The following is a 50377-nucleotide window of genomic DNA, read 5'->3' as shown; positions in this document are numbered from 1 at the left end:
CGGCGGGCGGCACGGCCCGCCGCGGCGGCCCACCATGTCCATCCCGAGCTTGATGGCCTGGACGAATTCGGTGCGCGAGTCCCAGCGGAACGCGGCCACCAGCGGTTCGTACAGCGCCCTTGCCTCCTCGAGCTTGCCCGCCGTGGCGAGCTCGAACAGGCGTGCCGACTCGGCCGGGAACACGTTGGGGAACCCGGCGAACCAGCCGGTGGCGCCCATCAGCAGGCTCTCCAGGACGACGTCGTCGGCGCCGCCGATCACGGCCAGCCCCGGCGCCCGCTCGCGGATCTCCAGCACGCGGCGGACGTCGCCGGAGAACTCCTTGACGGCCACGACGTTGTCGATCTGCGCGATTTCGGCCAGCAGTTCGGGCGTGAGGTCGACCTTGGTGTCGAAGGGGTTGTTGTAGACCATCACCGGCAGCCCGACCGACGCCACCGCCTCGAAGTGGGCCAGCACCTCGCCGCGGTTGGCGCGGTAGAGCGTCGGGGGCAGGCACAGCACGCCGTGCGCGCCGTCCTCGGCCGCCGCCTCGGCCCAGTACCGCGCCTGGTGCGCGCCGGGGCCGTGCACGCCGACGACGACGATCCCGTCGGTTCCGACGGCTTCGATCGCGGTGCGGGCCACCCGGCGGCGTTCGTCGTCGGTGAGCGAGGAGTACTCGCCGAGGGAACCGTTCGGGCCGACCCCGCGGCAGCCGTTGCCGACGAGCCACCGGCAGTGTTCGGCGTAGGCGTCGTAGTCGACGGCCAGCCCGGCCGGCGCGGCGTCGTCGGCCCGGTAGGGCAGCGCGGCGGCGACGACCACGCCCCCGAGGTCACGGGTGCTCATGCTGGAGTCTCCTTCGGATCGGCGAGTTCGCCCAGGCGGATCGGCTGGGCGATCGGACGGTGGTGCCGCTCAGTGCTCCCACACAGCTCGGCGACGGCGGGGTCGCACATCCGGCCCTGGCACGGGCCGAGCCCGGCCCGGGTGCCGAGCTTGAGCGCGTGCGGGCCCGGCGCGACGGCGTCGGCCGCGGCTCTTTTCAGGTCGCCGTAAGGGGTTTCCTCGCAGCGGCAGACAATCGTGTCCGGACGCAGCCAGCCGGGCCAGGCCGCGCCGATCGGGTGCGCGGCGGCCAGGCGACGGGCGAAGGCGCGAGCGTGGTCCCGCTTCTTGATCAGTGCGCGGCCCGGCGTCCTTCCGGCGGCGGCCCACCCGGCGACCGCGCCTTCCGCCGCGGCGAGGGCCGCACCGCCGATGCCGGTGATCTCACCCGCGGCGAACACGCCGCCGGCGCTGGTGCGCTGGTCCTCGCCGACCTGGACGAACCCGCCGTCGAGGACGCAGCCGGCCGCGACGGCCAGTTCGGGTTGCGGCACGAAGCCGTGTCCGACGCAGAGGGCGTCGACCTCGTAGGTGCGTTCGGTGCCCGGGACGACCGACCAGTCCGCGCGGAGACGGACGGTGACGGCTTCGCGGACCCGGTCGTCGCCGCGGGCTTCGACAACGGCGCGGCCCAGGCGGTAGGGCACGCGGTGCCGGGCCAGCGTGCCGGCGTACCGGACCAGTTCGTTCGTCTTGCCGACGTGCGCCGCCGCCCGCCACGACCATCCTTTGAGGACAGTGCGCGCCGGGTTCGCCTCCAGCACGGCGAGCACTTCGGCGCCGACGGCCAGCAGGGACTCGGCGACCGGCAGGAGGAACGGCCCGGCCCCGGCGACGAGCACGCGCCGCCCGACGGCGACCCGCTCCCCCTTCGCCAGGGCCTGCGCGGCGCCCGCGGTGAAGACGCCGGGCAGCTGCCAGCCGGGGAACGGCAGGACGCGATCGTGCGCGCCGGTGGCCAGGACCAGCGCGTCGGGTTCGAGGGTGTGACGCTGCCGGTTCGTGCCGTCGGCCGGGCCGCGCAGCACGTGGACCCGCTTGCCCTCCAGGGCCCAGACGGTGCTTTCCAGCCACCACGTGCCCCGGCTCAGGAGTGCTTCGAAACGGTGCGAGGCTCCCCGGTGGTACTGCCCGCCGGGCGCGTCCGCCTGGTCCAGGACGGTGACCTCGGCGCCGGCGGCGAGCGCGTGCCCGGCCGCCGCGAGCCCCGCGGGCCCCGCCCCGACGATGACGACGTGCGTCACGCGCCCTCCTCCCGCGACTGGGTCCGGATCTCGTCGCCGTCGGCGGCGCGACGGCGGCAGGCGCGGACGTCGGCGACGCCGTTGACGGTGAGCAGGCAGTCGAAGCAGGCGCCGATCCCGCAGAAGACACCGCGCGGCGCGCCGGAGCGCGTGGTGCGCCAGGACAGCCGGCCGGCGGCGAGGAGCACGCCGGCGACGGTCTGTCCGGCGACCCCGGGCACGGTCTCGCCGTCGACGGTGAGTTCGATCGGCCGCTCGCTCACGCCAGCACCGCCGGACGGTCCACGGTGAACTCCTCCACCGCCATCGACGGTGGTGCTCCGGTCAGCAGCTCGCGCAGCAGCAGGGCCGTCCCGACGCTCAACCCGATCCCCGCGCCCTCGTGCCCGGTGGCGTGCCACAGGTTGCCGAGCCTGGGATCCTCACCGAGCACCGGCAGGTGGTCGTCCACATACGGCCGGAACCCGCCGTACGCGCGCATCACCGCGGCGTCGGCCAGGGCCGGGAACAGCCGGACCGCCTTCGCCGCGATGGCGCCCAGCACGTCCGGCCGGATCGTGTCGTCGAAGCCCACGCGGCGGCGGGACGAGCCGATCAGCACCGTGCCGCCCCACGTCGACTCCACCACCGCCGACGTCTGCAGGTCGCCGCTGCCCGTGCCGACGGCTCCGACGTAGTCCGCGTCGTAGACCTTGTGCCGCACCACGCCCGGCATCGGCGTGGTCACCAGGACCTCGCCGCGCCGGGGCCGGACGGCGATCGGCGCACCCAGCCGCGCCGACACGAGCCCCGACCACGGTCCCGCCGCGTTCACCACGATGTCCGCCTCGACCACTTCGCCGGACACGCGGACCCCGGTGATCCGGCTGCCCCGGACCTCCCCGCCCGTCACCTCGGCCTCGGTGCGCAGCCGGGCGCCGTGGGCGAGCGCCGAACCCAGCAGGGCCAGCGCGGCGCCGGCCGGCTGCACCTGGGCGTCCTCCGGATAGTGGACGGCGGCGGTCACCTCCCGGGTCAGCGCGGGTTCGGCCGCCGCGACGTCCGCGGCGGAGAGCCGCTCGGTGCGGACCCCGGCCGCGGTCTGTGCCTCGGCGAACGCCAGCAGCGCGCCGGCACCGGCTTCCGTCGTGGCGACGACGATGCCGCCCTTCGGGTCGAACTCCGTCGCGGCCGCCGCGCGCGGGTCGCTATCGGCGAGCTCGGCCAGCAGCCGCGGCCACAACCGGGCCGACAGCTGCGCGAGCGCGAGTTCGGCACCCGGTCCCTTGTCGGAAACCAAGACGTTGCCTTCACCGTGCGAAGTGGTGCCGCCCGCGGGCCGGCCGCGGTCGAGGACCACGACGTCGAAACCCGCCACGGCGAGTTCCCTGGCGCACGCCGCACCGACGATGCCGGCGCCGATCACCACCACCCGCGTTCGGTTCATCGACCCTCCAGCGTTCGGTATAGCGAACGATAGGTCTGGATCGAGCGGGGTGTCAATCCTGCAGGACGGGGTGCGGCCTGCCGTCGAGCCGCTCGTCCGCGCGGTACTGCAGCAGCAGCACCGACTGCACGGGCGCGGTCAGCGCGGTGTAGCTGTGCGGTTCCCGGGCGTCGAACGCGACGTAGTCGCCGGGCCCGAGGTCCACCGTCCGGCCGGCGACCTCGACCCGCAGCTCACCGGCCTGCACGACGGTGTGCTCGACGCCGACGTGGCCCTGCGAGCGCTGCGGCGCGTCCCCGCGGACGACCTGGTCGTACACCTCGAAGACGCTGTTCTCCGCCTCGATCCGGCGCAGCGGCCGCAGGTCGACGCCTTCGCCGCGGAGCACCTCGACCTCGGCCGCCCGCACGACGGTCAGCCCCCCGCGCGGCCGGTGGTCGAGCAGGTCGGAGATCGCCACCTCGAGCACCCGGGACAGGCTGAACACGGTCTCGATGGTCGGGTTGCCGGTGCCGCCTTCCAGCTGGGACAGCGTCGCCTTGCCGATCCCCGACCGTCGCGACAGCTCGGAGAGCGACAGGCCGCGCGCCGCGCGCGCCGCCCGGAGGTTGACCCCCAGCATGTCGCGGATCGACGGACCACCATCGTCGTTCGGTAAAGCGTCCATCAGCCGCGCCCTCCGTTCGGTTTGCCGATCGGGCCAGCGTCATGATGCCACGCCGTCGCTACCCTCGACCGGTGAAGCAGCCGATTCTCGCGATGGCCGATCTGGCCACCCCCATGGCCATCCGGGTGGCAGCGACGCTCGGCCTCGCCGAGCACGCGGGCAGCACGGGAGCCACCGCCGCCGAACTGGCGTCCGAGACCGGTGCTTCCGCACCGGCGTTGGGCCGCCTGCTCGATCACCTCGTCACGGCCGGGGTGTTCGCCCTCGACGCGGAATCCGGCCGCTACCGGCCCACGGACCTCGGCGCGCAGTTGCGCGAGGACGCCCCGGAGGGGATCAAGCCCCTGCTCGACATCCACTCCGCCGGCGGGCGTGCCGAACTCGCCTTCGCCGACCTGCTCGAGACCGTCACCACCGGCGCCCCGGCCTACGAACACCGGTACGGGCGCGGCTTCTGGGCGGACATCGACGCCGAACCGCGGCTGCGGCGCTCCTTCGACGCCCAGATGAACTGGCGGTTCCGGGCGCAGGCGCCGCAGATCGCCGAACGCTTCGGCTGGAGCCGCTTCCCCCGCATCGTCGACGTCGGCGGCGGCAACGGCGTGGTGCTCGCGGAAATCCTGCGCGCCCATCCCGCCGTGCGCGGCGAAGTGCTGGACCTGGCCCCGTCGGCCACCGCCGCGGCCGACCGGTTCGCCGCCGCCGGGCTCGCCGACCGCGCCGGCGCGGTGCCCGGCAGCTTCTTCGACCCCCAGCCGCCGGGCGCCGACGCGTACCTGCTGTCCGACATCCTCCACGACTGGGACGACGACCACGCCCGCCGCATCCTCACCGGCTGCCGCGAGGCGGCCGGTGAGGACGGCGCGGTGGTGGTCATCGAGCCCCTGCGCAACCAGGGCGCGGGCACGGCGATGGACCTGTTCATGCTGATGTGCTTCGGCGGCCGGGAGCGGACGGCCGAGGAGCTGACCGCCCTGGCGGCCCCCTGCGGCCTGGTCCTGCGCGCCACGACCGCAGTGGCCGAGGGCCGGACGGCTTTGGAGTTCGCCGTCGCACAGCGGCCCGGCTGACCCGGCAGCGGAACCCGCCGGCCGCCCGCAACCGCGGCCGGCCGAACCACACCGGGAGTCCCGGCCGCGCCAGCGGCTGCGAACCCGCCCACCACCGCACCCACCGGCGGCCACCACCCCAGCCGGACCACACCGGCAACGCCGAACGCCAACTGCGTGCCCGCCGGGGCCGGTGGACTCAGTGCGTCAGCGTGTTCGGGTCGCTGGTGCTGGGGCGCCCCGTCTCGACGTGCCCCGCCAGGCGGCGCAGGAAGCGCGGATCCCCGTCCGACACGATCGAGACGTCGTACCAGTGGCCGCTGCGCCGCGTGTCCACCACCTCGACCACCCGCGCGCCCGGGCGCAGCAGGCGGGTCGTCGAACGCCGGGCGTACGCGTCCGTCAGCGTGAGCCGTACCGCGGTCTTCCCGCTGTTGGTCAGGACCAGCGCGAGATTTCCGCTGCGCCCCTCCGGACGCGCGCTCACCTCGGGCCCGGCCACGGCGCCCCGGAACTGCCGGACGAACCCGTTGGGCCCGTGGGCGGTGTAGTCGTAGCCGCCGGACACCGGCAGTGTGGCGGCGAGCGAGCACCCGGCACCGGCGGTGTACGTGCGCGGCTCCCCGCCCGGCGAGGTGACGGAGAACGTCGCGCCCGCGCGGCCCTGGTTGGCGAACGTCAGGTTCAGCGCCGCTCCCACCTGGGCGTCGGCGGCCAGGTCGTACGGCAGCGCCCGCGCCGGCCGCAGCCCGGGTTCCTGCTTCGGCAGCACGGCGTGGGCCGGGACCGCGGGCACGTAGTCCGGGTGCCGCTCGCGGTCCGGCGGCTCGTAGCCCGCGGTGTCCGGCAGGGCGGGCACCCGCGCGTCGGTCCGGGCGAAGTCGAACGCCGACGTCAGGTCGCCGCACACCGAGCGGCGCCAGGCCGAGATGTTCGGCTCGTGCACGCCGAAGCGGCGCTCGACGAACCGGATGATCGAGGTGTGGTCGAAGGTCTCCGAGCACACGTAGCCGCCCTTGCTCCACGGCGACACCACCAGCATCGGCACGCGCTGGCCGAGCCCGTATGGCCCGGCCGGGTTCGACGCCGACCCGGGGAAGATTTCCCCCGTGGTGTCCACAGTGGACTGCCCGGCCGTCGCGTACGGCGGGACGACGTGGTCGAAGAAGCCGTCGTTCTCGTCGTAGGTGATGAACAGCGCGGTCTTGCTCCACACGTCCGGGTTCGCGGTGAGCGCGTCGAGGACCTGCGCGATGTACCAGGCGCCGTAGTTCACCGGCCAGTTCGGGTGCTCGCAGAACGCCTCCGGTGCGGTGATCCACGAAACCTGCGGCAGCGTCCCGGCCTTGACGTCCGCGCGCAGCCGGTCGAAGTAGCCCTCGCCGGCCTTGGCGTTCGTGCCGGTGCGGGCCTTCTCGTACAGGGCGTCGCCGGGCTTGGCGTTGCGGTAGGCGTCGAAGTACAGCAGCGAGTTGTCGCCGTAGTTGCCGCGGTAGGCGTCGTCGATCCAGCCCCAGCCGCCGGCGGCGTCGAGGCCGTCGCCGACGTCCTGGTAGATCTTCCACGACACGCCGGCCTGCTCCAGGCGCTCGGGGTAGGTCGTCCAGGAGTAGCCCTTTTCGTCGTTGCCGAGGACCGGTCCGCCGCCCTTGCCGTCGTTGCCCGTGTAGCCGGTCCACATGTAGTAGCGGTTCGGGTCGGTCGAGCCCATGAAGGAGCAGTGGTAGGCGTCGCAGATCGTGAACGAGTCGGCGAGGGCGTAGTGGAACGGGATGTCCTCGCGCGTCAGGTACGCCATGGTGGTCGAGCCCTTCGCGGGCACCCACTTGTCGTAGCGGCCCCCGTTCCACGCCGCGTGCGTGTCGTTCCAGCCGTGCGGGAGGTCCTGGATGAACTGCAGGCCCAGGTTGTCCGCTTCGGGCCGGAACGGCAGGATGTCCCGCTTGCCGTCCGACTGCGCCCAGACGGACTTGCCGCCCACCGGCGTCGCCGGCCGCGGGTCGCCGAAGCCACGGACACCGCGCAGCGTGCCGAAGTAGTGGTCGAACGACCGGTTTTCCTGCATCAGCACCACGATGTGCTCGACGTCCCGCAGCGTCCCGGTCCGGTGGTACGCGGGGATTTCCGCGGCACGGGCGATGCTGGTGGACAGCGCGGAAAGGGCGGCGGTACCGCCGGCCAGCTGCAGAAACCGTCGTCGGTTGACGTCCGTCATGGGGACTCCGGGGGGTCGTGGTGGCGAGCCGGGTCAGTATGGGCGGCCGATGGCGAACCTGTCCCGGGACCGAGGCTAACGCCGGGCGAAAGCCTGGTTAACGCCTGCGAGCGGACAGGCCCCGGACAAAGATGTTGACAGAGATACGGAAGTACGTACTAATGTCGTGCTTCACTATGAATGACGTACCCAATCTGGCCCGGGACGAGGACGACCGGCTCTACTCCCCCGAGGTCCGGAGCGCGCTGGCCGAGTTCACCCTCGGCGAGGACACCGCCGCGCTCGAGGCCGCCGCGGCCGTCCGCACGGCCGCGCGAAGCCTCGAGCAGCTGCGCTCACGCGGAACCGACAGCCGCGGCCTCAGCCCCGGCGCCCTCGACATCCTGATCCGGCTCGGCACCGGTGACGCGAACATCAAGGAACTCGCCGCCTCCGCCGGGGTGAGCTCCCGGAACGTGACCGGCCTGGTCGACACGCTGGAACGAGCCGGGCTCGCCGAGCGGGTCCCCGACCCGCGCGACCGGCGCTCGGTGCTGGTCCGCATCACCGCCGACGGCCGGACGTGGCTGGACGAGTTCCGGCGGCCGTCACAGCTGGCCATGGCCGCCCTCTTCCGGGGGTTCACCGCCGCCGAGACGACCCAGCTGCGGCACCTCTGCCTGCGGCTGGCGGAGAACCAGCACCACCTCGCCCGCTACCTGGAGGACCGATGACCGGACAGACCCGCGACACCGTGCAGGCCTACCACCGGGCCCGGTTCGCCGGCGACGTGACCGCCGCGGCCGCCCAGCTGGCCGGCACGTTCCGGTTCCGGAGCCCGCTGATCGCCTCCACCGACGCCCGCGGCCACCTCGACGGGCTGGCGGGATTCGTCGGGATCGTCACCGGCGTGGAGATGATCAGTGAGCTCTACGGCGACACGGAGGCCACGCTCGTCTACGACGTGCACACCGCGACCCCGGTCGGCGTCCAGCACACCGCGGAGCACTTCCGGCTGTGCGACGGGAAGATCGAGGCCATCACCCTGATCTTCGACGCGACGCGCTGGCACCCGCTGATGGCGGCCGTGCAGCGGTGACCCGCCCGGGTGCCCGGGTTGTGGAGACCACGGACCGATCTCGAACACCGGGCGGGCACCGCCGGGACCGGTGTACCCGGGGCACGGCGAGGCAAACGCCGGCCGCGGCACCGGACCGAAACCCCGGTGGGCCTGACGAACTGCGGGGCCGCCGATCACCGCCGTGCTCGTCGTCGATGCGGCGGAGCGACTGGTGGTCCCGGGAGGGCGGGGGTGAGGCCCGCCTCCGCTCAGCGGAGGTCCGAGGGGGGTCGACCTGCGAGCGGAGACGGGAGTTCAGGGTCGGTACGGGGGCCGCCTCGCGGCGGAAGGCACAACACGGCTCCAGCGCTACCGGTATTCCGTGAAGGCAAGGGGTGAGGCCCGGGGGCACCGCCGTACCGACACTCTGTACAACGTCTTGCCCCCACTGGTGTTCCGGACCGCGAGCGTGACGTGCGTCGCTCAGCGCGCCGCCGCGGGCTCGGCCGGCTGCCGCGTCCGGACCGCCCAGCGGGTCAACGCCGGCACTGGCGCGACGGCCGCGAGGAACACCGCCGCGATCACCAGCCACCCGGGGCCGCCGAGACCGCCGACGGCAAGGGTGAACACGCCGGGCCCCACCATCTGCACGGTGGCCGTGGCCGCTTCGGTCGCGCCCTGGTAAGCACCCTTGGCATCTTCGCGCATCAGGCGCACCGACAGGCCCCAGTTGGCGGCCACGTACGCCAGCTCCCCGACGACGTGCAGCACCGCGGCCAGCCCCACCACCGCGACGGCGGCCGCTCCCGCGCCGCCGGACGTCGTCGCGAGCAGCACGCAACTGGCCGCGAGCACCACCCCGGACACCACCGCCGTTCTCGCGGCCTGGCCCACCGTGCGCGCGAACCGCGCGAACGGCACCTGGAACACGGCGATCCCCACCGAGCTGAGCACGACCACGACACCGCCCAGCCCGAGCGGCAGGTGGGTCCGGCCGGACAGCCACAGCGGCAATCCGGCCGACAACATGGCCCAGCACAGCGAAAGCACGGCCGTGGCCGCGGTGAGGCACAGGTACGGCCGGTCCTTCAGCACCACCCGGGCCGCCTTTTCCGGAGTCCGGCCGGCCGGGGGCCGCGCGGGCACCAGCAGGGTCGCGCCGGCGAGGACCAGGAAGCTGACGGCGTTGCCGGCGATGGCCGAGGTGTAGGCCCACCGGGCGTCGGCGGTCAGCACCAAGGCGCCGAGCCCGGCACCGGCGGCGTACCCGACGTGCTGGGCCACCCGCTGCTGCGCCAGGACGCGCACCCGCTCGGCGGGCTCGGTGACCAGCGCCGTGACGAGCGCCGTCCGCACCGCGGTCCCGCCGGTGGCCAAGGCGGTGAAGGGCACGGTCACGGCCAGGAACGACCAGGTGCCGCCGACCGCGAGGTAGCCGGCCATCGCTGCGGCCCGCACCAGCGTGAGCACGACCAGCACCGGCCGCGCGCCCACCCGGTCCGCGAAGGCGCCCAGCGGCACCGCGGCGGCCATGCCCACGGCGCCGGCCACGGCCAGTCCCGCGCCCACCGTGACCGGCGGGAGCCCGGCGATCCGGGTGAGGTACAGCGCCCAGATCGTGAACCAGAGGCCGTCACCGAGCGCGGAAACCCCACGGCCCCACAGGAGGCTTCGCAGTCCGGTCATGCATCCACCCTTCACGAAGACGTGAAGGGTATTCCCGGTTCGGAGCGATCGCAATCATCATTCACATTATCCTGAAGCGTGCTAAGCTCGCGCGCGTCGGAAGGGTGACGATGGGCGGACTGGTCGATGCGGGCAACGCCGTGCAGGGCGCGATCGTCGAGCTGACCCGCGAGCTGGCCGACCCGGTGCGGCTCACGGCCCTGCAGGTGCTCGCCGCGGAAGGCCCGCACACGATGGTGCAGCTGGCCGACGCGCTCGGGGTGACCGCACCCCGGCTGGGCAACCACCTGGCCCGGCTGCGGGCCGCCGGACTGGTGACGGTCGAACACACCGGACGGCACGCCGTGTACCGCGTCGGCCGCGAGGACCTCCTGGGCGTGCTCACCGCGCTCGCGCGCTACGCGGGCAAGGACGGCATCACCCCGCCGGACCGCGCCGAGTCGGCCGCGGACATCGCGCACACGTGTTACGACCACGCGGCGGGACGCCTCGGCGTGGCGGTGTTCGCCCTGCTCGTCTCGCGTGGGGCACTGCGGCCTCCGGACGGTTCCGCCCCCGAGGTGGCCCTCGGCGACGACCTGTCCGCGTTCCGGGACTTGGGTGTCTCGCCGGCGGAGGTGGACCCCGGCAGGCGGCGGCCGGCCACCGCCTGCCTGGACCGGACGCACCGCGTCCCCCACCTCGGCGGCGTCCTCGGCCACGAGGTCCTGGCGGCGTTCCTGACCGACGGTCTGGTCCGCCGCGGCTCGGAAGACCGCGAACTGCGGATCACCCCGCGCGGACGCCGCCGGTTCGGTGCACTGCTGCCGGGGTTCTGACCGTCAGCGGCGGCCGGACCAGCCGAACAACTCCTGCCTCGTACCGCAGACCGCCCGGCTCTTCGGGGTCCGGCCGGGCGAAATCCAGTTCCACGTACGTGATTCCGCCGCGCCCGGGAAGCCTACCGGCGGCCGGAACGGGTCGCCGCCAGGTACTCCCGGTTCAGCGTCGCGATGCTCGCGAACGGGATCCCCTTCGGGCACGACGCCACGCACTCCCCCGTGTTCGTACAGCCGCCGAAGCCCTCCGCGTCCATCGCGTCCACCATGTCGAGCACCCGGCTCGCGCGTTCCGGGCCGCCCTGCGGGAGCAGGCTCAGGTGGGTCACCTTCGCCGCCGTGAACAGCGTGGCCGAGCCGTTCGGGCACGCCGCCACGCAGGCGCCGCAGCCGATGCACGTGGCGTTGTCGAAGGCCAGGTCCGCGTCCGGCTTGGGGACCGGGGTCGCGTGCGCGTCCGGCGCGCTGCCCGTCGGGGCGCTGACGTACCCGCCGGCCTGGACGATCCGGTCGAGCGCCGAGCGGTCGACGACCAGGTCCTTGATCGGGAAGCCCTTGGCGCGCCACGGTTCCACGTCGACGACGTCGCCGTCCGCGAAGGAGCGCAGGTGCAGCTGGCACGACGTCGTGCGCTCGGGACCGTGCGCCCGGCCGTTGATCACCACGCCGCACGAGCCGCAGATGCCTTCGCGGCAGTCGTGGTCGAACGCCACCGGCTCGTCGCCGGCTTCGATCAGCCGCTGGTTCAGCACGTCCAGCAGTTCGAGGAACGACATGTCCGGGCTGAGGTCGTCGATCGGGTAGGCGACCAGCCTGCCGCCAGACGCGGACGGTGAGTTTCACGTGTAGCTCCGCTGGGTGGGGTGGACGTGCTCGAAGACCAGTTCCTCACGGTGCAGCACCGGCTCGGCGCCGTACTCCCACGCCGCGACGTGGGCGAAGTTCTCGTCGTCCCGGCCCGGCGGGCGAGCCTGCCGCCGGGCATCGAGTCCCTGGTCGACGACGTCAGCTGAGGCCGAACCGCCCGGCGAAGCCCGCCATCTCGTCCCGCCGGCGGCCGGGTTCCGCCGAAGCCGGCGTCACGACGATGCGTGTCACCCCTTGCCGGGCCAGCTCCTCGACGTCCGCCGTGGACATGTCGAGCGTCCCCCAGCGCGTGTACTGCAGGTTTCCCGGGTCGCTCGCGGTGGCCCGGGCGAGCTCGAACTGGCGGCGGCGCTCGTCCGCCGTGAGCGCTCCGCCGGGGAAGTAGCCGTCGCCGCACCGGCCCGCCCGCCGGGCCGCGGCCGCGCTCGATCCGCCGACGTGGATCGGCAGCTCGCGGACTCCCAGCGGCTTCGGGAAGCTGCAGACCCCTTCGAAGGAAAAGAACTCGCCCGCGAAGGAGACTCCCTCTTCGCCGCCTGCCCACAGCAGCCGCAGGACGTCGATGGCTTCGTCCGTCCGGCGGCCGCGGGTGGCGAAGTCGACGCCGGCCGCCTGTGCCTCGCCGGGCAGCGCGCCGACCCCGACCGTGAGCAGCCGCATGCGGCCGCCGGACAGCACGTCGACCGTCGCCAGCCGCTTGGCCAGCACCACCGGGTGGTGGTAGGGCAGCAGCAGGACGCCGGTTCCCAGCAGGATGCGGCTCGTGACGGCGGCGACGAAGCTGAGGCACTCCAACGGATCCGCGTACGGCAGCGACGGCGGCAGCGCCATCGGCCCGATCTTCGCGCCCGGGTACAGCGCGACGTGCTCCGGCAGGTACAACGACTCGAACCCGCACTCCTCCGCGTCCCGGGCGAAACCCGCGATGGTTTCCGGGTCCGTGCCGAAAAAGGGTGTGCTGTAGCTGATCCCGAACTTCACCCCCCGAAACTAAACGTTGACGCCGACGTCAAAGCAACACCCGAGCCGAGCGGATCCCGGCCGTAACCGGCGTGATTGAAGCCGGAACTCGCGTGATCCAGCCCGGAACTCGCGTGATTGAAGCCGGAACTCGCGAGTTACGGCCCGGATCACGTGAGTTCCGGGCTGGATCACGGCACCGACGTGTGGCGCGGGCCGGGCTGTCCGGTGGTCCGGCCCCGAGCTACAGGCGCCAACAGGGTGGCCACCGCCACGAGCGCGTCACGAGCGGGTGCCGTCATCGATGTCCTCCGCGGGCCGGGTGTTCGAGCGGCCGATCATCGCAGATCACCCACCCGGGGGTACCTCGTTCAGGCGCTGGTGGCGAGTCCGCGTCCGACGTACGGTCCGCCCGGAGGCGACGACAGCCCGGACGACGGTCCGGTGGCGTCAGTTCACCTCCGTCGGCGAGCGCCACACCGACGTCCTGCCCGCGCTGGTGGCCGTGTCGGCTTTGATCGCGGTCCCGGTCACCGGCCGGCGGTGCAGTGGCTGGTTCTGGTGGTGCTGCTGTTCTTGTGCTGCTTCTTCGGGCCGGCGGCGATCGTCGCGGCGTTCGTGCGGCACAACTCGGCCTGGTGGGCGGCGCTCGCGGTCGTCGGGGTGCTGCGGCGGTCCCGGCCCTCCAGTCCGGTGCCTCGGTCACCGTGGGCGTCGGCGACCAGCTATGGCGAACGCAGTACCGGGCCTGGACATCACGAAAACGACGCATTGGACCCGGAAGTACGTGTTCACCGGCTGGCCGGTCGGCGTGATCACCCTCGGCTTCCGGGTGGTCGAAGTCATCCACCACATCCGGCCACGCGAAGTCCCTAGCGGACGAGCGCCGTCAAGGTCCGGCGAAGGTCGGTGGGGTGGCGGACCCAGATGTCCGCCGCCGTGCCGTCGGGGGACGTGAGCGTCAGGCAGCCCTGGTCTCCCGGGCCCCACAGGGAAATGACCTCCGTGGTCCACGACCGGTCGAATGTCAGGGCGCCGACGCCGCGGTCGCGGTCGCCTTTTCGCGGCTCCCACCGCAGTTCGCCGTTCCGGAGGGACAGCCGGCCGAACAGCTCGCCCACTTCGTCGGCGCGGCGGGCATGGCGGCCGGGCGCCTTGGCCCCGAGACGCAGCGCCACCTGCGCCGGCAGCTGGGCCGGCCACGACGGAGCCTGGCCCGCCACCCGCCGCCGGCGCTCCGCACGGGTGTCGCGCCACACGATCACCGAGGGCGCCGCGTACGCCAGCGCGAGCAGGCCGAGCAACGTGACCACCGCCGGGACCCAGCCGGTCTTGAGACCCAGCAACGCCGTCAACGCCGCCAGGTAACCGATGCCGAGCAGCGTCCGGGTGCGCCGCCGTCGTTCCCGGTCCCGGCCGTATCCTGTCATCCGCCCGTCCGATCGGTTCGCGTCAACAAACAATCGTCTGGCCGCCGTACGGAGAATACGTGCGCGGCGCGGGCGCGGCGGTGCCGCCACCACCCCCACCCTCTTCGGCGTGCACGTTCAGGTCCCACACCGTGCCCGCAATGCCCGAAGTGAGGGAATTGAGGTTGGCGAACATGCCCCACGAACCGGGCGCGAAGCCCCAATCCGCCCAGGTGCCGATCGCGCCGAGCCCGGTCGACAGGATTCCCAGGCCGCACCCGATGCTGACCGGGTGCTGCCAGCACGTGACGCCGGTGCTCACGGCGCCGAGCGCGGTGGCCGTGACGTCCGCGACCACGCCGACCGTCACCACGCCCCCGATCAGGACGTCGCCGACGCCGAACGTCGCCAGGCCGAGGCCGATCGCGCCGACGGCGAGCCCCGCGTACCCGGCGTAGGTGCCGATGTCGCTCCAGGTGTCCGCGGACCAGCTGAACGGGTTCCACCAGCTCAGCCCGGTGATGTCGGTCAGGTTGAGCGGGTTGTCCGAGGTGTAGGCGTACGGCGAGTGCGTCTGGTCGACCTTCGGGTCCACCGTCAGGAAAAGCGCCGTCACCGGGTCGTAGTAGCGGGCGCGCAGGTACACCAGGCCGGACTCGGCGTCGGTGAACTGCCCGGTGAACTGCAGCGGGGTGACCGCCGTTCCGCTGTGCGTCGCCACCCCGTACGGGGTGTAGGAATACGTGCCGGTCACCGCGCCGGAGGCGTCGAGCAGGGCCCGGGTCGATCCCACCTGGTCGTGCACGAACCAGACCGAGCCGGCCGCGCCGATCTGTTCGATCGGGGCGCCGCCGGGGCCGTACAGGTAGGCGTTCGTGCCGTCGGAAAGGAGGCCCGGAGTCTGCCCGGCGTCCCAGACGAAGGTCGTGGTGGTGCCGCCGACGGTCTTCGCGACCCGGAGGCCGTCCCCGTCGTACCGGTAGGTCGCGGACGACGCGCCGGTGATCGCCGTCAGCCGTTCCGCCTGGTCGTAGCCGAAGGTCGTCGAGCCCGCCGTCTTCCGGGCGCCTTGTTCGTCCGATGTGTACGCCGTCGCGCCGCCGGGGACCGTCCCGCACGTGGGGTTCGCGGCCGTACCGGACGGCAGGGTCCAGCACAGCCGCCCGGCCGGGTCGAACGCCTGGGTGGCGGCGCCGACCTTGGTCGGGTTGTCGGCCGCGTCGACGCCGTAGGTCGTCGTGCCTTCGGCGGTCAGCTGGTTCTTCGGGTTGTAGCCGTAGGTCTGCGAGACCGTCCCCGTCTGGCTGGAGGCGAGCTGTCCCACCAGGTCCCGCCCGAACGTCATCGCGTACACCGTCGTGGCACCGGTGGCGGCCGACGTTCCGGCGAGCCGAGCCGCGTCGTCGTAGCCGTTGGTGACGGTGGTTCCGTTCGGGTAGGCCGTGGTCTTGACCCCGCCGTCGTTGTCGTACCCGAAGGTGGTCTTGTTCGTGTTCCAGTCCGTCACGGTCTTGAGCCGCTCGGCGTCGTCGAAGGTCCGGATCACCGCCGTGGTCCGACCCGGGTAGGTGATCGACGTCTGGTTGCCGTCGTCGTCGTAGCCGTACCCGGCCGCCGCGCCCGAACCCTGCGTCTGGGCGACGATCTCCCCGAAGCTGTTGTACGTCCAGGTCGAGGTCCCGGTGCCGTCGGTCATGCCGATCTTCCGGCCCGAGGGGTCGTAGCCGAACGTGACGCCCGGGGTCACACCGTCCGAATAGGACACCGTCTTCGTCCGGCCGGTCGCGTCGTACCCGAAGGTGGTGACCCGGCCGGCGGGGTCGGTCGTGGTGAGCTCGCGGCCCGCCGGGTCGAGGTGCGACACCGTGGTGCGGTGGTCCGGGTCGGTGCGCGAGGTGCGGCGGCCCTGCCCGTCGTAGCCGTAGGTGGTTCGGGCGGTCAGCCCGTCCAGGGTGTCGGCGACGGTGCCGTCGGGGTTGTAATCGGTCACCTGGGTGCTGTTGTCGGCGTTGGTGGTCTTGACCGGCTGGTCGGCCGGGTCGTAGGTCCACGCCGTCGTGTGGTTGTTCGCGTCGGTGACCGACTTCTTGTTCGAGTCGGCGTCGTAGCCGGTGGTACTCCGGTGCCCGAGCGGGTCCGTGGTCGAGGTGACGTTGCCGTGGGCGTCGTGGCCGTAGGTCGTGCAGCCCTTGGCCGGGGGCACGCAGCCGGGGCCGACCCCCACGGCCGTGCCGTTGCCGTCGACCTGCGAGGTCAGGAGTCCGGTCGCGGTGTCGTAGCCGTACTGGGTCTTGTCCCCCGCGCCGTCGGTCTCGGAGACCTTGTCGCCGAAGCCGTCGAACACCGTCGTGGTGGTCTTCCCGTTCGGGTCGGTCACCCGGGTCCGGTCCCCGGGGTGGGCGGCGTCGTCGTAGAAGTAGTTCGCCGTGCGGGTCGGCGCCGGACCGAAGTTCCCGGTGACGGACTCGACGACGTTGTTCGCCTTCGTCTTCGTGGTGGCCGTGACGTCGTGGACCCCGGCGGCGCCCGACGGGACGTGGCCGGCCTGATCGTACTGGTTCACCGTCGCGACGCCGCCGGGATCGATCGTCTCGAGGAGGTTCCCGGCGTCGTCGTAGGAGTAGTCGGTCGTGAAGCCGAGCGCGTCGGACTGCGACGTCCGGTTCCCGTGGTCGTCGTAGGTGTAGGTGGTCAGGTCGCCGTCGGCGTCGGTTTGGGTGCTGACCCCGAGGGTCACCGGGTCGTAGGTGTACGACGTCGTCCCGGCGTCGGCGGTGCCGTAGCCCTTGGTCTCCGAGACCAGTAGCGCGTTCTGGTACGTGTCGAGCGTCTGGTGCCCGGCCGGGTCGGTCACCAGGGTCTGGCCGGCGGCGAGGCCGCCGTCCGGGCCGTAGGTGAACGTCGTGGTGTGGCCGTTCGGGTCGGTCTGCGTCTTCACCCGCTCGGCGCTGTCGTACGTCATCGCCGTGACCGTCGTCGCCGGCCCCGCGAAGTTGGCCGGTGACCGCATCGAGGTCATGAGGTGGTTGCCGTCGTAGGTGTACCGGGCGTGGTCGTCGTCCAGTGTGGACGGTGTGCGGGTGGTGCCCGCACCGTAGACGTCGGTGAGGTTGCCGGCGGTGTCGTAGCCGTAGGTGACCTTGCGGCCGGCCGAGTCGGTCAGCGCCGTGATGTGGTTCCCGGTCCAGGTGAGGGTGTAAGCGCGCTGGGCGGGATCGGTGACGGTGGCCAGGTGGCCGGACCCGTCGTAGCCGAGGGTGAGCTGGTACGGCGGGGAAGCCTTGCTCCCGGCCGGGTCCGTGACGGCGGTCAGCCGGCCGCTCGCGACGTCGAAGGTGAAGACCTGGCTGCCACGGCGCGTGTAGACGTAGGTGCTGCCGGACTTGACCAGGGTCGCGTCGTACCGCGGCGCCGACACCGTGTAGCCGCCGCCGGCGGCGACGAAGGTGACCGCGGAGCCGTCCTCCTGTTTCACCGTGACGTTGCCGGTGGTGCCGTCGGTCGCGGCCGTGAGGTGGTAGGAGTCGGTCCAGCCGAAGCCGAACGGCCCGTCGGCGGCGAGCGCTTTGTTGGGCCCGCTGGGATCGGCGACGCTTTCGGCGTAGCTGCGCTTGAACTCCAGCGGCAGCCGGCCGGGCGTGCTCAGGTCGGTGAAGTCCTCGCCGAACGCGCCGGTCGCCGTGTCGACCGGGTCACCCGCGGTCCGCCGGCCGCAGCCGCACTGCACCCACGACGGGTTGGACCCCTTCGGCTCGTCCTGCACCCCGGGCGGGCCGCCGATCGGCTGGCCCGGCGTGCCACCCTGGGGCACGAACGCGACCGCGTCGAACGCGACGTCGAAGTCCGAGTAGCCGAAGCCGCCTTGGTCCTGCGAGCTGCCGTTGTTGTTCAGGGTGACGTTGCCGCCGTTCTGCATGGCGAACGTGCCGATGGTGACCCACTGCTCGGAGTTCCATGCCTGGTTGACCCGGATCTTCCACGGCGCGGCCCCGCCACCGGGGTTGACGTTGTAGACGACGTTCGTCGCCTCGGCGCCGAGGCCGGGCAGGTGCAGCTTGACCTTGTAGTACTGCAGCGAGGGCAGGTTCGGGGTCCACACGCCGGTGTTGATCAGCGCCGGGTTCGAGCCGTCTTCGGTGTGGGTGAACAGCACCCGGCCACCGAGGCCGGTGCCGAGCTGGTGGGTGTCGATCGCGCCGATCGGGTCGCCGGCGGAGTTCGTGCCGTAGGTGTAGCTGAACGTGCCGTTGTCCGACCAGTTCGCGGCGCCGCAGCCCTGCAGGTTCAAGCGGTTCGGCTCGTCGTCGACGATGATCGAGCCGCTCGGCACCTTGGCTGTGTCCTGGCTGCAGGTCGGCGGGTTCTGCGTCGGATTCGCGGGCTCGCTTCCCCCCGACACGGCGTAGGGACTGGTCGCGCACGTCGTGGCGCAGCTGGGGATCCACGTCACCGGGTTGTGCCACCAGCACTGGAAGTCGTCGAGCATGCAGTGGCTGGCGCCCGGGTTGGACGTGTTGGTGGCGTTCGGGTCGCACTGGTTCGCGGCGAGCGAGCACATCGCGGTGAAGGGCGCAGGCTGCACCCAGCGCTGGCCGCCGTTGTACGTCGGCTTCGCGTACGCCGGGCTGCCGTAGCGGATCAGCGGGCTGGCGGTCCAGCCGAGCACGCGCTCCTGGTACGGCCAGCTCGCCGGGTGCGCCGCGTCGGCGTAGGTGTCCTGCAGGTAGGGGTCGCGGTTGGGCGGGTAGTCCAGGTTGGCCGGGTTGTTGGTCCAGCCCAGCCCCCACGTGCCGTGCGGACCGGTGCACGACGGCCCCGGGGTGCAGCCGGTGGTGTTGCCGTTGGCCGCGTTCGGCTGGACACCCGAGTTGTACGCCCAAGCCGCGAAGTACCAGTTCTCCAGGTAGCGCGGGTCGGCGTTGTTCGCGGTGATGCCCGCGGAATACAGCTGGTTCCAGGTGGTCTCGAGGATCTGCAGGCCGGCGGCGATGTTCTCCTGGTAGTCGACCGCGACTTTCCACTGGCCGTGCTCGGACAGCGAGTGGTCACCGATGTGCATCCCGTCGGTGACCTGGCTGATGCCGTACCCGCAGTCGGAAGCGGCGTAGTTGATCGAGACGATGTCGCCGCCCGCGCCGTAGTAGCTGGCGATCAGCGGGTCGCCCGCCGTGCCGGCCGGGGCGTGCCAGGAGGCCTGCGACCAGTTGGACTCCTGGGCCATGATGCCCTCGAAGATCGACCGCGGCACCGTGTTCGTCCCACCCGACGGGTGCGACAGCGGGATCAGCGGGAAGTCGCTGTTGGGCGCGTAGGCGACCAGGCCCAGGTTGCCGAACCCGGCCGGGCGCGTGTAGGCGCTGCCGGTCAGCAGGCCCTGCTCGGCCAGCTGCACCGCCCAGTTGACCTGCGCCGGGTTCGGCTGCATCACCTGCCGGTTGGCGTTCAGCGGCGGCACGGCGCACTTCGGCGACTGCGCCTGCGTAGTGTCCGGGGCCGCCTTCGCCGCCGGAACCGCGTCGCCCCGGGGGCTCAGCCGGTTCTGGTGCGGCGCCTGGGCGGGCCGGGGCGCGGCGGAGTAGGTGGGCACCTGGGTGGCGGCGGCCCGGGTGGCGGCCGGGACCGCCGGGGCAAGGAGCTTACCGGTGTTCGTCGCCAGCAGTGCCGGCGTGGGCTTGTGCCCGTCGGCGTCCGGACCGAGCAGCGCGTCACCATCCAAAGAGGATGATTCGGCGCCGTGCGCGAGGGCGCCGTCGCCCACGCTGCGCACACCGGCGGCGGCCGGTGCGCCGGGCGCCACCGGAGCGGCGCCGGAAAGCACGGCGCGCCCGGCGCGGCCCTGGAACAGCTGCACCCGGCCCAGGTCGCCGGAACCGAGCGTGGTGACCACCCCGGCGTGCTCGTGCGCGGCGGTCGCGGTGCGGGTGCCGGGCTTGGCGTGCAGGAAGCTGACCCCGCCGTCGGCGGCCGGGCGCACGTCGTAGACATCACCGGGCAAGGTGGCCACCACAGCGGGGTTTCCCTTGGCGGTCAGGGAAACGAGCCGGTTTCCCACCACGCCGACGACGCCGGGGGCGGCCGGGACGGCGGAGGTGATCTGCCCCGGCGCGGTCACGTCCGCGTCGATCTTGCCGGTGGCCAGGTTCGCGGTGAGCAGCCGCGTCCGCCCGTCGAGGGCGACGGTGAACACCGCGGTGTCCCCGGTGCCGCAGCCGGGCGAGTAGTACTTGAGGCCGACGCCGCCGGCCAGGGCGCGCACGACACCGGAAGCGAGGTCGACGGAGTAGGCGAACGCGCCGTGGTCCCGCGCGGCCTGGGTGTTCACCGCCGAAGCGGGCAGGATCGCGACCGCGGCGTACTTCCCGTCGCCGGAGACGCACTGGTAGCCGGTCCACGAACCGTCGTCGAACCCGGCCGGGTGGATCAGCGCGGCCTCCTGCCAGGCGAACCCGGCGGCCTCCCGGCCCAGTTCGACGTGGTAGCCCTGTGCATCGCCGTAGCCGTCGACCGCGAGGTCGGCGGACTTCGCCGCATCCGGCCCGAAATCCGCCGGTTTCGGCGCGGCGGCCGGCTGAGCGGCCACGGCGGGTTTCGTCGCCGCGGCGACGACCGAAGCGGACGCACCGATCAGCGCGAAAACGGTGAGCAAAACCGTCAGACCCCGGAAACCGGACATTCTTCGAGCGCCCACGACCTCACCGGACACGGCAGATCCTCCCCCAGGAACGAGCGGCCACCGGATTCCCGGACGCCACGGGAAAATCTAACCGCCCGATCCTCGGCACCCATCACCCATTGGAGTGATCTTCGACGGGCCGATGTCGCGAATGAGCTATTCACGACGTTACCACCCCCGTAACCCGCGGATCCATCCTGTCCGATTCGCCCCCGAAATCGTCGAAAAGCGCACTCGCGCACAAGATGTGCTCTTCCACCAAGCCGGCTGCTCGTGACCATCTGGCCGGTCATCGGCAAAACTGACTGCCATCCGGCGAACCAGACAGATTTCTTCTGTGGTTCGAGAATCTTACCCGCTTCGCGAGAAGCACCATTCCACACTGCTGGATCATTGCGCGGGATACCCGGCGAATGCCGTCGGTGTTTCGGCGACCACGCCGGGCTTTCCGAGGAATTGAGGCACAGTCCGCCGGGTCGTTCGCGTCGCGGAGCCCGTCAGCCCGTGCCGCACCGGCCGCTGACCTGGCATGATCCGTACGTGCGGGTACTGCTGGTGGAGGACGACCGGCCGATCGCCGACTCGCTGCGGCGCGGTCTGGTGCGGTACGGCTACGAGGTGACGTGGGTGCGGACGGGCGCGGAGGCGCTGGCGGCCGGGCCCGCGGACATGGTGCTGCTCGATCTCGGACTGCCCGATGTGGACGGTCTCGACGTCTGCCGCGAGCTGCGGGCGCGGGGCGACGTGCCGATCATCGTGATCAGCGCGCGGGCCGACGAGGTCGACCGGGTGGTCGGGCTGGAGATCGGCGCCGACGACTACGTGTCGAAGCCCTTCGGCGTCCGCGAGGTGATCGCGCGGATGCGGGCGGTGGCGCGCCGGGTGCGGCCGCCTGCCGACGCCGATGCGCAGCCCCCCGATTCGCTCGCCGGCGGGCGACTGGTCATCGACCGCCGGGCGCGGCGGGTGCACGTCGACGGCGCCGAACTCGCGCTCTCTCCGAAGGAGTACGACCTGCTGGCCTTCCTCGCGGACGCGCCGGGTGCGGCGCTCACCCGCGAGCAGATCATGGAGGCCGTCTGGGACCCCCACTGGTTCGGCCCGACGAAGACCCTGGACGTCCACATCGGAGCGTTGCGCCGGAAGCTCGGCGACGCGGCCGTCGTCGAAACGGTGCGCGGGGTGGGGTTCCGGCTGGTGGCGGCCGGGTGAGCGGCCCGACGTCGTTGAACCGCCGTCTCGTCGTCAGCTACGTGCTGCTGGTGGCGATCGCGATCGCCGCGTTCACCGTGCCGGTCGCGTTCGTGCTCACCCGCCAGCTGCGCGGGGACGTCGAGACGTCGGTGCGGCGGGAAGCCGACACCGCCGCGCTGCTGCTCTCGGCCGGGGACCTCCCCTCCCGGCAGGCACTGGCGCGGCTGGCCGAGGCGTACGACAAGGAGACGCCGGGACGCCTCGACGCCGTGCTCGCGGACGGCACCGCTCCGGGTCCGCTGCCGGTGCCGCCGTCCGCGGACGACGCCGCCTTCCGCGACGCACTGGCGGGGCAGGGCTTCGCCCGGTGGACGCACTCGGTCGCGCTCGGCGCCGACGGTCTCGTGCTGGCCGTCCCCGCCCGGGACGCGGCCGGCCGGGTCACCGGGGCGATCCGGGTCAGCTACCCGTCGGCGCCACTGGCCGCCCGACAGCTGCAGATCTGGGGCTTCCGGGCGGTGCTCGCGGTGGCGGTGCTCCTCGTCGCCGCGTTACTGGGCGCGTTCCTCGCGCGGCGCCTGACCCGGCCGTTCCGGGAACTCAACCAGCTGGCCGGTCGGCTGCGCGACGGTGAGCTGACCGCGCGCGCCGAGGAGTCCGGGCCGGTCGAAACCCGCACGCTCGCGCGGACGCTCAACAACGCCGCCGAAACCATCGACACGCTGGTGCGGGCGCAGCGGGCGTTCATCGCCGACGCGTCACACCAGCTGCGCACGCCGCTCACGGCGTTGCGGCTGTCGCTGGACAACATCGCCGACGGCGTGCACGACCCGGACGTGCACGAGGACGTCGACCAGGCCACGGCCGAAGTGGTCCGGATGAGCAGGCTGGTGAACGGCCTGCTGACCCTGGCGAAGGCCGAAGCGGCGATCGGGGCGCCCGAACCGGTGCGGGTCGCCGAGGTGGTCGCCGGGCGGCTCGGCGTCTGGCGCGCGGTGGCCGCCGACCGCGGCGTCGAGCTGCGCCAGGACGACGCCGACGCGGACCTGCTCGCCATGGTCAGCCCCGGGCACCTCGAGCAGGTGCTGGACAACGTGCTGTCGAACGCCCTGGAGGTGTCGCCCGACGGCGGCGCGGTCACCGTGTCGAGCGGCCGCCGGGAGGGCCACGCGATGGTGGAGATCACCGACGAAGGCCCCGGGATGTCCGAGGCCGAGCGGGGCCGGGCGTTCGACCGGTTCTGGCGTGGGCAGGGCCGGACCGGCCCGTCGGGGTCCGGTCTCGGCCTGGCCATCGTGAAGCAGCTGGTCACCGACGACGGCGGCACGGTGGTCCTCGCCGACGGCGACGGCGAGGGCCTGTGCGTCCGGATCGGGTTACCCCTCGGGCATCGCTGACGAGTGGTGGTTGACGATCAGCCACCGGCCCTCGTGCAGCTCGTAGACGTAGGTGTAGCGCGCCCGTACCCGCTGGCTCTTGCCGTCCTTGGTCAGGACGAACTCGTAGACGCCGGTGTTGACCGCGGTGTCGGCGTCGAGGACGTCGACGATCTCGTCCTCGATCACCCCCTGCGGCTTGCTCTGCAGGAACTTGGTGAAGTAGTCGACGATCTCCGCCCGGGTGCGGCGGACCTCGTTGGACACCGTGGGCAGCAGCACCGCGTCCGGCGCGTAGAGGTCGGCCACCTTCTGCGGGTCGCCGGTCGCCAGCGCCGCGTTCCACTGCGGGAACAGGTCCGCGATCTGCTGCTGGGCGGGCCGCGCCGGAGCCGCCGCGGCGCCGGCCGGCGGGGCACCGGCCGGCGGCGCGGCGGGCGTGGTGGCGGTACTGGTGCCGCAGCCGGCCACCGCCGCGGCCGCCACCGTCGTCACCACGATCGCACCCATCGGAATCTTGCGCATTTTTGCCTCCTGGCCGGGAATCCCTGGTAAATCCACTGTGGAACGGCGACCGGAAGGGGAATTACAGCGCGCGGACAGGAACGGGGAAAAGTTCGGCCAAGGGGGCCGCATCCGCTCGGTCTGCGCACCACCCGGAAGAGTGCTATTTGATCGTTATGAGTGAATCACCGAACTACCCGCAGTCGCCGGCTCCCACCTCGATGGACCAGGCCACCGCCCCGCCGCGGCCGCGCACGATCGAAGGCGCTTTCTGGGCCTTCATCGTCGCACCCGTGATCGGGTTGATCGGCGGTCTGCTGATCTTGGGCAACCGGGACAAGATCGCCGCCACCCTGCGCGACGCCGACCGGCAACGCGGCGGCACGCTCACCGACGCGCAGATCGACCAGACGGCGAACGTCACGATGATCACCGCGGTGGTGATCGCGGTGCTCATCGCCGCGCTGTACCTGCTGTTCGCCTTCAAGCTGCGCGCCGGCCGGAACTGGGCGCGCATCGTGCTGACGGTGCTCGCCGGCCTGCAGCTGTTCTCGGTGCTGACCGGGGAGAGCACGATCGGCAGCTACCTCGCGGTGCTCGCCGCGGTGGTCGGCGTCGTGTTGTCGTTCACGGGTCCGTCGAACGCCTACATCGCGGCGGTCAAGGGCCGGCACTGACCAGCTCCGCGGTCCGGCCCGGGCCGGACCGCCGCGCGGTGGCGCTCGAGCCCCCGGTCCGGCCGGCGCGGCGCCCGGCCGCCGAACACCCGGCGCCGGGTCACCACCCGGTTCCCCCGGCCTGCCCACGAAAGCCGAGGGCCGCACTGTCCTCTCCGGACAGTCAGCTGTTCCACATCCGGGCGGTCAGCCGGAGGAACTCCCGGCCGTCACCGACCCGCAGCGCCGCGCCGCGATCGGGGTAGACGTCCAGCACCCGGTCCGTCCCGGTCATCCGCAGCGCCCGGCTCACCACCGCGTTGCCGCCGGTGACGACCCTGAGCCGGGCGTTCCGGGCGGCGGCCTGGCCCGTCACCGCATTGAGCACGCGCAGCCCCGCCGCGCCGAGGAAGTGCAGTTCCGCGAGGTCCAGCACGATCACCCGCGGTGGCGGGCGCACGGCCAGTGCGGCGGCCACCGCCTCGCCGACGTCGACGATCGTCCCGGCGTCGAGCTCACCGGCCAAGGCCAGCAGCACCGGCTCGCCGCGGGAGCACGAGACCCGCAACCGCCCCTTCGGGGGCACGGAGGACGCCACGCGGAAACACCCCATCTTCGGAGGACCGTCAGGAACGGGCAGCACCACGGCTCCTGCGCGACCCGCCTTCGGCCAGGCTAGTGACGGTCCGCGGCTGATCACAAGCGGTGACCGCACGAGTCGACCCGATCGTGTTTCGCGGGCGACGGACGGGGGAAGTCACGCTGGGCGGTTCAGCTCTCAAGGAGGTTGTCATGGCGGCAACACCCGATTCGGCGTCGACCGGGGTGCGGACGCTCATCCCTGCGCGCATCGACCGGTTGCCCTGGTCCCCCTTCCACACCCGGATGGTGGTCGCCCTGGGGGTGGCCTGGATCCTCGACGGCCTGGAGATCACGGTGGCCAGCGCGGTCGCCGACACCCTCACCAAGCCCGAGACCTTGAACATGTCGTCGGCGGCCGTCGGGCTGCTGGCGACGATCTACCTGGCCGGCGAGGTGGTCGGGGCGCTGTTCTTCGGCAGTCTGTCCGACAAGCTGGGACGCCGGAACCTCTTCATGCTCACCCTGGCCGTCTACCTCGTCGGCAGCGGCCTGACCGCGCTGACCCTCGGCAACGGCGTCGGCTGGGTCGTCTTCCTCTACGCCACCCGGTTCGTGGCCGGCATGGGCATCGGCGGCGAGTACGCCGCGATCAACTCCGCGATCGACGAGCTGATCCCGGCCCGCTACCGGGGCCGGGTGGACATCGCGGTCAACGGCACCTACTGGGCCGGCGCCGTGCTGGGGACGGTCGGCACGTACATCCTGCTCAACCGGATGGACCTCTCGCTGGGCTGGCGGCTGGGCTTCCTCATCGGGCCGGTGCTCGGGCTGGTGATCCTGCTCGTGCGGCGGCACCTGCCGGAGAGCCCGCGGTGGCAGATCATGCACGGCAAGGCCGAGGCCGCCGAGGAGTCGATCACCCAGATCGAGCAGGAGGTGGAGGCCACCGGCCGCAGCCTGCCGCCGGTCGACGAGAAGAAGGCGATCGAGGTGACGCCGGCCGAGCGGATCGGCTACGTGGCCCTGGCCAGGGTGCTGTTCCGCGACTACCCGTCGAGGGCCGTCCTCGGCGCGTCGCTGATGATCAGCCAGTCGTTCCTGTACAACGCGATCTTCTTCACCTACACACTGGTGCTGGGCAAGTTCTACGGGGTGTCCTCGGCGGCGACGCCGATCTACCTCATCGCGTTCGCGGTGGGCAACCTGGTCGGCCCGTTCACCATCGGGCACCTGTTCGACACCCTCGGCCGGCGCAAGATGATCTCCGGGACGTACATCGTGTCCGGGGTCCTGCTCGCGATCACGGCGGTGCTGTTCTACGCGGGCGCGCTCAACGCGATCACGCAGACGATCGCGTGGTGCGTGATCTTCTTCTTCGCCTCCGCCGGTGCCAGCGCGGGCTACCTGACGGTGAGCGAGATCTTCCCGCTGGAGGTGCGAGCGAAGGCGATCGCGGTGTTCTTCGCGATCGCACAGTGCTTCGGCGCACTGGGCCCGGTGATCTACGGCGCCCTCATCGGCACCGGCGAGCACCCGGTCCGGCTGTTCATCGGCTACCTGCTCGGCGCCGCGGTGATGATCGCGGGCGGCCTGGTCGCCCGGTTCCTGGCGGTGGACGCCGAGGGCAAGTCCCTGGAGGAGATCGCCCAGCCGCTGGCCGCGGCGGGACGGCGGGGCCGGACCCGCGCGGAAGGGGCGTCCTCGCCCTTCTCGACCTGACGGGAAGACGGGAAAGCCGTCGCGCCGGGAACGAGCTTGCGGGTTCGTTCCCGGCGCGACAACACTTCCCCACCGGTTTAGGCTCGATGGGGTCCGGGTAGCCGCACTCCGACGCGAGCGGGAGGTGACATGGGACCGCGGAAGTGGCTCGAATCCTGGCCTGTCTACCGCCAGCTGACCGGCACCGACCCGCTCGGCCGGGGCAAGGCGGCGGAGTCCCCGCGGTCCGAGGCCCTGGCCCCGCGCACCGCGAGCGCCGACCGGGTGGCCAAGTCCGTCTGCCCCTACTGCGCCGTCGGGTGCGGGCAGCAGGTCTTCGTCAAGGACGAACGGGTCGTGCAGATCGAGGGCGACCCGCACAGCCCGATCTCCCGCGGCCGGCTCTGCCCCAAGGGATCCGCGAGCAAGCAGCTGGTCACCGGCCCGCAGCGCGAACAGAAGGTCCGCTATCGCGCGCCCTACGCCACCGAGTGGACCGAACTGGACCTCGGCACGGCGATGGACATGGTCGCCGACCGGGTGCTCGACGCCCGCCGCAAGGGCTGGCAGGACACCGACGACCACGGTGCCCCGCTGCGCCGCACCACGGGCATCGCGAGCCTCGGCGGCGCCACCCTGGACAACGAAGAGAACTACCTGATCAAGAAGCTCTTCACCGCGCTGGGCGCGATCCAGATCGAGAACCAGGCCCGTATTTGACACTCCGCCACGGTTCCCGGTCTGGGGACTTCCTTCGGTCGCGGTGGCGCGACGGACTACCAGCAGGACCTGCAGAACTCCGACTGCGTCGTCATCATGGGCTCGAACATGGCCGAGGCGCACCCGGTGGGGTTCCAGTGGGTGATGGAGGCGAAGGCGCGGGGAGCCGAGGTGTTCCACATCGACCCGCGCTTCACCCGCACCAGTGCGCTGGCCGACGCCCACGTCCCGCTGCGCGCGGGCACGGACATCGCGTTCCTGGGCGGGGTGATCAACCACATCCTGAGCAACAATCTGGACTTCCGGGAGTACGTGGTCGCCTACACCAACGCCTCCTTCCTGGTGAGCGAGGACTACCGGGACACCGAGGAGCTCGACGGCCTCTTCAGCGGTTACGACGAGGCCAAGGCGGCCTACGACCCGTCGACGTGGCACTACGAGAACACCCGGCCGCGCGACACCGCGCACGGCAAGGAGACCTCGGCGTCCGACCAGCACGGCTCGGGCGGCCCGGTGCTCGAAGGCGGCAGCGAGGAGATCGCCGCCGACCCGACGCTGCAGCACCCCCGGTGCGTGTTCCAGATCCTCAAGCGCCACTTCGCCCGCTACACCCCGGAGCTGGTCGAGGCCACCTGCGGGACACCGAAGGAGCTCTTCCAGCGCGTCTGTGACGCGTGGACGCACAACTCGGGCCGCGAACGCACCGCCGCGCTGGTCTACAGCGTCGGCTGGACGCAGCACAGCGTCGGCGCGCAGTACATCCGGGCCGGGTCGATCATCCAGCTGCTGCTCGGCAACATCGGGCGGCCCGGCGGCGGGGTGTTCGCGCTGCGCGGGCACGCCAGCATCCAGGGCTCGACCGACATCCCGACGCTGTTCAACCTGCTGCCCGGCTACCTGCCGATGCCGACCCCTGAGCACACCACCCTCGCCGAGTACCTCGACAGCATCCGCGGCGACAAGCAGAAGGGCTTCTGGCGCAACGCCGACGCCTACACCGTGTCGCTGCTGAAGGAGTACTGGGGCGACAAAGCCACCCCCGACAACGACTTCTGCTTCGGCTACCTGCCGCGGATCAACGGCGACCACGGTACCTACCGCACGGTCATGGACATGGTCGACGGCAAGGTGTCCGGCTACTTCCTGCTCGGGCAGAACCCGGCCGTCGGCTCCGCGCACGGCAGGCTGCAGCGGCTCGGCATGGCCAACCTCGACTGGCTGGTGGTCCGGGACCTCACGATGATCGAGAGCGCCACCTTCTGGAAGGACGCGCCGGAGATCGAGACCGGCGAAATCGTGCCGGAGCAGTGCCGCACCGAGGTGTTCTTCTTCCCCGCCGCTTCGCACGTCGAGAAGGAAGGGACGTTCACCCAGACCCAGCGCATGCTGCAGTGGCGCGAGAAGGCCGTCGAACCGGCCGGGGACCAGCGCTCGGACCTGTGGTTCTTCCACCACCTCGGGCGCCTGGTCCGGGAGCGGCTGGCCGGCTCCGCCGACGAGCGCGACCGGCCGGTGCTCGACCTCGCCTGGGACCACGCGGTGCACGGCGACGAGCCGTCCGCCGACGACGTGCTGCGGCGGATCAGCGGCCAGGACCTCACCACCGGCAAGGAGGTCTCCGGCTACCTCGACCTCAAAGCGGACGGCAGCACCTCCTGCGGCTGCTGGATCTACAGCGGCGTCTACGCCGACGGCGTCAACCAGGCCGCCCGCCGCAAGTCGCGGTTCGACCAGGACCTCTACGCCCACGAGTGGGGCTGGGTGTGGCCGCTGAACCGGCGGGTGCTCTACAACCGCGCGTCCGCCGACCCGCAGGGCCGGCCGTGGAGCGAGCGCAAGGCCCTGATCTGGTGGGACGCCGAGAAGGGCGAATGGACCGGCCACGACGTCCCCGACTTCGAGAAGACCAAGCCGCCGGACCACGTGCCGGCCGCCGGCGCCGTCGGCCCGGCCGCCCTGCGCGGCGACGACCCGTTCATCATGCAGTCGGACGGCAAGGCGTGGCTGTTCGCGCCGACCGGGCTGGCCGACGGCCCGCTCCCGACGCACTACGAGCCGCACGAATCGCCGTTCCGGAACCCGTTCTACACCCAGCAGGGGAACCCGGCGCGGAAGGTCTACGGCCGCCGGGACAACCCGGCGCACCCGTCGCCGCCCCAAGCCGGCGTCGAGGTGTTCCCGTTCGTGTTCACCGCCGCCCGGCTGACCGAGCACCACACCGCGGGCGGGATGAGCCGGACGCTGCCGTACCTGTCGGAGCTGCAGCCGGACCTGTTCGTCGAGGTGTCCCCCGAACTCGCGAAGCTCCGCGGGCTCGCGCACCTGGGCTGGGCGCACGTCGTCACCGCCCGCGCGGCCGTCGAGGCGCGCGTCTTCGTGACCGACCGGATGGCCCCGCTGCGCGTGCAGGACCGGGTCGTGCACCAGGTGTGGATGCCCTACCACTGGGGCCAGGGCGGCCTGGTCCCCCGCGACGTCGTCAACGACCTGTTCGGCGTCGTGCTGGACCCGAACGTCTTCATCCAGGAAAGCAAGGTCGCCACCTGCGACGTCCGGCCCGGGCGGCGGCCGCGCGGCGCCGCGCTGCTCGCGTTGCTCGAGGAGTACCGCACCCGCGCGGGCATCACGCCGGAAACGGGTACGCAGGTGGCGACCGTGCACGACACCCGGCACGTCGAACCCGGCCACGCCACGGAGGACAGCTCATGACGATCGAGAACCGGCTGTCCGGGCCGCTGCCGGACGTCGCCGCCGAGGCCGGGCACACCGGGCACCCGCCGCGCGTCGGGTTCTTCACCGACACGTCGGTGTGCATCGGCTGCAAGGCCTGCGAAGTCGCCTGCAAGGAGTGGAACAACGTCCCCGAGGACGGGCTCGACCTGCTCGGGATGTCGTTCGACAACACCGGCGCGCTCGGCGCGAACTCGTGGCGGCACGTGGCCTTCATCGAGCAGGAGCGTCCGCTCGGCGACCAGTCGCCCGGGCTCGCGGGGCTGCCGACGGGGGCGTCCGCGATCGACGTGACCACCGCCTTCGTCGCCGAGGAACTGCGGGAGGCACCGCGCGGCGGCGGCGGACTGGGCACTTCGCCGTTGCCGCGGGCACCGGAAGACCTCGGAATGCCGTCGTTCGACCTGCCCGGCGCGAAGACCGGCGCGGACGGCCGGACGGACTTCCGCTGGCTGATGGCGTCGGACGTGTGCAAGCACTGCACCCACGCCGGCTGCCTCGACGTCTGCCCGACCGGCGCGCTGTTCCGCACCGAGTTCGGCACGGTCGTGGTGCAGCAGGACATCTGCAACGGCTGCGGCTACTGCGTTTCCGGCTGCCCGTACGGCGTCATCGACCGCCGTCCCGGCGACGGGCGGGCGCAGAAGTGCACGCTCTGCTACGACCGGCTGCACGACGGCCTCGAACCGGCGTGCGCCAAGGCCTGCCCGACCGACTCGATCCAGTTCGGCGAACTCGACGAGCTGCGCGAGCGGGCGGCCCGCCGCGTCGAGGACCTGCACGAGCGCGGCGTGCCCGAGGCGCGGCTCTACGGCCACGACCCCTCCGACGGCGTCGGCGGCAACGGCGCGTTCTTCCTGCTGCTGGACGAACCCGAGGTCTACGGGCTGCCGCCGGATCCGGTGGTGCCGACCCGCGACCTGCCCGCGATGTGGAAGTACGCCGGGATGGCCGCGTCGGCGCTGCTCGCCGCCGCGGTCGCCGCGTTCGGAGGACGCCGCCGATGAGCGAAGACCCCCTGCTCCGCGAACCGCGCAGCGACGCACAGGCCGCCGACCGCCGGGCGCGGACGTTCGGCCGCCGCAAGCGGGGCGGCTCCCGCGAAGAGCTGATGGTGCCGCGGGCCGAGTTCCGGTCGTACTACGGCCGTCCGGTGCTCAAGCCGCCGGTGTGGGAGTGGAAGGTGCCGGCGTACCTGTTCACCGGCGGCCTGGCGGCGGGCACCTCGCTGCTCGCCGCCGGGGCCGACCTGACCGGCCGACCCGGCCTGCGGCGGGTGGGCCGCACCGGCTCGCTGGCGGCGCTGCTCGCCAGCGTCTACCTGCTGGTCGCCGACCTCGGGCGGCCGGCCCGCTTCCACCACATGCTGCGCGTCGCGAAACCGACGTCGCCGATGAGCGTGGGCACGTGGATCCTGAGTGCGTTCGGCCCGGGGGTGGCCATCGCCGCGGCCGCCGAGGTGCTGCCCGCCGGGCTGCGCCGCTCGCTGCCCGGCCGTCTCCTGCGCGCGGCCGCGCGGCCTGCAGGGCTGTCGTCGGCGATCGTCGCCCCGGCCGTCGCGTCCTACACGGCCGTGCTGCTGTCCCAGACCGCGGTCCCGGCCTGGCACGAGGCCCACGCCCAGCTGCCGTTCGTCTTCACCGGCTCGGCGGCCGCGAGTTCGGGCGGCTTCGCGATGGCGCTGGTACCGGTCGAGCAGGCCGGCCCGGCCCGCGCACTGGCCGCCTTCGGCGCGGCGACCGAGCTGGTGGCGGGCAAGGTGCTGGAAAAGCGGCTCGGGCTCACGGCGGAGGCCTACACGACCGGCAAAGCCCACCGGCTGCGCAGGTGGTCGGAGCGGCTGACGGCCGCCGGCCTGCTCGGCACACTGCTCGGGCACCGCAGCCGCGCGCTCTCGGTGGCGGCCGGGACGGCGTTGTTCGCCGGAAGCGCGTTGCAGCGTTTCGGGGTGTTCGAGGCGGGCGTGGAGTCCACAAAGGACCCCAAGTACGTCGTGGTGCCGCAGCGCCGGCGGCTCGAGAAGCGGTGACCGGCGGGAGCCCGGTCTCGGGGAGGTAGCCGAGCGGCGGCGGTGCCGAGGAGTCGCTTCGCCCGCGCCGGGACACCACGGCAGCAGCCGAGCGGGGCGGCCCGCAGAGTCGCTTCGCCGCGACGGGACACCACGACAGCAGCCGAGCGGCGGCGGCCCGGCTACCGGGCTCGCCCGCGCTGGGGAGCGCGCGGCACCTCGGCGACCCATCGCCGGGTGGCGCGGACCCACCCACCCGCAGCGGAACGACTCCGCACCGAGCCGACTGCCCAGCGCAGGGGCGGCGCGCCTGCCGGGCGCGCCCGGCAGCGGCGGCTGCGCCCACCGCGCGACAGCGCGGCGGCAGCAGCAGCGGCGCACGGCAACGCCAAGCCACGACCGTCAGCGGCGCCCGCTTCCCCGCAACCGGGGCAGCACCGCGAGCCACTCCAACGCCGCCTCGACACTCCGGTGGATCGGCAGCACCTGCTCCAGCCCCAGCACCCGGACCGGCCGCGTGACCGCGCGCCCCGGGGCGGCGATGGCGAACGGCACTCCGGTGACGTGGGCCTCCGAGGCCGCCACCAAAAGTTCCGTGATTCCGCCCGCCCCGCAGAACACGACTCCGGTCAGGTCCAGGACCAGCGCTCGCGGGGCCAGGTCGAGCTCGTCACCCAGCCGCATCCGGAGCCGGGCGAGGGCGGGCAGGTCGATCTCTCCGCGGACCGCGACGACCGTCGCCTCCGCTGTGGCGGTCACCCGCAGGGTCATCGCGGACGGGACGTCGACGCGGGAGCGTGGAGCGGCGATCTGGTCGAGCACACAGGCCTCCTCGAAGCGAGGTACGGCCGGGAAGGCGGGCCCGCCTCCCGGCCCACCTACGGGATGGGCACGCAGGGGAACGAGTGGGCGGCTGCCGGTTGAACCGCGATGCCCCACACCGTACGCCCCCACGAGCCGCGGTTCCCGGCCACCACCGAATTCGTCGAATTCGGGCGCCGGCACGACGATTTTCCGGAATGCGCACCGGAGGTCGAACACGTCGATCCGGATAACGGTTCCCGCGCTAGCCGGTGCCGGAGCCACACCGGTCGTCGATCTTCTGCTAAAAAGTGCTTCGTTTTCGCGGTTCATCGACCGACGCAGGGGTACGGGTGGCTTTCGAGGAACAGCTCGTCAACGGGCGGTACCGGCTACTGGGGCACCTCGGCCGCGGTGCGATGAGCCTCGTGTGGCGGGCCAGGGACGAGCGGCTGGACCGCGTGGTCGCCGTCAAGCAGTTCCTGCACGAGCCGGCGAGCGACCCCGGCGCGGGCGCCGACGTCTGCGAACGGGCGATCCGCGAGGCGCGGCTGGCCTCGCGGCTGCGGCACCCGCACGCCGTCGCGGTGTACGACGTCTTCGAAGACGCCGGCTCGATGTACCTGGTCATGGAGTACGTGCCCGCCCGGTCGCTGACCGAGCTCATCATCGAGCGGGGACCGCTGCCGCGGTGCGACGTGCTGCGGCTCGGGCGGCAGGTCGGCGCGGCGCTGGCCGCCGCGCACGGCGACTGGATCCTGCACCGGGACGTCACGCCCAACAACGTGCTCGTCACCGAGGACGGCACCGCCCGGATCACCGACTTCGGGGTGTCGCGCGCGCTCGGCGAACACCCCGCCGCCGACGATGGCGTCGTCGTCGGCACGCTGCCCTACCTGGCTCCGGAAGTCGCCCGGGGCGGCGAGGCGGGCCTGCCGTCCGACGTCTACTCGCTCGGCGCCACGCTCTACACCGCCCTGGAGGGCACCCCGCCGTTCGGCACCAGCGACGATCCGATCACCCTGCTCCGGCGGATCACCGAGAACCAGCTCACCCCGCCCGTCCACGGCGGCCCCCTGACCCGCGTGCTGCTGCGGATGCTCGAACGCGATCCGGCCGCGCGCCCGTCGATGCAGGAGACCGTGGAGCTCCTGGCCGCGGTGGGCAAGCCGGTGCCGGTGGCCGTGCCCCGCCGCCGGTCCCGGCTGCGCCGCGCCGCCGCGACCGGGGCGGCCGCGTGCGTGACGTCGGTGGCCGTGGTGGCCGGCCTCGCCCTCGCCGACCGGCCGGGGGAGACCCCCGCGGCCCCCGCCGAGCACCCGCCGACGACCGTCACCGCGGACCGCACCGTCCGCAGCACCACGACGGCCCCCGCACCGGTACCGGTGCGCGCCTCCGAAGGGCCGGCGCGACGCCCCGCCTCCGCCTCCGTCTCCGCCGCTGCCGCACCCGGCGGCTGCACCGCGCGCTACGAGGTCACGAACGCCTGGCCGGGCGGCGCCCAGGCGCAGGTGACCGTGCACAACGACCGGGCAGCGCAGCTCACCGGCTGGACGGTGACTTGGGTGCTCCCCGGCGGGACCGGCATCCGGGACCTCTGGAACGGCACCCTCACCCGGGACGGCTCGGCGGTGACCGTCACCGACGCGGGCTGGAACGCCTCGGTCGAACCGGGCGGCTCGGCTACGTTCGGGTTGAACGAGGTCATCTCGGCCGCCAGCCCCGCCGTGCCGGTCCTCGGCTGCCGGCCGAACTGATCACCCGGCACCGTTATCCTTCCGTCACAACCGGATCGGCATTTCTTCCGTAGTGGCCGGTTCGATTTCCGGCATCCGGAACGAAAACGTCGAACGCATTTTCGTACCCCCACCCAGGTGAGTGAATTACGCCGAGAGGCCGAACTGCCCGCCGGAACCGGCCGTGTTCCCCCATGACGGAAACGACAGAGGGGAGCGTGCCCGTGCACGAAGGGGCAGTGATCGCCGGCCGGTACCGGGTACTCGGCCGGGCCGGTCACGGCGCGATGGGGACCGTGTGGCGGGCGAAGGACGAACGGCTCGACCGCCTGGTCGCGATCAAGCAGCTCTTCCCCGACTCCCCCGCCGACCCCGAGGCCGCGGAGCGGACGCGCGCCCGGACGATCAGGGAGGCCAGGGTCACCGCCCGGCTCCGCCACCCGCACGCGGTCGTGGTGTACGACGTCGTCGAGCAGGGGGCCGCGGCCTACATCACGATGGAGTACCTGCCGTCCCGCACGCTCACCGAGCTCCTGGAGGAGAACGGGCCGCTGGTGCCGGAGTACGTGGCGGAGCTGGGCACCCAGCTCGCCTCGGCGCTGGCCGCGGCGCACGCGGAAGGCGTGGTGCACCGCGACATCAGCCCCAACAACGTCCTCGTCACCACGGACGGCTCGGCGAAGATCACCGACTTCGGGGTGGCCCACGCCCGCGGGGAGGGCACCGCCACCGGCCGCGGGCTGGTCGTCGGCACGCCGGCCTACCTCGCCCCGGAGGTCGCGGACGGGGCCGAACCCGGCTTCCCTTCCGACGTCTACTCGCTCGGCGCGACCCTCTACACCGCACTCGAAGGCCGGCCACCCTTCGGCACCGACGAGAACCAGCTCGCCCTGCTCAAACGCGTCGGCAACGGCCACATCACCCCGCCGGCCACCCGCGGCCCGGTCACCGACGCCGTCGTCCGGCTCCTCCACCGGGATCCGGCCGCCCGCCCCGCGATGGCCGGGGCCGCCCGGCTGCTGACCCGCTCCACCGCACCGGGCTTCACCCCGGCGGTGGCCCCGGCGAGCAGCGAGCCCGTGCCCACCCGCCGGCGCCGCTCCCGGCTGGTCTTCGCCGGGACGGCGCTGGTGCTGGCGGCGGCCGCCATCGTGGCGGCGACGTCGATCCCGTCGGGCCGGCAGCCCGCGAGCGCGGCCGCCCAGCTCGCTTCGGCGCCGTCCACGACCGCGTCCACCACCCCGCTCACGTCCCGGCTCACCGGTCCGGCCGGCTGCGCCGCGCGCTACCAGGTCGTGAATGCGTGGAACGACGGCTTCCAGGGGCTGGTGACCGTCCGCAACAGCGGGCGCGTGGTGGTCACGGGGTGGACGGTCAGCTGGACGACCGCGGCCGGGACCACCATCGACGACCTGTGGAACGGCAAATTGGTCCGAACCGGTGCCACCTCGGCGATCACGAACGTCGAGTGGAATGCGGTGCTGAAGCCCGGCGAATCGACCACCTTCGGCTTCGTCGCCCTGGCCCGCGGCGGCAACCGCGGGATGCCGGTGACCGACTGCCGTCCCGGGGAATGAATCAGGGCCCGGCGGTTTTCGACCACCCGACGAAGGTGGCTTGACCAGCAACGTTGACCGGCATTAAGGTCAACGTCCAGCCTTCTTGTTAGCGCTAACTTCCGGCCGGACAACGGACCGGACAATGGGTCTCGAGAAAGTCTTCACAAAAATGACGAATTTCCGCGACGTGGCGGACGAGCCATCCGGAGGCGGCCGCGGCGCGGTGACGATCACCGACGTGGCGAACGCCGCCGGCGTTTCGGCAAGCACCGTGTCCTACGTGATCACGGGGAAGCGGACGATCTCCCCCGCGACCCGGCGCCGGGTCGAAGAGACCATCCGCACCCTCGGCTACCGGCGCCGCGCCGGCTTTCCCGCGTCCCGCGCCGGCGTCCTGGCGGTGGCGGTGCCCCCGCACGGCGACCGGCACCTTGGCACGGAGATGGAGTTCTTCTCCGCGGCCGCGGGTGCGGCCCGCGAACTCGGTTTCGACCTGCTGCTGATCACCGACGAGGAAGGCACCGCGGGCCTCCACCGGGTGACGGCGGCCGCGCTGGCCGACGCGGTGATCGTGCTGGACGCCGCCGAAGACGACCCCCGCGTGCCCGTCCTGCTGGCCTCCGGCCGCCCCGCGGTGCTGGTCGGCGCACCGGCGCACCACCGCGGGCTGGCGTCGGTGACGCTCGACTTCGCCCCGGCCGGCCAGGCTTGCCTCACCCACCTCGCCGACCTCGGCCACCGCACGGTCGCGCACCTCGAGCCGTCGGCCACGCTGCCCGGGCACCGGCTCCGGTACCTCAAGGGCTTCGGGGACAGCTTCCGGGCGGTCGCCCCCGGCCGCGGGGTGAAAGCGGTCTCCCGCTCGTGCCCGCCCACGGCCGAAGACGTCCGCCGCTGCCTGGGCGAACTCCTCACCGGCGGCGGTCCGACCGCACTGGTCGTCCACGACGAAGCGGCCCTGCCGCTGGTCATGACCACCCTCCGGGACCGCGGGCTGCAGGTCCCCGGCGACGTCTCCGTCGTCGCGGTGTGCTCGGACACCGTGGCGGGGCAGCAGCGGATCCGGCCCACCGCGGTCGTGGTCCCGGCCCGCGAGCTGGGGGTACTGGCCGTCCGGCGGGCAGTGCGCCAGCTCGAGGGCGGATCGGCCGCCGAGCCCGACGCCGTGCTCCCCCGGCTCGTCGACGGCGAAAGCACCGCGGCCGTCTCCGCCGTACCGGAAGAGCCGTCGATGTCCCAGGCCTGAAAATTCCGGGACAATCGCTCGCCCGACCGAACCCGTCGCCCTTCGCGGCCGTATTTCCTTTCGAGGGTCGTCGACGTCGACAGGGGAATACGGGTGGCAGCGAAAAAGGCAGCACTGGCCGGGCGATACCGGCTACTGGAACCCGCCGTCCACCATCCCGGCGGCACGGTGTGGCGGGCCAGGGACGAATTGCTCGGCCGTTTCGTCACCGTCGAACGTCTCCCGCCGGAGTGCCCGTTCGACGCCGCCCATTCCGATCGCGTCCGGGCGAAGGCGATCCGTGACGCGCGGGTGGCCATCCGGCTGCACCACCCGCACGTCGTCGTGGTGCACGACGTCTTCGAGCAGGACCTCGTCCCGTACGTGGTGACGGAGGACCTGGCGACCCGCACGCTGGCCGAGCTGGTCGAGCGGCACGGGAGCTTCCCGCCGGACCGCGTCGCGGCGCTCGGCGCCCAGCTGGCTTCGGCGCTGGCCGCCGCGCACGCCGAAGGTGTCCTCCACCGCGGGCTCGGCCCGGGCAAGGTGCTGCTCACCGCGGACGGGACGGCCAAGATCGCCGGCTTCGGGCGGAGCGCTGGCGCTTTCCCCGCCCCGGAGGTGGCCACGGGCACGAGCCCGGCATTCTCCTCGGACGTCTATTCCTTGGGCGCCACCCTGTACTTCGCGCTCGAAGGGCGGCCTCCCGGCACCGCCGTCCCACCGCGGGCCGGTGGGCCGGTCCTCGACGCGCTGCTGACCTTCCTGCGCCCCGAGCCGGTGGCCCGGCCGTCGATGGCCGAAGCCGAACGGACGCTCACCGGCCTCGCCGTGGCCCGTCCTCTCGCGGCGATCCCGGCCCGCGGCACCCGGTCCCGGGCTCGCATCCTGGTGACGGGCACGGTCCTCGTCCTCGCCCTCGGCACGGCGGTGACGACCCACGCCGCCCTCCGCCGGCTCACGAACCCCTGAGCGCCGGCGTTCGCGGGGCTACTTCTCCGGCGCGTAGTAGCTGCCGTAGGGGGACCCGTACGGCGGGTGGAAGACGGTCGGCGGCGGGGCCGCCGTTTCGGTGATCGTCCGCGTCCCGGCGAAGGTGATCGGGCCCGGCGTGAGCCCGTCGGGGCGCGGCCGGCCCTTTTCCCGTGCCCCGGCCGCCCGGACCCGCCGGTCGACGCGGTCGGCCGCGGGCGGCGGGGAATTCTCCGCGTGCACCCGCTGAATCAATTCCTGAACCGAAACCTGCCGCCTGGCCGTTCCCGTCGTCGGGCGCGCCAACCGAACCACCTCCGATTCCCCACCCGCGAACTGTCGCAGGTCCCGTTCGGCGGAGACCAGGAGGTGATCCACCCATTGTAAATCTCAAGATCGCGATCCGGTCGTTACCACTTCGACACAACCGGATCCGCATTCCGCCCGTAGCCCGGAAACAACGCGGTCGAATTCGACGATTTCGCCGTCACGGCGATTTCGGCGCGCTCCCGCAGGACTCGCGCACCACGAGCGTCGGCCACAGCTGCAGGCGGTGCACGGGCCGCTCGGCCGTGTCTGCGAGCCGGGCCAGCGCGAGTTCGGCGGCCACCGCGCCGAGCCGGTGCTTCTGCGGGCACACCGCGGTCAGTGGCGGGTCGGACGCCGCCGCCACCTCGTCGTCGTAGGAGACCACCGCCAGCTCGCCGGGCACCGCGAGGCCGCCGTCGCGGGCCCGCTGGATCAGCCCGATGGCTTCGCGGTCGGAGTGCACGAGCAGCGCGCCGACCCCGGCCCGGCGGCAGCGGTCCAGCAGGGCGTCGTACTCCCCCGCCCACCCCGGGGAGCCGTACACCGGGACGTCGACGTCCAGCGCCGTGCCGGCGTCCAGGCCCAGGGATTCGATCGTCGCGCGCCAGCCGGCGCGCAGGGCCCGGCTCGTCGGGCTGGACCGGGCCGTGACGAGCCCGACCGCGCGGTGGCCGAGGGAAACGAGGTGGCGGACGGCCAGGCCCGCGCCGAGGGCGTGGGCCGTGGTGGCCGCGTCCAGGGCCAGGGTGGGCAGCTCCGGCGGCGGCAGGCGTTCGACGAGCACCACCGGGACGCTCAGCGAGCCCAGCCAGCGCAGCAGGTCCAGGGCGCCCCGGCCGCTGGTGGCCGGGGCGACCAGCAGCGTCTGCACCCCGCGTTCGAGCAGCGTGGTGACCTGGCGGCGGTCCTCCCCCGCGTCGTAGCCGGACGCGCGCAGGACCAGCCGGCCGCCCGCCGCCGCCACCGTGGACTGGGCGCCCTGGATCACCGGCGGCCAGTAGTACTCCACCGACGGCGCGACCATGCCGACCAGCGCGCCCGGCACCACCGGGCCGAACACCGAGGTGGGCCGCCCCGGCTCCGGCTGGCCGCCGCGGGGCCGGGTCAGCGTGACCCCGCCGTGCACCCGGGTCAGCAGGCCGCGGTCGGCCAGCTCGGTGACGTCCCGCCGCACGGTGACCGCGGTGACGCCGAGCCGGTCGACGAGCTCGGCGAGCCGGACCGCGCCGTGCTCGCGCACCAGCGACAGGATGATCTGGTGGCGTTCGGACGCGAGCATCACCGGACCTGCTCCAGCCGGACCCGGGCCGGACCTTCACCCACCAGCAGGGTGAGCCGGCTGAGGTGCTCGCCCCAGGAGGCCCGCAGCAGGGGGTCGTCCAGCGGCCGCCGTTCGAGTTCCGCGGTGGTGTGCCGGGCATTCCAGCTCAGCCGCAGGACGCGCCTCCCGGCGAGCGACACGACCGCTTCGCCGTTCCCCAGCTCGACGTCGCCCGCGAGGACGTGCCGCAGCCGGACCGGCCGGACGGAGTCGTCGTCTTCGACCAGGATGTGGGCCTGCGGACCGCGGACCAGCCGCACGGACCGGCTCCAGCGCGGAAGCTCCGGGTAGGCGCCGGCGAGGTCCGCGGACAGCGCGGCCGCCGACGCGGTGAGCTCCACGTGGACGTCTCGCGCCCCGAAGGCTTCCCCCGCTTCCTGCGAGAAGCCCGGTTCGGGAACGTTGTGCCACTCGCTGCGCAGCGGCCAGGCCCGGTACCGGTCCGGCCCGAAGCTCTCCGCGGTGTAGGTCGGCTGGCCGATGTCGACCACCACCGGCACCCCGTCGACCGCCACCCAGTAGGACCCGACGTCGAGGTGGTTGTGCCGCTCGCCGTTGTGCCCGGCCTTGACCGCCACGGTCAGCCCCCACGGCGTGCCCGCCGTCTCCCGGGCCACGAGCACCTGCACCCGCGGCAGCCACTGCTCGCGAGCCAGCCAGCTTCCGTCCGATTCCCTCGCCAGCGCCGTCCGCCAGCCCGGATCGGCCAGCCCGGCCAAGGCGCGGCCGAGACCGGCCTGCGGCCACACGAGCCGCCCGCCCGCGCGCGCCCGGCTCACCGCGTGCGCCCGGACGTCGTCGTCCCCGAGCCGCTCGCCCCACCGGTGCAGGACGTGCCACGGCTGCGCCGGCGACAGGCGGGCCGGACCGTCCCCGGCGTTGACGTACGCGTCGCCGCCCAGGTGCATCCGGTGCGGGAAGCGGATCAGCGGGGCCAGCACGGGAAGATCGCGCGCGTCGAGGCCGGTGGCGTCGGCCAGCAGGTCGAGGCACTCCAGCAGGCGGCAGGCGCCGTGCCACCAGTAGGCGACGCCCTCGTCGATGCCGCCGTCGTCGGGCAGCACGGCGACGTAGTGGTCGAGGCCGTCCACCACCAGCCGCACCAGCCGCAGGCGCCGCTCGTCGTCGGCCACGAGCAGCAGCGCGGCGGTGAGAACGGCGCTGTGGATCCACGGGTTCCAGTTGTGGGCGTCGCCGTCCAGACCGAGCCAGTGCCAGTCGCGGGTGCGCTCGAACGGCGTCAGGACGCGGAGTTCGACCTCGCGCCGCAGGCGACGGCGCAGTCCCGGGGCCCGGCCGTCGAGGTGGGGGCCCAGGACGTGGTCGGCCCACGCGATCAGGGACGCGGCTTCGGCCGCGCCGAGGTCGAGGAACGGGTCGTCGGGGTCGGCCACCACCTCGCCCCGCCCGGCCGCGTGCCGGTCGTGGGGGGCCCAGCACCAGGTGGTCGCCTCGGCCAACGCGACCAGGCCGTCGATCGCGCCGTCCAGGTACGGCAGCTCGTCCGGCGCCAGCACCGCGGCCAGCACCAGCACCGTCACGCGTTCGCGGAGCTCGCGAGCGGCATCTTCGTAGTCGGTCCGGACGCCGTCGCGGAAGGTCCGGGCCCAGGCCGTGGCCGTCAGGACGGGGGACGGCCGCGCGAGCAGGGCCGTGGCGTCGGCGAGCAGGGCGGTTCCGTCGGCCGCGTCCCAGACCGAGCGGTCGCGCACGTCCGGGAAGGCAGCCCGGACCGCCGGATGGCCGTCGAAGAGCGCGCTCAGCCGCTGCCGCAACACTGCGGCCCCTTTCGTTTCTGATCGTTTGTGATCCGTTGTGATGCAAATTGTTGACTCGAACTATGGCACACACCGACAGTGGCAGCCATCACTTCGACGGAGGAGCAATGACGCTTCGGGAATCGGCGGCCCTGAACCGCCGGACGTTCCTCTCGGCCACGGCCGCGCTCGCGGCCGGCGGACTGCTCGGCGGCTGCGCGGCGTCGGCGACCACGGCGTCCGGCGCCACCCGCGTGCGCATCTGGTCGTGGCTCACCGGCATGGACAAGTACGTCGCCGCCTTCAACGCCGCCCACCCGGACATCTCGGTGGAGCTCAACGTGATCGCGTCGGGCCTCAAGGGCGGCTACGCCCAGCAGACCAACGCGCTGCGCGCCCACAACGCCCCGGACATCCTGCACGCCGAGTACCAGGGCCTGCCGCAGCTGCTCACCACGGGCGGGCTGCGGGACCTCACCGACGACCTGGCGGACCTGGAGCGCGGGTACTCCCCCGCGGCCTGGCAGGGCGTCCGGCCCGGCGGGCGCACCTGGGCGGTGCCGATGGACCTGGCCCCGATGGTGCTCTACTACCGCCACGACCTGTTCGAGCGGCACGGGATCGCGGTGCCGCGCACCTGGGCCGAGTTCCGCTCCGCCGCGCAAGCCGTGCGGACGGCGGACCCGGCCGCGCACGTCACGACCTTCCCCCTCAACGACGGTTCGTTCTTCGCCGGGATGTGCTGGCAGGCCGGCGATCCGTGGTGGCGGGTCGACGGCGGCTCGTGGCGGGTGAACATCGACGGCGAAGGCACCCTGCGCACCGCCGACTACTGGCAGGGCATGATCCGGGACGGTCTCGTCGCCACGGCCCCGACCGGTGACCAGGACTGGATCGGGGCGATGCACCAGGGCCGGCTGTGGGGCCTGCTCGGCGCTTCCTGGAGCGTCGGCACGCTGGGGAAGTCCATCCCGCAGGACAAGGGCCGGTGGGCGGTCGCCACGATGCCGACCTGGGACGGCGCCCCGGCCAACGGCGTGCAGGGCGGCAGCGCGTTCGCCGTCTCCGCCGAAAGTAAGGTGCCCGACGCCGCGGTGAAGTTCCTGCGCTGGCTGAGCACCGATCCCGCCGTCGCGAAGATCGGCACGACGTTCACCACGCCCTTCCCCGGTTACCTGCCGAGCCGGGACGTCGCCCGGAAGGCCTACAAGGGCGGGTACTTCGTCGGTGCCCCGGTGTACGACGTGCTCGACGAAGCCGCCCGGCGCGTCCCGGACTGGACGTGGGGCCCGAACGCCCTGCGGGCCTTCTCGACCGTCCAGGACCACCTGGGCGGGGTGAAGACCGGCGGCACGACGCTGGCCACGGCGGTCCGGCAGACCCAGGCCGACGCCGTCGCCGAGCTGCGCGAGCGGGGACTGACCGTGCTGGAAGGGAAAGCCTGATGACCGTCCTCACCCCCGAGCGCGCCGCGAACGTGCCGGCACCCACCGGCCGGCCCGCCGCCCCGGTGCGCGAACGGCGTGGCCGCGGCCGCGCCGGCCTCGTGCTGGCGGCCCCGTTCGCGATCCTGCTGACCACCACCGTGCTCGTGCCGATCGGGTACGCGCTCTACCTGAGCCTGTTCACCGACCGGTTGTCCGGCCTGGGGTTCTCCGGGCCGCGGCAGGCGTTCGTCGCGCTCGGCAACTACACCGACGTCCTCACCGACAGCGCGTTCCACGCCAGTCTCGGCAACGTGGCGCTGTTCGTCGTGGTCCACATCCCGATCATGCTCGGCCTGGCGCTCCTGCTGGCCCTGCTGATCGACTCCGCCGTCGTGCGGCTCAAGCGGGTGTGGTCGCTGGCGGTGTTCCTGCCCTACGCGGTGCCGACCGTGATCACCGGGCTCATCTGGGCCTACCTGTACAGCCCGAACTCCGGGCTGACGGCGCTCCTGCCGTTCGACCCGCTGGGCAAGACCGGCATCCTGCCCTCGATCGTGAACATCGCGACCTGGCAGTGGGTCGGTTACAACATGATCATCTTCTACACCGCGCTGCAGGCGGTCCCCCGCGACGTCCTCGAAGCCGCGCGCGCCGACGGCGCCGGGGGCATCCGGACGGCGTGGTCGGTGAAGGTCCCGATGATCCGGCCGACGATGTTCGTCGCGCTGGTGTTCACCGTCATCGGTTCCCTGCAGCTGTTCACCGAACCCCTGGTGCTGCGCGGGTTCACCGGTTCGGTGACGAGCACCTGGTCCCCGAGTCTTTACGTGTACGAAGCCGCGTTCATCGCCGGCGACTACGGCCGCGCCGCCGCCGCGTCCGTGCTGCTGGCCCTCGTTTCCGCCCTGCTCTCGGCGCTGGTCATGCGCCTGTCCGCCCGGAGGTCCCGGTGACCCTGTCCCCTGCCGCTGCGACACCCGGGGCTTCGCCTCGGGCCGGGGGCTCCCCCACCCGGAACCCCCGGAAAGCAGGTTCGCCGTGGACGTCACGCACGGTCGTGCACGTCCTGCTCGTGCTGGCCGCGCTCTACGCGGTCCTGCCGCTGGTCTGGCTGGTCACCTCGGCCACCAAGTCCGTCGGTGACTTCTCGACGACGGGGGCGTTCGAGTTCGGGCAGTTCAACCTGGGTGCCAACATCAAGGCCCTGTTCACGCAGGAGAACGGCGTCTTCCTCGCCTGGATCCGCAACTCGCTGCTCTACGCCGGCCTCGGCGCGGTGCTCGGGTCGCTGATCTGCGCGGCCTGCGGGTACGCGATCGCGAAGCTCGACTTCCCGGGCCGCCGCGCGCTGTTCGCGGTGACGCTGACCGGCGTCCTCGTGCCGACCACCGCGCTCGCGCTGCCGCTGTACCTGCTGGCCTCGCAGCTCCAGGTGGTCGGCACGTTCTGGGCCGTGTTCATCCCCTTGCTCACCAACCCCTTCGGCGTCTACCTCGCCCGCGTCTACGCCGAAGCCGCGGTGCCCGGCGAGGTGCTCGAGGCCGCCCGGACCGACGGCGCCGGCGAACTGCGGACGTTCTTCACCATCGCGCTGCCGATGATGCGGCCCGGCCTGGTGACCATCTTCCTGTTCCAGTTCGTGGGGATCTGGAACAACTTCTTCCTGCCCCTGGTGATGCTCACCGACCCGAAACTGTTCCCGATGAGCCTCGGCCTGTACCAGTGGAGCACGCGCGTGACCCAGTTCCCGCAGTACAACCCGCTCGTCATCACCGGCTCCCTGCTGGCCGTCCTGCCGCTGGTGGTGGCGTTCGTCCTGCTGCACCGGCAATGGCGGTCCGGGCTGGCGGCGGGCAGCGTCAAGTGACCCACCGCCCGGAGACCCTGCTGGTGATGGCGCGGGACACGATGGCCGTGCAGTTCGGCGAAGCGGAACTGGCCCGGCTGCGCGCCACCGCGCGGCTGGGCGAGCCGCTGTGCACCGACGAGCTCGCCTCCGCGCCGGTCCGGGCGCGGCTGGCGGAGACGGAGGTGCTGATCACGTCGTGGGGCTGTCCCCCGCTCGACGACGCGGTCCTGCGGGCCGCGCCGAACCTGCGGGCGGTCCTGCACGCCGCCGGCAGCGTCCGCGACCACGTGGGCGCGGCGGTGTTCGACCGCGGCCTGCTGGTCACCACCGCCGCCGACGCCAACGCCGAGCCGGTCGCCCAGTACACCCTGGGCGCGATCCTGTGGGCGTTCAAGAAGGTGCCCTTCCTGGCCGCCGACGCCCGGGCGTTCCGGGAGGACTGGCGCTACCGCGAACAGCGCGGGGAACTGTCCGGCCGGGACCGCACGGTCGTGCTGGTCGGCTTCTCCCGCGTCGGCCGCCGGGTCGCCGCGCTGCTGCGGCTGCTGGACCTGGCCCGGGTGCTCGTCGTCGACCCGGTGGCCGACGCGAGCGAGATCCGGGCGGCCGGTGCCGAGCCCGCCGACCTGGCCGAGGCGCTGCCCCAGGCGGACGTGCTGAGCCTGCACGCGCCGTCACTGCCGGAGACCCGGCACATGATCGGCGCGGCGGAACTCGCGGCCCTGCCACCCGGCGCGGTGCTGATCAACACCGCGCGGGGCGCGCTCGTCGACACCGCCGCGCTCGAACACGCCTGCGCCGCCGGCGGCCTGCACGCCGTCCTCGACGTCACCGAGCCGGAGCCGCTGCCGGCGGGGTCCCCGCTCTACGACCTGTCCAACGTGGTGCTGACGCCGCACATCGCGGGCTCGCTGGGCTCGGAGACCCGCCGGATGAGCGCCGAGGCGCTCGGCGAACTCGAGCGCTACGCGGCCGGCCTCCCGCCCCGGGCCCCGGTGACCCGGCATTCCCTGGCCGTGCAGGCATGACCGCCGTCGAGGACCGGCGGCTTTCGCCGTACACCGGCTGGACCCGCGGGCACTGGACCGCGCTGGCGGACCGGCTGCTCGCGGTGGCCGCGCGGTACCGCTCCCCGGCGGGCGCCCGGATCGACCTGCCCGGCCCGCCCAGCCGCAACGGACGCGTCTCGGACGGCCTGGAGGGGTTCGCCCGGACGTTCCTGCTCGCCGGCTTCCGCGTCGCCGGGGAGGGCGGCGCGGATCCGGGCGGCTTCCTCGAGCACTACGCGCGCGGGCTGGCCGCCGGCACCGATCCGTCGTCGCCCGAGGCGTGGCCCCGGCCCGACGAGCTCGGCCAGTCCAAAGTGGAGGCCGCGTCGATCGCGCTGGTGCTCCAGCTGACCAAGCCGTGGCTGTGGGACCGGCTCGACGACGCCGTCCGCGACCGGGTCCTCGCCTGGCTGGCGACGGTGATCGGCCAGCCCTACCCGCCGATCAACTGGGTGTGGTTCCGGATCGTCGTGGAGTCGTTCCTGCGCGAGGCCGGCGGCCCGTGGTCGGCGGCGGACATCGAGGAGGACCTCGCCGTCCACGCGTCCCTGCGGCGGCCCGGCGGCTGGCTCAGCGACGGCGACGAACGCGCCTACGACCACTACACGGGCTGGGCGTTGCACCTGTACCCGTTGCTGTGGACGCACTGGTTCGACGTCACCGGCACGCTGTGCCCCGGCTCGCTGCGCCACCAGTGGGCTTCGGACCTCCGGCGGTACCTCGACGACGCCGTCCGGCTGGTCGGCACCGACGGCGCGCCGCTGCTGCAGGGCCGCAGCCTGGTGTACCGCTTCGCCGCCGCCGCACCGTTCTGGGTCGGCGAGCTCACCGGGACTTCGCACCTGTCCCCCGGCTTGACGCGCCGGGTGGCCGGCGGGATGGTGCGGCACTTCGCCGGTGCTTGGGAACCGGAGGGCCTGCTGACCCTCGGCTGGCAGCGCGCGTGGCCCGCCATGCGCCAGGCGTATTCCGGTCCCGGTTCGCCGTACTGGGCGACCAAGGGGATGCTGGGGCTCGCGCTGCCCGCGCACCATCCCGTGTGGACGGACGTCGAGGAGCCGCTCCCGATCGAGACGGGCGACGTCGCCCGCGTCGTGGCGGCGCCCGGCTGGCTGGTTTCGGGACGGCGCCGCGACGGCATCGCCCTGGTGGTCAACCACGGCACGGACCACGCGCGCCCCGGCGACCCCCGCGGTGACGCACCCCTCTACGCGCGGCTCGGCTACTCCACCGCGACAGTTCCACCGCTCGGTTCCGTGCCGGACAACACGGTGGCCGTGCTCGACGCCGACGGCCGGGCGAGCCACCGGGCCGGGTTCGAGAGGTGCTACGCGACCGAGCTGCCGGGCGGGGTACTGGCCGCGGCGTCCCAGGGCCGGGTCCGCTGGATCGACACGGCCGCCGACGACTCCCCGGACCACGGCTCCGGCCGCGGCGGGCCGGTGGTCCCGGGGCCGGTGCTGACGGTGGCTTCGGTGGTGCGGCACGGCTTCGAGGTGCGGCTCGCGCGGCTCGACGGTCTCGAGGGTCCGGTCCGGTCGCTGCGGCTGACCGGGTGGCCGGTGGCGAGCGACGCCCGCCCGGTGACCCGGTCGGCGCCGCACAGCCGCACCACGGCAGGCGGCACCCCGGCCGGGGCCGGGGTGTCCGCCACCGCCGAAACCGCCGATCTCCGTTCCACGCTGCGCAACCTCCGCGGCTTCACCACCGCGGACGTCACCGTCGAAGCCGGCACCTCTCCCCTGGGCGAGTGGACCGCGATCCCGTTCGTCACCACCGAAGCTCCCCCCGCATCGGGGGCCGTGCTCGCCGCCGTCGTCGTCCTGGACCGCGGTGGTCCCGCCGACCCCGATCCGGCGCTGGCGATCGCCGCGGACGGCCGGGGCGGCCACCACGTCACGCTCACCTGGCCCGACGGCGTCAGCGCCGAAGTGACCTTGCCCGCCGCTCCTCAATCCGGTGGATGTGCCGGCCGGGACGCCGAAATACCGTAGGCGCCATGCCCGAGAAGAATTCCGCCGAATCCACTGTCGCCCGTCACCTCTCCGCAGTCCCGATGCAGCTCGGCCCGCTCGAGTTCGTCACCGGAGAGGCCCCGACGAGCTGCTGCTTCAACCTCCTGCGCGCCGCGCGGGCCGCCGATGAAGCGACGCTGTACGCCAAAGCCGCGAACCTGGCGGACCAGGCGTACCGCATCCACTTCGGACACGGGCAGTTCGCCGCGGGCAAGGCCATCGGGGTCGCTCCGCTCGGCAACCTCTCGGCCGGGCAGCTGCTCGCGGTGATGTCGTCCGTCTGATCGTCCGGACCACGGCGAAGGGGGCTTTCCTCTCTCACGGGAGAGGGAAGCCCCTTCGCCGTCACTCGATGCCGGCGCCGACCGGAGCCCCGCGCTTCGCCCGCACCTGCCGGGCGATGCCGACGCCCACCACGACCACCGTCAGCGCCAGGCTGGCCAGCAGCTGCGGCCGTCCGGCGGGGTCGAAGAGCATCGCGATCAGCAGGCCGGCCATCGCCACGATCGACACCCAGGTCAGGTACGGGAACCCCCACATCCGCAGCGGCAGCCCACCGGGGTGCGCGGCCGCCAGCCGTCGGCGCATCCGCAGCTGCGTCACCGCGATGGCGAGCCAGATGAACACCGCCAGCGCCCCCGAAGTGTTGAGCAGGAAGCTGAACACCTGTTCCGGCACGAAGAAGTTCAGCACCACCGTCGCGAAGCCGACGACCGTCGACGCCAGTACCGCGGCCCGCGGCACGCCACCGGGCGAGATCCGTTGCCACGAGCGGGGTGCGTCGCCGCGGCCGGACAGGGAGAACGCCATCCTCGACGCGGTGTACAGGCCGGAGTTCAGGCACGAGAGGACGGCGGTCAGCACGATGACGTCCATCACGGTCCCCGCCGCGGGCAGCCCGATCAGGTCGAGCACCGCGACGTACGGGCTCTTGCCGACGCTCGCGTCGTCGTAGGGCAGCAACGTCACCACGACCGCGATGGAACCCAAGTAGAACACCAGGATCCGCCACATGATCGAGCGCACCGCCCGGCGCGCGGCCCCGACCGGGTCCGGCGACTCCGACGCCGCGATCGTCGCGATTTCCGCGCCGAAAAAGGAGAAGACGACCACGAAGATCGCCGAGAACACCGGGCCGGCGCCGTGCGGGGCGAAGCCGCCGTGGCCGGTGAGGTTGCGCAGCCCCGGCGCCTCGACGCCGGGCAGCACGCCCAGCACCGCCGCGAGGCCCAGCAGGACGAAGACGACGATCGCCGCCACTTTGATGGAAGCGAACCAGAATTCGAACTCACCGTAGGACTTCACCGAAAACAGGTTGGTCACGGTGAGCACCGCCATCAGCACCAGCACCCACGCCCACTGCGGCAGCAGCGGGATCCAGCGGTGCACGATGGCCGCGCCCGCCGTGGCTTCGACCCCGATCGTGGTCACCCAGAACCACCAGTAGAGCCAGCCGACGGCGAAGCCCGCCCAGCGGCCGATACCGTCCTCGGCGTAGGCCGAAAAGGACCCCGTCCGCGGGTCGGCGGTCGCCATCTCCCCCAGCATCCGCATGACGAGCACCACCAGCACGCCGGCGAGGGCGTAGGTGATCAGCACGGCGGGCCCGGCGTCGGCGATCGCCTGGCCGGACCCGACGAACAGCCCGGCGCCGATCACCCCGCCGACGGCGATCATCGACAGGTGCCGGGAGTTCAGCGTCCGGGACAGGCCGGGCCCGTCTTCCCTCGGTGGTGCCATCAGGATTCCCCTGTTCTCTAAAGCGCGGAGAGAGCGCCATCACGCTAGGGCCCGGGAGGCGGCCGTTCACTGCGCGAACCCGGGAACTTCTTCCCCGGATCGGCGGCCCCACCCCGGCGCACCGCGATCGGCGTCCGCGGCTCCATAGGAGCCTGATCCAGGCGCGCGCAGGAGCGCGATCAAGAACGACGGGAAGACCACGAACGCGGAACGGGGCATCCCGCTT

The 50377-nt window shown here is 72.8% G+C and carries 39 protein-coding genes and 1 pseudogene; 22 read left to right on the top strand and 18 right to left on the bottom strand.

Annotated elements, in window-relative coordinates; genetic code table 11:
• The 5 genes from AB0F15_RS34505 to AB0F15_RS34485 form a co-directional block, all read right to left on the bottom strand.
• On the bottom strand, nt 1-831 hold an 831-nt coding region (locus AB0F15_RS34505; RefSeq protein ID WP_360279794.1), incomplete at its 3' end, for a dihydrodipicolinate synthase family protein.
• Nucleotides 828-2114 (bottom strand): FAD/NAD(P)-binding oxidoreductase, encoded by a 1287-nt coding sequence (locus tag AB0F15_RS34500; protein ID WP_360279791.1) that lies wholly within the window; start codon nt 2112-2114, stop codon nt 828-830. The genes AB0F15_RS34505 and AB0F15_RS34500, both read right to left, overlap by 4 nt.
• A complete protein-coding gene (locus AB0F15_RS34495) occupies nt 2111-2377 on the bottom strand; it encodes a (2Fe-2S)-binding protein (protein ID WP_360279788.1) in 267 nt (88 codons plus the stop codon). The genes AB0F15_RS34500 and AB0F15_RS34495 overlap by 4 nt, the downstream gene beginning before the upstream one ends.
• Nucleotides 2374-3540 (bottom strand): FAD-dependent oxidoreductase, encoded by a 1167-nt coding sequence (locus AB0F15_RS34490; protein ID WP_360279785.1) that lies wholly within the window; start codon nt 3538-3540, stop codon nt 2374-2376. Before AB0F15_RS34490 ends, AB0F15_RS34495 begins: the two co-directional genes overlap by 4 nt.
• A gap of 52 nt (nt 3541-3592) precedes the next feature.
• Nucleotides 3593-4207 (bottom strand): XRE family transcriptional regulator, encoded by a 615-nt coding sequence (locus AB0F15_RS34485; protein ID WP_360279783.1) that lies wholly within the window; start codon nt 4205-4207, stop codon nt 3593-3595.
• 71 nt (nt 4208-4278) lie between these two features.
• On the opposite strand from AB0F15_RS34485, the gene AB0F15_RS34480 reads away from it, so the two are divergent.
• Nucleotides 4279-5277, top strand: a complete 999-nt coding sequence (locus AB0F15_RS34480) for a methyltransferase (RefSeq protein WP_360279780.1) — start codon at nt 4279-4281, stop codon at nt 5275-5277.
• A gap of 178 nt (nt 5278-5455) precedes the next feature.
• Here AB0F15_RS34480 and AB0F15_RS34475 read toward each other — a convergent pair whose 3' ends face one another.
• The gene (locus AB0F15_RS34475; protein ID WP_360279778.1) at nt 5456-7471 is read right to left on the bottom strand and encodes a phosphocholine-specific phospholipase C; all 2016 of its coding nucleotides are present in this window, start codon (nt 7469-7471) and stop codon (nt 5456-5458) included.
• Nucleotides 7472-7647: 176 nt separating this feature from the next.
• Here AB0F15_RS34475 and AB0F15_RS34470 point away from each other — a divergent pair, with 176 nt between their 5' ends.
• Both AB0F15_RS34470 and AB0F15_RS34465 read left to right on the top strand, forming a co-directional pair.
• Nucleotides 7648-8184 (top strand): MarR family transcriptional regulator, encoded by a 537-nt coding sequence (locus AB0F15_RS34470; protein WP_360279775.1) that lies wholly within the window; start codon nt 7648-7650, stop codon nt 8182-8184.
• The gene (locus tag AB0F15_RS34465; protein ID WP_360279772.1) at nt 8181-8549 is read left to right on the top strand and encodes a hypothetical protein; all 369 of its coding nucleotides are present in this window, start codon (nt 8181-8183) and stop codon (nt 8547-8549) included. The genes AB0F15_RS34470 and AB0F15_RS34465 overlap by 4 nt, the downstream gene beginning before the upstream one ends.
• A 444-nt stretch (nt 8550-8993) precedes the next feature.
• Here AB0F15_RS34465 and AB0F15_RS34460 read toward each other — a convergent pair whose 3' ends face one another.
• Nucleotides 8994-10196 (bottom strand): MFS transporter, encoded by a 1203-nt coding sequence (locus AB0F15_RS34460; RefSeq protein WP_360279769.1) that lies wholly within the window; start codon nt 10194-10196, stop codon nt 8994-8996.
• 110 nt (nt 10197-10306) lie between these two features.
• On the opposite strand from AB0F15_RS34460, the gene AB0F15_RS34455 reads away from it, so the two are divergent.
• On the top strand, nt 10307-11014 hold the full coding sequence (locus AB0F15_RS34455; protein WP_360279766.1) for a metalloregulator ArsR/SmtB family transcription factor: 708 nt from the start codon (nt 10307-10309) through the stop codon (nt 11012-11014).
• A gap of 122 nt (nt 11015-11136) precedes the next feature.
• Here AB0F15_RS34455 and AB0F15_RS34450 read toward each other — a convergent pair.
• Nucleotides 11137-11857, bottom strand: a pseudogene (locus AB0F15_RS34450) (succinate dehydrogenase/fumarate reductase iron-sulfur subunit).
• 20 nt (nt 11858-11877) lie between these two features.
• Between AB0F15_RS34450 and AB0F15_RS34445 the strand changes: the two are divergent.
• Nucleotides 11878-12027 (top strand): hypothetical protein, encoded by a 150-nt coding sequence (locus AB0F15_RS34445; protein ID WP_360279763.1) that lies wholly within the window; start codon nt 11878-11880, stop codon nt 12025-12027.
• On the opposite strand, the gene AB0F15_RS34440 is transcribed toward AB0F15_RS34445, so the two are convergent.
• The 3 genes from AB0F15_RS34440 to AB0F15_RS34430 all read right to left on the bottom strand — a co-directional run bounded on the left by AB0F15_RS34440 (nt 12020) and on the right by AB0F15_RS34430 (nt 20896).
• Nucleotides 12020-12862: a TIGR03619 family F420-dependent LLM class oxidoreductase gene (locus AB0F15_RS34440; protein ID WP_360279760.1), complete on the bottom strand. Its 843-nt coding sequence runs from the start codon at nt 12860-12862 to the stop codon at nt 12020-12022. The genes AB0F15_RS34445 and AB0F15_RS34440 overlap by 8 nt on opposite strands.
• Before the next feature lie 851 nt (nt 12863-13713).
• Nucleotides 13714-14271, bottom strand: coding sequence for a hypothetical protein (locus AB0F15_RS34435; RefSeq protein ID WP_360279757.1), 558 nt, complete (start codon nt 14269-14271; stop codon nt 13714-13716).
• A gap of 22 nt (nt 14272-14293) precedes the next feature.
• Nucleotides 14294-20896, bottom strand: a complete 6603-nt coding sequence (locus AB0F15_RS34430) for an RHS repeat-associated core domain-containing protein (protein ID WP_360279754.1) — start codon at nt 20894-20896, stop codon at nt 14294-14296.
• 567 nt (nt 20897-21463) lie between these two features.
• On the opposite strand from AB0F15_RS34430, the gene AB0F15_RS34425 reads away from it, so the two are divergent.
• Nucleotides 21464-22135 carry a response regulator transcription factor gene (locus AB0F15_RS34425; RefSeq protein ID WP_360279752.1) on the top strand — a complete coding sequence of 224 codons (672 nt, stop codon included), beginning with the start codon at nt 21464-21466 and terminating at the stop codon, nt 22133-22135.
• The gene (locus tag AB0F15_RS34420; protein ID WP_360279750.1) at nt 22132-23514 is read left to right on the top strand and encodes a HAMP domain-containing sensor histidine kinase; all 1383 of its coding nucleotides are present in this window, start codon (nt 22132-22134) and stop codon (nt 23512-23514) included. The genes AB0F15_RS34425 and AB0F15_RS34420 overlap by 4 nt, the downstream gene beginning before the upstream one ends.
• Here AB0F15_RS34420 and AB0F15_RS34415 read toward each other — a convergent pair.
• Nucleotides 23494-24018, bottom strand: a complete 525-nt coding sequence (locus AB0F15_RS34415; protein ID WP_360279749.1) for an SgcJ/EcaC family oxidoreductase — start codon at nt 24016-24018, stop codon at nt 23494-23496. The two genes, AB0F15_RS34420 and AB0F15_RS34415, sit on opposite strands and share 21 nt — an antisense overlap.
• A 155-nt stretch (nt 24019-24173) precedes the next feature.
• On the opposite strand from AB0F15_RS34415, the gene AB0F15_RS34410 reads away from it, so the two are divergent.
• Nucleotides 24174-24674, top strand: coding sequence for a hypothetical protein (locus tag AB0F15_RS34410; RefSeq protein WP_360279748.1), 501 nt, complete (start codon nt 24174-24176; stop codon nt 24672-24674).
• Nucleotides 24675-24837: 163 nt separating this feature from the next.
• Here the strand turns inward: AB0F15_RS34410 and AB0F15_RS34405 are convergent, their stop codons facing one another.
• On the bottom strand, nt 24838-25251 hold the full coding sequence (locus AB0F15_RS34405) for an STAS domain-containing protein (protein WP_360279746.1): 414 nt from the start codon (nt 25249-25251) through the stop codon (nt 24838-24840).
• A gap of 194 nt (nt 25252-25445) precedes the next feature.
• Here AB0F15_RS34405 and AB0F15_RS34400 point away from each other — a divergent pair, with 194 nt between their 5' ends.
• From AB0F15_RS34400 to nrfD, 4 genes are all read left to right on the top strand, one after another.
• Nucleotides 25446-26954 (top strand): MFS transporter, encoded by a 1509-nt coding sequence (locus AB0F15_RS34400; protein ID WP_360279743.1) that lies wholly within the window; start codon nt 25446-25448, stop codon nt 26952-26954.
• Between the two features lie 129 nt (nt 26955-27083).
• Nucleotides 27084-30362: a formate dehydrogenase gene (gene fdh / locus AB0F15_RS34395; RefSeq protein WP_360279740.1), complete on the top strand. Its 3279-nt coding sequence runs from the start codon at nt 27084-27086 to the stop codon at nt 30360-30362.
• Nucleotides 30359-31390 carry a 4Fe-4S dicluster domain-containing protein gene (locus tag AB0F15_RS34390; RefSeq protein WP_360279737.1) on the top strand — a complete coding sequence of 344 codons (1032 nt, stop codon included), beginning with the start codon at nt 30359-30361 and terminating at the stop codon, nt 31388-31390. Before fdh ends, AB0F15_RS34390 begins: the two co-directional genes overlap by 4 nt.
• Nucleotides 31387-32412 carry an NrfD/PsrC family molybdoenzyme membrane anchor subunit gene (gene nrfD / locus AB0F15_RS34385; protein WP_360279735.1) on the top strand — a complete coding sequence of 342 codons (1026 nt, stop codon included), beginning with the start codon at nt 31387-31389 and terminating at the stop codon, nt 32410-32412. The genes AB0F15_RS34390 and nrfD overlap by 4 nt, the downstream gene beginning before the upstream one ends.
• Nucleotides 32413-32793: 381 nt before the next feature.
• On the opposite strand, the gene AB0F15_RS34380 is transcribed toward nrfD, so the two are convergent.
• Nucleotides 32794-33213, bottom strand: a complete 420-nt coding sequence (locus AB0F15_RS34380; RefSeq protein WP_360279732.1) for an STAS domain-containing protein — start codon at nt 33211-33213, stop codon at nt 32794-32796.
• A 332-nt stretch (nt 33214-33545) separates the two neighbouring features.
• Here AB0F15_RS34380 and AB0F15_RS34375 point away from each other — a divergent pair, with 332 nt between their 5' ends.
• The 4 genes from AB0F15_RS34375 (at nt 33546) to AB0F15_RS34360 (ending at nt 38684) form a co-directional block, all read left to right on the top strand.
• Nucleotides 33546-34949, top strand: coding sequence for a protein kinase (locus AB0F15_RS34375; RefSeq protein ID WP_360279729.1), 1404 nt, complete (start codon nt 33546-33548; stop codon nt 34947-34949).
• A gap of 173 nt (nt 34950-35122) precedes the next feature.
• Nucleotides 35123-36505, top strand: a complete 1383-nt coding sequence (locus AB0F15_RS34370; RefSeq protein ID WP_360279726.1) for a serine/threonine-protein kinase — start codon at nt 35123-35125, stop codon at nt 36503-36505.
• Nucleotides 36506-36656: 151 nt separating this feature from the next.
• Nucleotides 36657-37733 (top strand): LacI family DNA-binding transcriptional regulator, encoded by a 1077-nt coding sequence (locus tag AB0F15_RS34365; RefSeq protein WP_360279723.1) that lies wholly within the window; start codon nt 36657-36659, stop codon nt 37731-37733.
• A 93-nt stretch (nt 37734-37826) separates the two neighbouring features.
• Nucleotides 37827-38684 carry a protein kinase gene (locus tag AB0F15_RS34360; RefSeq protein WP_360279720.1) on the top strand — a complete coding sequence of 286 codons (858 nt, stop codon included), beginning with the start codon at nt 37827-37829 and terminating at the stop codon, nt 38682-38684.
• A gap of 18 nt (nt 38685-38702) precedes the next feature.
• Here the strand turns inward: AB0F15_RS34360 and AB0F15_RS34355 are convergent, their stop codons facing one another.
• The 3 genes from AB0F15_RS34355 to AB0F15_RS34345 all read right to left on the bottom strand — a co-directional run bounded on the left by AB0F15_RS34355 (nt 38703) and on the right by AB0F15_RS34345 (nt 42092).
• Nucleotides 38703-38927, bottom strand: a complete 225-nt coding sequence (locus AB0F15_RS34355; protein WP_360279717.1) for a hypothetical protein — start codon at nt 38925-38927, stop codon at nt 38703-38705.
• A 244-nt stretch (nt 38928-39171) separates the two neighbouring features.
• Nucleotides 39172-40272, bottom strand: a complete 1101-nt coding sequence (locus AB0F15_RS34350; protein WP_360279714.1) for a substrate-binding domain-containing protein — start codon at nt 40270-40272, stop codon at nt 39172-39174.
• The gene (locus tag AB0F15_RS34345) at nt 40272-42092 is read right to left on the bottom strand and encodes a heparinase II/III family protein (protein ID WP_360279712.1); all 1821 of its coding nucleotides are present in this window, start codon (nt 42090-42092) and stop codon (nt 40272-40274) included. The genes AB0F15_RS34350 and AB0F15_RS34345 overlap by 1 nt, the downstream gene beginning before the upstream one ends.
• 107 nt (nt 42093-42199) lie before the next feature.
• On the opposite strand from AB0F15_RS34345, the gene AB0F15_RS34340 reads away from it, so the two are divergent.
• The 6 genes from AB0F15_RS34340 to AB0F15_RS34315 all read left to right on the top strand — a co-directional run bounded on the left by AB0F15_RS34340 (nt 42200) and on the right by AB0F15_RS34315 (nt 48695).
• Entirely contained in the window at nt 42200-43516 is a 1317-nt protein-coding gene (locus tag AB0F15_RS34340; RefSeq protein WP_360279709.1) for a sugar ABC transporter substrate-binding protein, read from the top strand.
• Nucleotides 43516-44451, top strand: a complete 936-nt coding sequence (locus tag AB0F15_RS34335) for a sugar ABC transporter permease (protein WP_360279706.1) — start codon at nt 43516-43518, stop codon at nt 44449-44451. Before AB0F15_RS34340 ends, AB0F15_RS34335 begins: the two co-directional genes overlap by 1 nt.
• Nucleotides 44452-44555: 104 nt before the next feature.
• Nucleotides 44556-45365, top strand: a complete 810-nt coding sequence (locus AB0F15_RS34330) for a carbohydrate ABC transporter permease (protein ID WP_360279703.1) — start codon at nt 44556-44558, stop codon at nt 45363-45365.
• Nucleotides 45362-46375 (top strand): hydroxyacid dehydrogenase, encoded by a 1014-nt coding sequence (locus AB0F15_RS34325; protein ID WP_360279700.1) that lies wholly within the window; start codon nt 45362-45364, stop codon nt 46373-46375. The genes AB0F15_RS34330 and AB0F15_RS34325 overlap by 4 nt, the downstream gene beginning before the upstream one ends.
• Nucleotides 46372-48390, top strand: a complete 2019-nt coding sequence (locus AB0F15_RS34320; RefSeq protein WP_360279698.1) for a DUF2264 domain-containing protein — start codon at nt 46372-46374, stop codon at nt 48388-48390. Before AB0F15_RS34325 ends, AB0F15_RS34320 begins: the two co-directional genes overlap by 4 nt.
• A gap of 5 nt (nt 48391-48395) precedes the next feature.
• Nucleotides 48396-48695 (top strand): hypothetical protein, encoded by a 300-nt coding sequence (locus AB0F15_RS34315; protein WP_360279695.1) that lies wholly within the window; start codon nt 48396-48398, stop codon nt 48693-48695.
• A 61-nt stretch (nt 48696-48756) separates the two neighbouring features.
• Here the strand turns inward: AB0F15_RS34315 and AB0F15_RS34310 are convergent, their stop codons facing one another.
• On the bottom strand, nt 48757-50151 hold the full coding sequence (locus AB0F15_RS34310) for an amino acid permease (protein ID WP_360279692.1): 1395 nt from the start codon (nt 50149-50151) through the stop codon (nt 48757-48759).
• Nucleotides 50152-50377: the final 226 nt, after the last annotated feature.

Source organism: Amycolatopsis sp. NPDC026612 (assembly GCF_040638285.1).
Taxonomy (GTDB): domain Bacteria; phylum Actinomycetota; class Actinomycetes; order Mycobacteriales; family Pseudonocardiaceae; genus Amycolatopsis.
The sequence above is the reverse complement of the archived record's forward strand: the minus strand, read 5'-3'. Positions and strand labels throughout refer to the sequence as shown.

Excerpts from the sequence above, each read along its gene's own strand:
- AB0F15_RS34460 (WP_360279769.1), bottom strand. The coding sequence starts at position 10,196 with ATGACCGGACTGCGAAGCCTCCTGTGGGGCCGTGGGGTTTCCGCGCTC.
- AB0F15_RS34390 (WP_360279737.1), top strand. The coding sequence starts at position 30,359 with ATGACGATCGAGAACCGGCTGTCCGGGCCGCTGCCGGACGTCGCCGCC.
- AB0F15_RS34435 (WP_360279757.1), bottom strand. The coding sequence starts at position 14,271 with ATGACAGGATACGGCCGGGACCGGGAACGACGGCGGCGCACCCGGACG.
- AB0F15_RS34485 (WP_360279783.1), bottom strand. The coding sequence starts at position 4,207 with ATGGACGCTTTACCGAACGACGATGGTGGTCCGTCGATCCGCGACATG.
- AB0F15_RS34340 (WP_360279709.1), top strand. The coding sequence starts at position 42,200 with ATGACGCTTCGGGAATCGGCGGCCCTGAACCGCCGGACGTTCCTCTCG.
- AB0F15_RS34400 (WP_360279743.1), top strand. The coding sequence starts at position 25,446 with ATGGCGGCAACACCCGATTCGGCGTCGACCGGGGTGCGGACGCTCATC.
- AB0F15_RS34410 (WP_360279748.1), top strand. The coding sequence starts at position 24,174 with ATGAGTGAATCACCGAACTACCCGCAGTCGCCGGCTCCCACCTCGATG.
- AB0F15_RS34465 (WP_360279772.1), top strand. The coding sequence starts at position 8,181 with ATGACCGGACAGACCCGCGACACCGTGCAGGCCTACCACCGGGCCCGG.
- AB0F15_RS34415 (WP_360279749.1), bottom strand. The coding sequence starts at position 24,018 with ATGCGCAAGATTCCGATGGGTGCGATCGTGGTGACGACGGTGGCGGCC.
- AB0F15_RS34315 (WP_360279695.1), top strand. The coding sequence starts at position 48,396 with ATGCCCGAGAAGAATTCCGCCGAATCCACTGTCGCCCGTCACCTCTCC.
- AB0F15_RS34335 (WP_360279706.1), top strand. The coding sequence starts at position 43,516 with ATGACCGTCCTCACCCCCGAGCGCGCCGCGAACGTGCCGGCACCCACC.
- AB0F15_RS34310 (WP_360279692.1), bottom strand. The coding sequence starts at position 50,151 with ATGGCACCACCGAGGGAAGACGGGCCCGGCCTGTCCCGGACGCTGAAC.
- AB0F15_RS34475 (WP_360279778.1), bottom strand. The coding sequence starts at position 7,471 with ATGACGGACGTCAACCGACGACGGTTTCTGCAGCTGGCCGGCGGTACC.
- AB0F15_RS34470 (WP_360279775.1), top strand. The coding sequence starts at position 7,648 with ATGAATGACGTACCCAATCTGGCCCGGGACGAGGACGACCGGCTCTAC.
- nrfD (WP_360279735.1), top strand. The coding sequence starts at position 31,387 with ATGAGCGAAGACCCCCTGCTCCGCGAACCGCGCAGCGACGCACAGGCC.
- AB0F15_RS34490 (WP_360279785.1), bottom strand. The coding sequence starts at position 3,540 with ATGAACCGAACGCGGGTGGTGGTGATCGGCGCCGGCATCGTCGGTGCG.
- AB0F15_RS34320 (WP_360279698.1), top strand. The coding sequence starts at position 46,372 with ATGACCGCCGTCGAGGACCGGCGGCTTTCGCCGTACACCGGCTGGACC.
- AB0F15_RS34455 (WP_360279766.1), top strand. The coding sequence starts at position 10,307 with ATGGGCGGACTGGTCGATGCGGGCAACGCCGTGCAGGGCGCGATCGTC.
- AB0F15_RS34350 (WP_360279714.1), bottom strand. The coding sequence starts at position 40,272 with ATGCTCGCGTCCGAACGCCACCAGATCATCCTGTCGCTGGTGCGCGAG.
- AB0F15_RS34365 (WP_360279723.1), top strand. The coding sequence starts at position 36,657 with ATGACGAATTTCCGCGACGTGGCGGACGAGCCATCCGGAGGCGGCCGC.
- AB0F15_RS34370 (WP_360279726.1), top strand. The coding sequence starts at position 35,123 with ATGACGGAAACGACAGAGGGGAGCGTGCCCGTGCACGAAGGGGCAGTG.